Source organism: Thalassotalea eurytherma (assembly GCF_030161415.1).
GTDB lineage: Bacteria > Pseudomonadota > Gammaproteobacteria > Enterobacterales > Alteromonadaceae > Thalassotalea_G > Thalassotalea_G eurytherma.
The window spans coordinates 230,687-276,796 of the sequence record NZ_BSSU01000003.1 but is presented as its reverse complement, the minus strand read 5'-3'; the positions used below and the strand labels follow the sequence as shown (position 1 = coordinate 276,796).

Below are 46,110 nucleotides of genomic sequence, written 5' to 3'. Positions count from 1 at the left end.
CTTAATTCTGTAACTAATTGCAAGCTCTGCGGTTTGGGTACTTTTATTTGCTCACGCGGTCGCTAGTTAGAATCTTGCATCACCGACCAGGTCTCTTTTTATAAATCTCTAAATCTCTAAATCTCTAAACCTCTAAATCCTTACATCTGTAGCTAATTAAAGCTTTGTTGGTTTGGGTACTTTTATTTGCTCACTCGGTCGCAAGTTCACAAATGTGTCTGGAACAAATTTGAACGCCTTAGCGGCTCGAAGAGTGAAGTATAGGATGTACGAAGTAAATCTTGCATCACCGACCACTTCTCTTTCTATGCATAAGACTTTCCTGTAAATTACTAACCAATCTATTTGATTTACTCACTTAGCTGACATCCCTCATAAATTTCTGATTTCCCGTTTGATTTTAATGCTAAGAAATCACCTTATGCCATTCGTGTTTAAAGGGACTGGCGCTTTAAAACTATTTTTTCTTGTTTTGTACTCGACTCTTGTATAAAGCATAGATATAATTCGGCGTCATTATTTTAATCTGATCATCTTTTATTACTTTATTAGTGATTAAAAACTTCTTGAAATATGCTTTTAGCATCCCCATGTAAGTTAACTGATAAATGAACTTTAATAGATGCTTAAGTAGAAGCGTATAAACGCAAATTTTTGAGGTATATAAATGCAAGTTTCAGTTGAGACTACACAAGGTTTGGAACGTCGCCTTACAATTTCTGTTCCTGCCGAAACTGTTGATGTAGAAGTTAAGAATCGTTTACGCCAAATCGGTAAAACGCAACGTATTAATGGTTTCCGCCCGGGTAAAGTTCCACCAACAGTTCTTCAAAAGCGTTACGGTAAGTCTGTTCGTCAAGAAGTTGCTGGTGAATTAATGCAACGTAACTTCTTCGAAGCAATCATGGCTGAGAAGTTAAACCCAGCAGGCCGTCCTGAGTTCATCGCTAAAAGCAATGAAGAAGGTAAAGAGTTAGAGTTTGAAGCTGTATTCGAAATCTACCCAGAAGTAGAAGTAAAAGATATCGAAAAGATCGCAGTTGAAGCACCAAAAGCTGAAGTAACTGACGCTGACTTAGACGAAATGTTCGTTACTCTACAAAACCAACACAAAACGTGGAAAGAAAATAAGCGTAAAGCTAAGAAAGGCGATAAGTTAACAATCGACTTCTTAGGCCGTGTTGATGGTGAAGAGTTTGAAGGCGGTAAAGCTGAAGCGTTTGAATTAGAGCTTGGTTCTGGTCGTATGATCCCAGGTTTTGAAAAAGAATTAAACGGTATGAAAGTTGGTGAAGAGCACACAATTAACGTGACATTCCCAGAAGATTACCATGCTGAAAACTTAAAAGGTAAAGAAGCTGAGTTTGATATTAAAGTTATCAAAACTGAAGGCCCTGTATTACCAGAAGTAGACGAAGAGTTTGCTAAATTATTTGGTATTGAAGAAGGCGGCATTGACGCTTTACGTGACGAAGTAAGCAAAAACATGTCTCGTGAGTTAGGTCAAGCGGTTAAAGCTAAAGTAAAAGACCAAGTTATCGAAGCGTTATTAGAAGCTAACGAAGTTGATTTACCAAAAGCTTTAGTAGACCAAGAAGTTGATGTTTTACGTCAACAAGCTATGCAACGTTTTGGTGGTCAAGTAGATCCGCAAAACATGCCTAATCTTCCATCAGAAATGTTTGAAGAGCAAGCTAAGCGTCGCGTAAAAGTTGGTTTATTACTTGGTGAAGTAATCAAAGTAAACGAAATCAAAGTTGATGATGCTAAAGTTCAAGAGTTAATTGAAACAGCTGCATCGGCATACGAAGATCCGCAAGAAGTGATCAAGTACTACAACGAAAACAAAGAAATGCTTCAACAAATGCAAAACGTTGCATTAGAAGAGCAAGCAGTTGAATTCGTTTTAGACAAAGCAAAAGTAACTGAAAAAGAAACTAGCTTTAAAGAAATCATGAATCCGGAAGCTAAATAAGCTTTTTGATTGACATTAACTAGTTCAGTAGCTTAAATGGCTTATATGTTTTCATATAAGCCATTTTTATTTTTAGAAGGAAGCGCTGTTGTTTAATTCTCACCCAACTATGTCAGATATTACCAGTTTAACTGAAAATGCATTAGTACCTATGGTAGTTGAGCAAACTGCTAAAGGTGAACGTTCTTACGATATCTATTCTCGTTTGCTCAAAGAGCGTGTAATTTTCTTGTGTGGTCAAGTTGAAGATCACATGGCAAATCTTATTGTTGCTCAATTATTATTTTTAGAATCAGAAAATCCAGAAAAAGATATTTACTTATATATCAATTCTCCTGGTGGTTCAGTAACTGCTGGCATGGCTATTTACGATACGATGAAGTTTATCAAGCCAAATGTGAGTACTGTGTGTATTGGCCAAGCAGCAAGTATGGGCGCCTTTTTATTGTCAGGTGGCGAAAAAGGTAAACGTTATTGTTTGCCTAATGCTCGCGTTATGATCCACCAACCACTTGGTGGCTTCCAAGGTCAAGCATCTGATTTCGAGATTCATGCAAAAGAAATTTTGCATATTAAAGAAAAGTTAAACACTTTAATTGCTGAACATACCGGTCAGCCGATTGAACGTGTGACAGAAGATACCGATCGAGATAATTTCTTAAGTGCTCAAGCAGCTGTAGATTACGGCTTAGTAGATGCAATTTTAGAGAAACGTATCGATCAATAAGCTATAGTTAAAGTAGTTTGACTACGAGAAGGTCTAATACACCTTCTTTTTTCTCAATAGTTAATATCGCTATTTTTATAAATAGCTCAGTTTAGATGATAGTTAGAGGTACCCTATGACCGACATTACAAAGGGTGACGGCGATAACGGCAAGTTACTTTACTGCTCGTTTTGCGGTAAAAGCCAGCACGAAGTACGTAAATTAATTGCTGGTCCTTCGGTTTATGTATGTGACGAATGTGTTGAGTTATGCAACGACATTATTCGTGAAGAAATTAAAGAAATTTCACCTAAAGAAGAAAAAGAAGCACTACCTACACCTATCGAAATTCGAGAGAGTTTAGACGATTACGTTATTGGTCAAGAACACGCTAAAAAAGTGTTGTCGGTAGCGGTATATAATCACTATAAGCGTTTGCGAAACGGTGACTCACACAATGGCATTGAATTAAGTAAAAGTAACATTCTACTTATTGGTCCTACTGGTAGTGGTAAAACCTTACTTGCAGAAACCTTAGCACGCTTACTTGATGTGCCTTTTACCATGGCCGATGCGACGACATTAACCGAAGCTGGTTATGTCGGTGAAGATGTTGAAAACATTATCCAAAAGTTACTGCAAAAATGTGACTACGATGTAGAGAAAGCACAACGTGGTATCGTCTATATCGATGAAATTGATAAAATTTCTCGTAAGTCTGATAACCCATCAATTACACGAGATGTATCTGGTGAAGGTGTGCAGCAAGCCTTATTGAAGCTTATTGAAGGTACCGTTGCTTCTGTTCCGCCTCAAGGTGGTCGTAAGCATCCACAGCAAGAGTTTTTGCAAGTTGATACGTCTAAAATCCTCTTTATTTGTGGTGGTGCATTTGCCGGCTTAGATAAAGTCATTGAGCAACGCTGTGCTACAGGTACTGGTATTGGTTTTGGTGCTGAAGTACGCTCAGATGATTCAAGTAAATCATTAACCGAGCGCTTCCAAGAAGTAGAACCAGAAGATTTAGTTAAGTATGGTTTGATTCCTGAATTTATCGGTCGTTTACCTGTAGTAGCTACCTTAAGCGAACTGGATGAAGAAGCACTTATTCAGATCTTACAAGAGCCGAAAAACGCGTTAACTAAGCAGTTCTCAGCGTTGTTCGATATGGAAGGTGTTGAATTAGATTTTCGTGAAGATGCTTTACACGCTATTGCTAATAAAGCGATGGAACGTAAAACAGGCGCACGTGGTTTGCGCTCAATTGTAGAAGCTGTATTACTTGATACCATGTATGAGCTTCCTTCAATGGAAAACGTTGCTAAAGTAGTAATAGATGATACGGTGATAAAAGGTGAATCTAAGCCAATCGTTATCTATGAAACAGCGAACGAGAAAACTGCCTCAGAAGGTTAGCCTTTTGACAAAGTTATTGTAAATCGTTTAAAAAAGAGCCAATTAGGCTCTTTTTTTGATCCCTTTGTTGAATCCTCAACTATTATCCCCATATACTTTTTAAATACATAATAACAACAGTTGTTGTTGCAGCTGTTTGCTTTTCCGTTGATTCGAATTCAGTAAGAGAGTACCTATGAGCAAAGCGCTATCTGGTGTGATTGAAATTCCCGTTCTTGCCTTAAGAGACGTTGTGGTTTATCCACAAATGGTCATTCCACTATTTGTTGGTCGAGAAAAGTCGATCCGTTGTTTAGATATTGCAATGGAGCAAGATAAACAAATATTTTTAGTTGCGCAAAAAGATGCCGCTGTTGACGATCCTACAGCTGACGATGTTTATCAAACGGGTACTGTCGCAACAATTCTCCAAATGTTAAAACTGCCGGACGGCACGGTAAAAGTATTAGTTGAAGGTGTTCAACGTGCTACGTTAAAAGAGTTCACTGAAACAGATCCTCAGTTCATTGCAAATATTGAGTTCCTTGAGTCACAGCCTGCTGACCAAGAAAGTGAAGAAGTGCTTGTCCGTTCAGCTATTTCTCAGTTTGAAGGTTATGTAAAGTTAAATAAGAAGATTCCACCTGAAGTATTAACGTCTGTCTCTGGCATTGATGATGCAGAGCAGTTAGCCGATACAATGGCCGCTCACATGCCATTAAAGCTTGTCGACAAGCAAAAGGTTTTAGAGATCAACGATATTACTGATCGCTTAGAATTTTTGATGGCGCAAATGGAAGGTGAAATCGATTTACTGCAAGTGGAAAAGAAAATCCGCGGCCGTGTTAAAAAGCAAATGGAAAAAAGCCAACGCGAATACTATTTGAATGAGCAAATGAAAGCGATTCAAAAAGAGCTTGGTGAAATGGATGATGTGCCAGATGAAGTTGAGCAAATCACCCAAAAAATTGAAGACGCTAAAATGCCAGCTGAAGCGAAAGAAAAAACGCTTGCTGAATTACAAAAATTAAAAATGATGTCGCCTATGTCGGCTGAAGCCACGGTTGTTCGCTCATATATCGATTGGATGACGAGTGTGCCTTGGAAAAAGCGTAGTAAGTTGAAGAAAAACTTAGCGTTAGCCGAAGAAGTGCTTAACAAAGACCATTATGGTTTAGACAAAGTTAAAGAACGCATTATTGAATATCTAGCCGTTCAACAACGTGTTAGCCAACTTAAAGGGCCAATTCTTTGTTTAGTTGGGCCTCCAGGTGTTGGTAAAACCTCACTGGGTCAATCAATCGCTAAGTCTACTGGTCGTAAGTATGTTCGTATGGCACTAGGTGGCGTGCGTGATGAAGCAGAAATTCGTGGGCATCGCCGAACTTACATTGGCTCTTTGCCAGGTAAGTTAATTCAAAAAATGGCAAAAGTTGGTGTTAAAAACCCATTATTCTTACTAGATGAAATTGATAAAATGTCGTCTGATATGCGTGGCGACCCATCATCAGCCTTACTAGAAGTATTAGATCCTGAGCAAAACACAAGCTTCAACGATCATTACTTAGAAGTTGATTACGATTTGTCTGATGTCATGTTTGTGGCAACGTCTAACTCAATGGATATTCCAGGCCCATTACTTGATCGTATGGAAGTTATTCGTTTATCTGGTTATACAGAAGATGAAAAACTAAACATTGCTAAACAACACCTCGTCGCAAAACAAATTGGTCGCAATGGCTTAAAAGCGCATGAAATCAATATTGACGATAGCGCCATTATCGGCATCATTCGTTACTACACGCGTGAAGCAGGCGTGCGTAGTTTAGAACGAGAAATTTCAAAATTATGTCGTAAAGCGGTTAAAGCTATTTTACTTAATAAAGACATGAAGAAAGTTGAAATCACGCAAGAGAACCTAAGTGAATTTTTAGGTGTTCAACGCCATGACTACGGTAAAGCAGATGATGAAAACCGTGTTGGCCTAGTAACTGGTTTAGCTTGGACGCAAGTGGGTGGTGAATTACTGACGATTGAAACAGCGTCTGTACCAGGTAAAGGCAAGTTAACTTATACCGGTTCATTAGGCGATGTCATGCAAGAGTCAATTCAAGCGGCAATGACAGTCGTGCGTAGTCGCACAGAAAAGCTTCGTATTAATGATGATTTCCATGAAAAACGTGATATCCACGTTCATGTGCCAGAAGGTGCAACACCAAAAGATGGACCTAGTGCCGGTATTGGCATGTGTACAGCGCTAGTTTCTAGCTTAACAGGTAACCCTGTAAAAGCAGACGTGGCAATGACAGGTGAAATTACCTTACGTGGCGAAGTACTCGCCATTGGTGGTTTAAAGGAAAAACTACTTGCTGCTCACCGTGGTGGCATTAAAACAGTGGTTATTCCGAAAGACAATGAACGTGATTTAAGCGAAATTCCAGACAACGTAAAAGCTGATTTATCCATTCACCCAGTGAAATGGATCGATGAAGTGTTACAAATTGCACTCGAGCATCCGTTTGAAAAATGGACAATTGGTAAGTAAATAGAGGCCTAAAACAGGAAAATGCGAAAAAAAAGCAAAAAAATTGCAAAAAAATGCATTTTTTGCTTTTCAAACGCTGAAACTGTGGTAAGTTAAGTACGACTATATCGCTAGAGGTCAATGTAAATAGGCTCTCTAGTAAAGATAAGAATAATTATCTTTAATTTAATTTCTTAACTACGGTGCTTGATGTTCCAACCGAAGCTTGATATAAAATTGTTTCCAAGGAACGCTAACAAATAATAAATGATAGCGCTGAATAATAACAAATGAAGGGGAAGACACTGTGAATAAGTCTCAACTAATCGAGAAAATTGCTGCTGGTGCTGATATTTCTAAAGCGGCTGCTGGCCGTGCATTAGATTCGTTCATCGAAGCTGTAACTGAAGAATTAAAATCTGGTGAGCAAGTTGCGTTAGTTGGTTTTGGTACATTCTCTGTACGTGACCGTGCTGCACGCACTGGCCGTAACCCACAAACTGGTGCCACAATCGAAATTGCTGCTGCAAAGATTCCATCTTTCAAAGCAGGTAAAGCATTAAAAGACGCTTGTAACTAATCACAGTTTAAGTAGTTTTGTAAAAAACCACCCTAGGGTGGTTTTTTTGTTATCGAAATCTGAAATTTAGCGGTAGATAACAAGATAATCACTATCAACTACCACAGTAAATCTGGTAGAATCGCGAGCAGTAAAAATACGTAATCGTGTTAAAGAGAAAAAGATGTTAGAAAGAATTAGAGAAAACTCTCAAGGAATGACGGCTAAGGTAATCTTAGGTTTCATTATCTTGACCTTTGCTATTGCAGGTATCGGTAGTTATACAAACAACGTTGATACATCGGTAGCAGAAGTTAACGGTGAAAAAATTTCACAGCAAGCATTTGAACAAGCGTATCAATCACAACGTAATCGCATGGCGCAACAATTTGGTGATATGTTTGATACGTTAGTAGCAAATCCTGCTTATTTAGCAAATTTACGTAACGGCGTACTTGATAACTTAATTAATGAAAAGTTACTTGATCAAGCCGCTCGCGATTTAGCCATTCGTATTTCTGATGAAGAATTAAAGAAAACGATTCGCAACATGGAAGAATTCCAAGTTGATGGCCAATTTGATAACAATCGTTATTTAGCGATTATCAATCAAAGCGGTTTTTTCCAATCAAGCGATTTTCGTGATTACTTGCGTGTAGAAATGGCTCGTCGCCAATTAGGCATGGCGATCGTATCAGGTGAATTTGGTTTACCTTTCCAAGCACAGCAAATTGAAAAGTTACGTAATCAAACACGTGATATTAAATTTGCCGTTGTTGATACGGAACAATTTAAATCTCAAGTTGAAGTTTCTGAAGATGAAATTTCAGCTTACTACCAAGAAAATGAAAACCGTTTTCAAACACAAGAACAAGTAAAAGTTGAGTACGTACTGTTAGACGTGTTTGATATTGCAAAAGACATTGAAGTGACTGAAGCAGACGCTAAAGCCTACTATCAAGAAAATATTGCAAGCTTCTCTAAAGAAGAGCAACGCCGTATTTCTCATATTCTTATTGAGTTTGGTGATGACAAATCAGCTGCAGAACAGGAAATTCGTTCTATTGCAAACCGTATTGCACAAGGTGAAGATTTTGCTGAATTGGCGAAAGAACTTTCTGCTGATACATTTAGTGGTGAGAACGGCGGTGATTTAGAGTGGTTAGAACTTGGTGTTATGGATGAAGCATTCGAAGAAGCAGCACTTGCCTTAGCTAATATGAATGATGTTTCTGAAGTTGTAGAATCTGAGTTTGGTTTCCACTTAATTAAATTAACTGACTTCAAAGCGGCTGAAGTACAAACCTTTGAAGCTATTCAAGAAGAGTTAATGGCACAAGTAAGTGAAAGCGAAGCACAAAACAAGTTTTACGAGCTTCAACAAGAACTAGCGCGTTTAAGTTTTGAATTTCCTGATACGTTAGAAGATGCTGCTGGTGCGGTGAATGCAGAAGTGCAAACATCTGATTGGTTAACACGTAACAACCAGCAACCACCATTTAATGAGCAATCAGTGATTGATGCGATGTTCTCAGACATCGTGTTATCTGAAAACTTGAACTCAGATATTATTGAAGTAAATGAAAACTTAGCAATGGTTGTTCGTTTACAAGAATACCAAGAAGCGAAAACACGTCCTTTAAGTGAAGTATCTGATACGATCAAATCGCAGTTAGTTGCTGATAAAGCAGCTGTTGCAGCGCAAGATGCTGTTGATGCGATTTTAGCAAGCTACAAAGCTGGTGAAGATGTATCAGAAAAAGCGACTGAATTAGGAGCTACTTTTACCGAGAAGCCTGCTATTACTCGTTACAGTGCTGATGTTGACAGTGCGATTGCACGCTTAGCGTTTACATTGCCTCATCCAACCGAAGGCAAGGTGTCTGCTGATACAGCGAGTATGCGTAATGGTCAAGTAGCGGTTGTTGAAGTAACAGCTGTTTACGAAGGCTTAGCTGCACCAGCTCTTGATAACGTTGTTGAGCAACAAACACAAACGTTATCGCAAGCATCATATGTAGCTTATGTAGAGTCTCTTCGCGCAAAAGCTAAGATTACTCGTAAAACGTTAAGTGAACCAACGAACAACGTTTTCTAGATAGTTGAAATAAATAAAAAGGGTCAGCGTAAAGTGTTACGCTGACCCTTTTTTCGTTTTATAGCTGTTGTTTTTTAATGGAAAGTAGCCACTGTTTCATCACTGTTTAGACTATCCTTCGCGCTTATAGTCATTCAATATTGTGGCAAAGGCATATTTGCCGGTTATTGTCTCGCAGGCATATTTACTTGTCATTGTCTCGAAGGCATTGTTACTTGTCATTGTGGCGAAGGCCGCAATATAAAGGGATACTGACCTCCGTCAGCATGACACTCAAAGTGTCATTTGAGCGAATACAAAATTACGTGTCATTGTTTCGAAGGGATATTTGCTTGTCATTGTCTCGAAGGCATTGTTACTCGTCATTGTCTCGAAGGCATTGTTACTCGTCATTGTGGCGAAGGCCGCAATCTAAAGGGATACTGACCTCCGTCAGCATGACGCTCAAAGTGTCATTTGAGCGAATACAAAATTACTCGTCATTGTCTCGAAGGCATTGTTACTCGTCATTGTGGCGAAGGCCGCAATCTAAAGGGATACTGAACTCCGTCAGTATGACGGTCAACGTTTGATTTGGTGGACAGTAGAATTTCGTGTCATTGTGACAAGGGTATAGCTATTCGTCATTGTGGCGAAGGCCGCAATCTATAGGGATACTGAACTCCGTCAGTATGACAATCAAAAGTGTCCCCTTTACTGATTAAAGAGAATAATACTTTCAATTATTCTTCAGTTTTATCTCTCGATCTTTCAAATTGTTTAATTGCCCCTGCTAAATGTTTATCAATAAACCAAAACGAAACTGGGCGCATCACTAAAAAGTACCCAGCAAGCAAAGCGAATATTGGCAACATTAACCACCAGCTATCAATTCGAGCAAGTGCAATGAATGGCGGAATTAGAACTAATAGCTTTAATAGATTTATCGCAAGCTTTTCAGGAGCCTGTAACTTGTTGTTTGCTAATTCTATAATTTTACGACGTTCGGCAAGTGAGTAGGGCGCTAGTTCTTTAATTTGGGCAGTAGAAAAATATATTGTCATAAATGGTTTTATATAAAATTGTTAGGATTTAATAGCTCGCTGTAAACAGATTTTAGCAGGCTTTATTTTCAAATATAGCGATCATACGTGAAAACCCGACTAATATTAAATGTTAGCCAGTAAATAGATGATACTTTGGTTTTATTTTGATAAACGTGTATCGAAAAAGCTAACTCTTTGGTAGAATTGCGGCAATTTTTTTTATAGGTATTTACACATGAAAGTCATTGAAGGTTCATTTGTTGCTTCAGGCAAAAAATTTGCAATCGTTGTTTCACGCTTTAACAGCTTTATCGTAGAAAGCTTACTTGAAGGTGCTGTAGATGCATTAAAACGTCACGGTAATGTATCTGAAGATGATATCACTATTATTCGTGTTCCTGGTGCATATGAACTTCCTGTAGCAGCTAAGCGTATTGCACAAAAAGGCGATTACGACGCTATTATTGCAATTGGCGCAGTAATTCGCGGTGGTACCCCTCATTTCGATTTTGTTGCAGGTGAATGCAACAAAGGTTTAGCGCAAGTAGCTATGGAATATACAACACCAGTAGCATTTGGTGTTATTACAACTGATTCTATTGAACAAGCGATTGAGCGTGCTGGTACGAAAGCCGGAAATAAAGGTGGCGAAGCTGCCCTTAGCGCGTTAGAAATGGTTAACGTTTTAGATCAACTTTAAGCAGGGATTATTTGTGAAACCATCTGCAAGAAGAAAAGCCCGTGAATTTGCAACTCAAGCAATTTATTCATGGCAAATTAGTGGCAACGATGTCAGCGATATTGAAGCCCACTTTTTAACGGAAAACACGAAGCGCCGATTTGATATTGAATACTTTCAGTCGCTTTTTCGTGGCGTAACGACATCAGTTGCTGAATTAGATTTAGCGATTGAACCACACGTTGATCGTCCACTTGATGAAATTGACCAAGTGGAAAAAGCGATTTTACGTTTAGCTATTTACGAATTGAGTCATAATCAAGACGTCCCGTATAAAGTGGTTATCAATGAAGCGATAGAGCTAGGAAAAGCTTTTGGTGCTGACGATAGTCACAAATTTATCAATGGTGTTCTTGATAAAGCGGTTAAACTTATTCGCCCACAAGAGTAACAAGGTCGATGAAAGAGTTTGAATTAATCAAACGCTACTTTACAGACCAAGTAGTTAAGCGAAAAGAAGTGACATTAGGGATAGGTGACGACTGCGCACTTATCTCACCGCCACAAAACCAAGAAATTGCAATCACCACTGATACGCTTGTTAGTGGTGTTCATTTCCCACAAAACACTCCTCCTAGAGCCATTGGGCATAAAGCTGTTGCAGTCAATCTATCTGATTTAGCCGCAATGGGTGCAGAGCCTAGTTGGATCTCAATTGCCATAACGTTACCTAAAATTGATGAAACTTGGGTTAATGAATTCTGCCAAGGCGTTTTTGAATTATGTGAATATTTCAATGTTCAGCTTATTGGTGGAGATACAACACAAGGCCCATTGAGTATTACGGTAACTGCGCAAGGCCTCTGTCCAGAAGGCACAGCATTAAAACGCAGTGGTGCAACACCTGGTCAATGGATTTACGTGACCGGTGAAATTGGCGACGCAGCGTTGGCGTTAAAACACATAAACAATGAAGTGCTAGTTGAACCGGCATTTCGTGAAAGTGTGATTGAACGTTTAGATTACCCAAAACCGCGTGTGCTTGCCGGCCAAACGATTCGTTTGTATGCTTCGGCAGCGATTGACATCTCCGACGGGTTGATTGCAGATTTAACGCATATCTGTTTGCATTCGCAAGTTGGCGCCAATATCGTATTAGATAACTTGCCTTTATCTAAAGGAATGATTGCCACAATGGGCGATCACGCTGCGGAATTAGCACTCAATGGTGGTGACGACTATGAGCTACTGTTTGTTGTTGATGAAGCAAATAAAGTAGGAATGGAAACCGCATTAAGCCAACTGGGTATTGCGTTTAGTTGCATTGGCCAAACAAATAATAGTAATAAAATTACCACAACATTAAATGATCAAGCCGTAAATATTAATACTGCTGGCTTTGAACATTTTAGTGAATAAAAAGGACTGAATGATGACAGCAAAATTTAAGTTGAGCGATCCAGTTCAGTTTTTAGCCCTAGGATTTGGCAGTGGTTTAGCACCTAAGGCACCGGGGACCTTTGGCACGCTAGCAGCTATTCCATTATTTCTTATCTTTGTAAACTTACCTCTTACTCAATATTTGGCTGTTTTATCTGTTATGGCACTGTTTGGCGTGCATATATGTGGGTATACCGCTAAAGCGATTGGTGTTGATGATCACCCCGCTATTGTGTGGGATGAAATTGTTGGGTTTATGATCACCATGATTATGATCCCTGTTAGCGCGACCACAATAATTACCGGTTTTATACTCTTTCGTTTTTTCGATATTGTAAAACCTTGGCCTATTTCAGCCGTTGATAAGAAGCTACATAGTGGGCTAGGTATTATGCTCGATGACATGATAGCGGGCTTCATGGCGTTAATTGTGATGCAGTTAATATTTGTTGTTAATTGGTAATACGGGACACGCAATAAACAAAATGCAGAGTATCACTACTCTGCTTTTTTTATGAGCGAGATACTGACCTTCGTCAGTATGACGCTTGGTAGTGCGCGAGAGCAACAATAGGCCTTTAAGTCATTTGCCCGAGAGTGCAAGTAGGTCATTACTGGTGTTTCAAGTCATTGCGGCGAAGGCCGCAATCTCAAGTTCCTGAATAAGGTATCTAATGATATTTTGGAGCAGGGAGATACTGACCTTCGTCAGTATGACGGTTGGTAGTGCAAGAGTGCATTAATAGATTACTACTGGTGTTTCAAGTCATTGTGGCGAAGGCCGCAGTCTCATGCTCCTAAATAAGCTATCAACTTGTATTTTGAAATAGGGAGATACTGACCTGCGTCAGTATGACGCATGGTAGTGCAAGAGTGCATTAATAGATTACTACTGGTGTTTCAAGTCATTGTGGCGAAGGCCGCAATCTCATTTTCTTATATAAGGTATCTAATGATATTTTGGAGCAGGGAGATACTGACCTTCGTCAGTATGACGGTCAAAAGTTTGATTTGATGGACGACAGAATAACGTGTCATTGCGGCGAAGGCCGCAATCTCATACTCCTATATAAGATATCTAACTGTATTTTAGAGCAGGGAGATACTGACCTGCGTCAGTATGACGCATGGTAGTGTCTGAGAGCGTGAATAGGTCATGTTAGGTGTTTAAGTCATTGCGGCGAAGGCCGCAATCTCAAACCCTTACACAATCAACTTAGTGCAATATACGCGCGCGAATTGTACCGTCAATAAGCTTTAATTTAGCTAAGGCTTTCTCACTGTTTTCCGTTTCTACATCGATTACAACGTAACCGATTTTATCGTCAGTTTGTAGGTATTGTGCTGCGATATTAACGTCATTTTCTGCGAAAATCGTATTAATTTGCGTGATGATTCCTGGGCGGTTTTCGTGAATATGAAGTAGTCGACTAGTTCCAGCGTGCTCTGGCAATGAAACTTCTGGGAAATTAACAGCGGAAAGCGTAGAGCCGTTATCAGAGTATTTCGCCATTTTACTGGCAACTTCAAGACCAATGTTTTCTTGCGCTTCTTTAGTAGAGCCGCCAACGTGTGGTGTAAGAATAACGTTGTCAAACGCACGTAATGGAGATATAAACTCTTCATCATTGCTTTTTGGCTCAACTGGAAATACATCGATAGCAGCGCCACCAACTTTCTTGCTCTCAACTGCGCTTGCAAGAGCGTCAATATCGACAACCGTGCCACGTGAAGCGTTAATGAAAATAACGCCGTCTTTCATGGCATCAAATTCGGCAATACTGATCATGTTTTGTGTTTGTATAGTTTCAGGAACGTGCAAACTTACGACATCAGCTTCTTTAAAAAGCTGAGTTAAACTGCTAGCTTGGCTTGCGTTACCCAGTGGTAACTTAGTTTCAATATCAAAAAAGCGAACTTTCATACCAATCGTTTCAGCTAAAATACCCAGTTGTGTACCGATATGGCCATAACCGATAATACCTAGTGTCTTACCACGCGCTTCAACACTGCCTGCTGCAGATTTGTTCCACACACCTCGATGTGCCTTAGCATTTTTTTCAGGAATACCACGAAGTAATAATAAAATTTCACCGAGTACCAGCTCCGCTACCGAACGGGTATTAGAAAATGGCGCGTTAAAGACCGGAATGCCACGAATTTGTGCTGCAGGCAGCTCAACTTGGTTTGTACCTATACAGAAACAACCAATGGCTACTAACCTATTTGCGTGCGCTAATACTTGCTCTGTTAACTGGGTGCGAGAACGAATACCAATAAAATGAACATCTTTGATTTTTTCAATCAATTCTTGATCACTTAACGATGTTTTTAAGTATTCGATATTGGTGTAGCCTTTTGACTTTAACTCTTCTACCGCACTTTGGTGAACGCCTTCAAGCAATAAGATTTTAATTTTATCTTTTGCTAATGATACTTTACTCATGATACGACTAATTTCTTATTTAGATGTCTAGAGTTCCAAACTAACATATAGTGTTAAAACTCTAAAGCAAAAAAATAGGGTCAGTGTAATATTTTTACACTGACCCTATATTGAAAATATTGAACAGATGTTTAAGCGATAACTTTAGCGCCGTCAGGTGTACCTAAAATCAATGTGTTAGCGCCACGACAAGCAAATAACCCATTAGTTACCACACCAACCAGTGCATTAATGTCAATTTCCATTTGCTTAGGATCTAGTATTTGTAAATTATGAATATCTAGAATGACATTGCCGTTATCGGTTACAACGCCTTCACGATACACAGGATCGCCACCTAATTTGACGAGTTCACGTGCCACATAGCTGCGAGCCATTGGAATAACTTCAACAGGCAACGGGAAGTTACCTAAAACACCCACTTGTTTAGAACTATCGGCAATACAGATAAACTCTTTTGCAACGGCAGCAACAATTTTTTCACGGGTAAGTGCTGCGCCACCACCTTTGATCATGGCAAAATGCTCAGTAATTTCATCTGCACCATCTACGTATACATCAAGGTTATCAACAGAGTTTAAATCAAACACTTCAATACCATGGGCTTCTAAACGCTTTGTAGAAGCATCTGAACTTGATACCGCGCCAACAATTTGGTTTTTCATTGTCGCCAACGCATCAATAAAATGGTTAACCGTAGAACCCGTACCAACACCGACAATAGTGTCTGGCTTTATGTATTCTAATGCTTTTAGTGCGGCTGCTTTTTTCATGTCGTCTTGAGTCATGGGTGATCCTAACGCAGTATTTTGAGGGTGAAATAATTGTGATGCATTATATAGTGGCTAAGAATTATTCTCGACTGAATTTTTCAGGAGATACTGACCTTCGTCAGTATGACGGTGATGTTCTGCTGCCCTGTAGCAGCAAAATTGGTCATTGTGGCTTAGACCCTTTGTAAGAGTCATTGTGGCGAAGGCCGCAATCTAGGCATGTAACGTTTTCAAATTCTTTAGATGAACTACATTGAAAGATTACAGAGATACCAACCTTCGTCAGTATGACGCTCATGATTGAGTCATTGTGGCGAAGGCCGCAATCTAGGTAGGTAACGTTTCAAATTCTGCCGGTGAACTACATTTAAAGACTGCAGAGATACTGACCTTCGTCAGTATGACGGATTTTCTGATTCCCTGCAGCACTAGGATGATTCATTGTGGCTTAATTTCTTTTTATGAGTCATTGTGGCGTAGGCCGCAATCTAGGCAGGTAACGTTTTTGAATTCTTTAGATGAACTACTTTGAGCAACTACAGAGATACTGACCTTCGTCAGTATGACGGATTTTCTGTTGCCGTCTAGCAGTTTACTAGGTCATTGTTACTTAAATTTTTTTTGTGGGTCATTGTGGCTCAAATTGTTTTTTACTGAGTCATTGTGGCGAAGGCCACAATCTCATTCTATAGTTGGAGCAAACAATAGTTGAAAAGGACTTCACTATGAAACAGCCAGCAATCTATATTCTATCGAATAAGTCTAATTCCGTCCTCTATATCGGCGTAACGAGTAACTTAGTCCAGCGAGTTTTTGAACATAAAAACAAAATGCTAGAAGGGTTCACTAAAAAATATAACGCCACAAAGCTCGTTTATTTTGAGCAATATGAAGATATGTACGACGCTATTTTGAGAGAGAAAAGGTTAAAACAATGGAAAAGGGCATGGAAAGAAAATCTGATTAATGAAAGCAACCCAAACTGGATTGACCTTTATGATGATATAACTTAACGAAAAACTTATGGTTAGCAGAGATACTGACCTTCGTCAGCATGACGGGGGGCTGATTACCCGTAGTAGTTTATTGAGTCATTGTGGCGAAGGCCGCAATCTAGGGATGTATTTCTTGAGGTGTTTTATCAAGTGAATTTTAAGATACTGACCTTTGTCAGTATGACGGTGATGTTTTTTTCTCTGAAGCAGTTTTGTGAGTCATTGTGGCGCAGGCCGCAATCTAGGGATGTATTTCTTGAGGTGTTTTATCAAATGAATTTTAAGATACTGACCTTCGTCAGTATGACGGTGATGTTTTTTTCTCTGAAGCAGTTTTGTGAGTCAATGTGGCGCAGGCCGCAATCTAGGTTTGTATTTTTTGAGGTGTTTTATCAAGTGAATTTTAAGGTACTGACCTTCGTCAGTATGACGGTGATGTTTTTTTCTCTGAAGCAGTTTTGTGAGTCATTGTGGCGTAGGCCGCAATCTATGGATGTATTTTTAGATATTTTACAAATGAATTTTAAGATACTGACCTTCGTCAGTATGACGGGAAGTTTTGTTGCCCTGTAGTTGTTTATTGAGTCATTGTGGCGTAGGCCGCAATCTGGGAAAGAAATGTTTCAAATTATATAGATTAATTACATTAAGTGACTAAAGAGGTTAACTGAGATACTGACCTTCGTCAGTATGACGGGTGACTGTTTCCCCTTTAGCAGTTAATGATCTTTGTTGGGGTCATGATCATTGACAATGGCATATCCCATGGCTCTACTGGCACAGAATCAACTTGCTGACAATCATGAGCTAAGCCAATGACTTTGGTTTTTGATTGTTGAAGTTGGCTCAACGTTCTATCGTAGAATCCTCCACCCATACCCATGCGATTCCCTTGGCTATCAAAGGCCACCAACGGAGTGCATAAAACCGACAGGTTTTGTGGGCAAATAGTCGATTGACTATTGAGCTTTGGCTCACTGATACCAAAGCGATTTAATACCATTTTTGTTGTTGGCGTGTATTGTTGAAACAGTAAATGGTGACGGCTAAAGGGGTGTATTACGGGTAAATATACGTCGATATTTTGCTGCCAGCAGTGGTTGATGAGTTTTAAGGTGTCAAGCTCACCATCGTTAGCGAGGTAAATGGCAATAGATTCAGGCTTATCACTTGCGAATAGCTTTATAAATTGATTTTTTAAGCTTTCCTGAGCGCTTGCTTGAGTTAACGCTGATAATGCTTGTCTTCGGCCTCGAATGAGTTGGCGTAGTTGTTTTCGCTGCACTAACTTATCTGATGTTTCCATAGTGTTTTGCGTAATAAATTTTCTCTATCATAAATAAAAAATGGGGTCAGAGTAAAATTACTCTGACCCCATTTTAAAATAAACTAGCTAAAAAGCTTTTTGTTTATTTAGTGTGTTTTTCTGGCATACCTTCGTGCGTACCAACAACTGACAATTCTTCTTCAAGTTTAGAATCCATGTCTTGTGGTTTAGTATCTTCAGCACCATGCATCCAATCAACTAGCTTACCGCTGACTAACCAAAGGATAATACCGGCTACGAAAGCCATGATAGCTACACCTAAGAATGCTTGGAATGGACCAACGTCACCAACCATTTGGCCTACAGCTGCAGCTGCGTAGTTACCTACACCTGAGAAGAAGAACCACATACCCATTAATAACGATGTGTACTTCAGTGGTGCTAACTTAGTTACCAATGAAAGACCAATTGGTGATAAACATAACTCACCCATGGTGTGGAACATATAGGCTAATACTAACCATATGATACTTGCTTTCGCTGTTTCACTGTCACCAATTTGTAGGGCAGCCATTACCATTGAGATAAAGCCAAGGCCTAAGAAGAACATACCCATCGCGAATTTCTTCGGAGAGTTAGGCTCTGCCGCACCCATTTTTAACCACATTGCAGCAAACATTGGCGCAAATAAGATAACAAAAATAGGGTTTACTGATTGTAACCAAGAAGCTGGAATCTCAAAGCCCATGACAACTAAGTCTGTTTTTTGCTTAGCGAAAAGGTTCATAGAACCAGCCGCTTGTTCAAAACCTAACCAGAAGATAATTGTGAAGAAAGACATGATAAGAATAACTTTTACACGGTCACGCTCTTCAGATGTTAAAGGTGCATTTGAAACTGCGCCGTTATCATTAGTTTTCTTAGCAGCAGGCTCAACACCAACGTTGCCTAAGTATTTTTTAGACATTGCAATTTGAAGAATTACACCTAAAAGCATACCAACACCAGCTACTAAGAAACCGTATTGATAGTTAACTTTTTCACCGATTGTACCAACAACGAAATAACCTAAAATAGAACCTAAGTTAATACCCATATAGAAAATGGTAAATGCAGCATCGCGGCGTTTATCGCCTTCTTCATATAAGTCACCAACCATGGTTGAAATGTTTGGTTTGAAGAAACCGTTACCCATGATCAATAGGAATAAGCCTAAGTATAGGAATTCGATTTCAAGACCTGGGATAAACTGATGTGGAGTACCAAGTGCGAATTGACCAAGCATCATTAGTAGACCACCAATGATAATGGCTTTACGTTGTCCCCAATGATTATCGGCGACCCAGCCACCAAGTACAGGTGTTACATACACCCAGAATGCATAGATACCTAAAATGCCTAGTGCATTTTTATTAAGTGCTTTGGTTAATTGTTCTTGTGCGTCTATAGCTGTAGGGTCAATGCCAAAGTAGGCCATGTCCCAGCCAAAACTACTTGCAAACGCAACTAGATAAAGAACGAAAATACCACGCATACCGTAGTAACTCATTCGTTCCCACATTTCTGTACCAAATAATAGGAAGAGTCCTTTCGGGTGACCAAGCATGGTTCCCGTCGCAGGTTTGTTCATGTAATTATCCTTTCCGGTATTATTAAATTGTATTTAAAAATTTTTTACAGACCGAGTTATACCTGTGCAACCAGTTAAAGGCAAGAGAATTGCTGTCAGCTAATGTAAATGCGTGTCTAACTGTCTGTAAATTAAACAGTGCATCGATTACCTAAGTAAAGCTAGTTTATCGTCCTCTTTACTGGTGATTTAGCTTTTATTCTGTTGCAAAACTGTAAATTACTAGGTTTAATATTTGAAATTATTAGCCCTTTCACCTCACCAAGGAATTTACTCTGTAATGAGCAAAACAATAAACGATTTGAAAATTGGCGTTATCGGATTAGGTTATGTTGGATTACCGTTAGCGGTAGAGTTTGGTAAAAAATATTCCACAATCGGTTTCGACATCAATAGTAAACGCGTTGATGATTTGAAAGCTGGCGAAGATTTCACTTTAGAGGTATCTAAAGAAGAACTTGCTGAATCACCACACATTCAATATTCCTGCAATGTTGAAGACTTAGCGTCATGCAATTTTTATATTGTTACGGTGCCAACACCAATAGACGAGCATAAACAACCTGATTTAACTCCGTTAATTAAAGCAAGTCAAATGCTCGGCAAAGTAGTGACAAAAGGTGATGTTATTGTTTATGAATCTACCGTTTACCCTGGTGCAACGGAAGAGGCTTGTTTGCCTGAAGTTGAGAAGGTTTCTGGTCTTACATTTAATACTGATTTTTATGCTGGCTATAGCCCTGAACGGATTAACCCAGGTGATAAAGAGCACAGAGTGACCAATATATTGAAAGTGACCTCTGGTTCTACGGATGAAATCGCTGAATTTATTGATTCTGTTTATGCGTCAATTATTACTGCAGGAACATACAAAGCTTCATCAATCAAAGTCGCTGAAGCAGCAAAGGTTATCGAAAACACACAACGTGATTTAAATATAGCCTTAGTCAATGAGTTGGCGGTTATTTTTAACAAGTTAGGCATTGATACAGAAGAAGTTTTAAAAGCTGCTGGAACCAAATGGAACTTTTTGCCATTTCGTCCAGGCCTAGTAGGGGGACATTGTATAGGTGTAGACCCATATTATTTGACTCATAAAGCACAGGCCAATGGGTATAACCCTGAAGTCATTCTAGCGGGCCGACGCATTAATGATGGCATGGGGCAATACGTTGTTAGCCAACTTACCAAAGCTATGATTAAAAAACGTATACAAGTACACGGCGCTAATGTTTTAGTTCTAGGATTAACGTTTAAAGAAAATTGCCCTGATGTGCGTAACACTAAAGTTGTAGATATATTATCAGAGCTGGCAGACTACGATATTAATGCTCATGTTTATGATCCTTGGGTTAATCCTGAAGAAGCAATGCATGAATATGGTGTTGAGTTAATCGAACAGCCTAAAAAGAATACATATGATGCCGTTATTTTTGCTGTAGCTCATAACGAATTTAAAGTGATGAGTACAAGTGAAATTAAATCATTAATGAAATCTGAGCACATCATTTATGATTTAAAATATATGGTTGATCAGGAAGTGTCCGATTTAAGGTTATAGTTACATTAGGTCGTATAAACGTTTTGATAAATTAATATTTTCAAAACGTTAAGGAATAAATCATGTACTCATAAAGTTCATGCTTTTTTTTGTTAAAATGGTGTTAATAGTGTTTTCGGCGTAAATGTTCTAATTATTGCATAATTGGTTGACCAAAAGCCTATAAACCCTTTACACTTCACATCATTAAAGGGGTTAGAGTAAATAGTTTACTTTAATACCAATTTATAAAATTATTTAAAGAACTTCTAATGACCCGATACGAAGAAGTAAAAACGCAGCTACTTAACAAACAGTATACATGGCTAGTTACCGGTTGCGCTGGCTTTATTGGCTCAAATTTGATTGAGCACCTTTTAAAATTGAATCAAAAAGTTGTCGGTTTAGATAATTTTTCCACGGGTTATCAGAAAAACTTAGATGAAGTCAAAACCCAAGTTAGCGAAGAACAATGGTCTTTGTTTACTTTTCATGAAGGCGATATTCGTGAATTGTCTGATTGTGAACACGCGCTTACTGGTGTTGATTATGTATTACATCAAGCTGCGTTAGGCAGTGTACCTCGTTCAATTGCAGACCCAATAACCTCAAACGCTTCAAACGTGACGGGTTTCCTAAATATGCTCACAGCAAGTAAAGAAGCAAAGGTTAGTACGTTTGTTTACGCTGCTTCTAGTTCAACCTATGGTGATCACCCAGCGCTACCTAAAGTTGAAGATAACATTGGTAAACCTTTATCTCCGTACGCAGTGACTAAATATGTAAATGAGCTATACGCTGATGTATTTGGCAAAACATACGGCTTAAAGTCTGTGGGCTTACGCTATTTTAATGTGTTTGGTAAGCGACAAGATCCTGATGGCGCATATGCGGCTGTTATCCCTAAATGGACGGCAGCGATGATAAAAAATGAAGACTTATTTATTAATGGTGATGGTGAAACAAGCCGTGATTTTTGTTTCGTCGAAAATGCCGTGCAAGCTAATATATTAGCGGCAATGGCGCCTGATGAATCTAAAAATAATGTTTTCAATGTAGCGGTTGGCGATAGAACGACCCTAAACGAGCTATTTTCAAGTATCCAATCAGCTTTAAATGAAAATGATATTAGCTACACTAAAGAAGCTATTTATCGAGAATTTAGGGCAGGTGATGTCCGTCATTCTCAGGCTGATACGTCAAAAGCTCAGTCTTTATTGGGCTATGAGCCGGAATATCGCATTTTAGATGGCATATCTAAAGCAATGCCTTGGTACGTTGATAAATTAAATATTAGTTAATAGCAGGCCTGTAATTTCTGATGTTTTTGTGTTTTGTTGTAGGTTTGTAACAAAATTACGATAAATGTCGTTAACCTGTTCAAGTGGTTAGGAAATCAAGCTATAATAACCACAGATTTAAAATGTATTGTGATGAATCACAAAAAAGCTTAGTCAAAGGGAGTTTGAAGTTTTGGCTTATAATATACTGGGCTGTTTATTTAGTATTGTGTTGATTGTGGAGAAGTCTCTCACATTGAAAGCTTATTTAACCCAAGAGAGAAATCATTAAGATGGATTTTGCACAATTTATTCCTCTTGTATTAACGTCATTCGTTTGTGCGTTCGCATCGCTAAAAATCATGGAGCCTTTGGCTCACGGGTTTGGTCTAGTCGATAAACCCTGTTCTCGAAAAAATCACAGTGGTCATATTCCGTTAATTGGTGGTTTGTCTATTTATGTCGCTGTACTGATTTGCTCTTCTATTTGGTTAGCCGACTCTAAAAACCTTCAACTTTATTTAATTGCATCTACGTTAACTGTGTTTATTGGCATGGTTGATGATAAATATGATTTAAGTGTTCGTGTGCGAATATTTGGCCAAGTCATTGTTGCTAGTATTATCGTTAATGGCGCGAATATTAGTATTTCACAACTAGGTGATTTGTTTGGCTGGGGCGCAATTGATTTAGGTGTACTCGGCATATTGTTTACTTATCTATCGATTATGGTGCTAATGAACGCATTTAATATGATCGATGGTCTTGATGGTTTATTAGGTTTACTGTCAATTAACACCTTCGGCTCTATTGCTGTACTTTTCTTAGCAAGTGGGCAACTTGAATATTTAGCGTTTCCACTAATTGTACTTGTTGCGGTATTACCCTATTTAGCTTTCAATATGAGGTTGCTAAAAACCAAAGCGAATAAAGTGTACATGGGCGATGCAGGCAGTATGTTCATTGGTTTAACAATTATTGTATTACTTTCTATTGGTACGCAAGGTGAAAGCGCTTCATTTAAGCCAGTTGTAGCGCTGTGGTTAGTGGCTGTGCCATTAATGGATATGTTAGCCATAATTATTCGTCGAATTAAAAAAGGTAATTCGCCATTTAAACCTGATCGCGATCATTTACACCATATTCTACTTAAATATGGCATGTCTCAAAAACAAACCTTATTTTGCATTACGCTGCTTTCTGTGTCACTTTCTTCTATTGGTATACTTGGCCAATTGAATAACTGGTCTGAATCATTATTGCTATGGGCTTTTGTTTTATTGTTCATCGTATATAGTAGAGTGTTAAAATACGTAAGTTTAAAAGTTAACGCTAAGGTATAGTGTAAACACGAAGCCTTAGCGTTACTCAACGATAAGAATTAATCGTAGAAATGCAAAAAATAAAAATATTTTTAACGGCATGCACTGCTTTAGTTGTAAGTGCGTGTTCGAATAACCCACCAATTGTGACTTCATCTTTACCACTCGTTAAAGAAGTCGAAAATACGTCGAGTTTATTACCTCAAGCCTATTGGCAAAAGTTAGATGCTATTCAAATAAACGACAGCTTTATCGTTAATAACAACGTGGTAATTGCAGAAGCTCGTTATAACTCTGCGTTAGGTGAAGAGTGTATTCGATTGAGTGTTGATAGCAATAAGCGAATTGTATGTAAAGCAGATGCTCAAGGCTGGAAAATTGTACCTAACATTGTTATTGATGAGTCAAACGTGGAATTATTTAACTAATGAATACGATGCTAAAAAGAACATGTGCAGGCTTTCTTTCATTTTTACTGATCACACAATCATCAGCACAAAGCGTTGAAGAGCTAATTCAACAACAAGCCCAACAACAAAATTCAAATGTGCCAAGCGCAGCAGTACCTAATACCCAAATATTCCAATCTACTGATCCAAACGTTATTGGCAATCAGGAGCCGACAGGCTTGCCGTCACAAGGGCAATACAATACAACGACACGCCAAGGCATATTATTACCCGGTGAAGCAAATATAAGAGATCTGTTGCCAGAAGTTGATAATAAATTGTCACCTCCTTATGGTGCGAATATTTTTGCTGGTGGATATGAAACAGAGCGCGCTGATGGGTTAAATGACAATTACTTAATTGCAGCAGGCGATAAAATATCCATTTGGATGTGGGGCGCAGTAACGTTTAATAATGTTGTTACTGTTGATAACCAAGGTAATGTTTTTATTCCTAATATTGGGCCAATTAACGTACTTAATGTACCTGCTAGCCAAGTTAATAGCTTAGTTGCTTCAAAAATTAAGGCTATTTATAAAAAGAACGTTGAGGTTTACGTTAACCTGTTAACTGCTACGCCTGTTTCTGTTTTTATTACAGGCTCAGTAATTCGCCCTGGTCAATATGCAGGTATGGCGTCAGATAGTATTTTGTACTTTTTAAAACGCGCAGGTGGCATTGACTCTGATCGAGGTAGTTACCGTGAAATTAATATTTTAAGAAATGGTGAATTAGTTAATACCTTTGACCTTTATAGCTTTATCCGCTTTGGTAAGTTGCCAAACATAAGTTTTAAAGACCAAGATGTTATATTCGTGTTAGATCAAAAATCAGTGATTAATGTTACGGGTAAAGTTAGAAACCCATTTCGTTTTGAATTTGGCGAAAAAGAGATAACAGGACAAGATTTAATAGAATTTGCAAAGCCATTAACACAAACCAGTCATGTTGCCGTGATGGGTAAAAGAAATGGCAACCCATTTTCTGTTTATTTACCGCTTGTCGACTTTAAAAATTACCAATTAGAAGATGGCGATAAACTCTATTTTAATGATGATTTACATGCTCAAATCTATGACATTGAAATTATGGGGAGCTACTTAGGGCCGTCATACTTCGCCGTTAAAAAGAATACTAAACTTCATGATTTATTGAGCTACGTGCAAGTAGATGAATACTTAGCTGACTTTTCATCTGTTTATATTTTACGTGAAAGCGTAAAGTTAGAGCAAAAAGACATTTTAGATAAATCACTAGATAGATTAGAGCGCTCTGTTTATTTTGCACCAACAGGCTCTACTGGTGAAGCATCGATCCGGTCTCAAGAAGCAAAGTTAGTGTCTGAATTTGTTGAAAGAGCTCGCCAAATTGAGCCATTAGGCCGAGTGATAGTAGCTGATGGCGGTAACATTGCGAATATTGCGTTAGAGCAAGGCGATAAAATTGTAATTCCAGCTAAGACGGATTTAATTCAAATTGGTGGCGAAGTGTTAATGCCACAAGCTGTTGTTTATAACAAAGATGCAAGCATTGAAGACTATATCGCTTGGGCAGGGGGCTATTCAGACCGTGCTGATTACGAAAAATTAGTGATAATTCATGCCAACGGTTTGTCTGAATTTGTAGATGCGCAAGATAATTGGTTTGGTGAAGAAGGTAGTACCAAACTTGTACCTGGTGATAAAGTGATTGTATTACCTAAAATTGAAACTAAAACAATGCAAACTGTTAAAGATATCACGCAAATACTTTACCAAATTGCTGTAACAGCCAACGCGATAAACTAATGGCAGTAGCACAAAAACGTAGTACGCTCGTATTATGGAAAGACGTAATTTTTGCACTGTGGATTAGGCAATTACGTAGTAAGTTTACCGACAAGTTTGGTGTTAGCTGGTTAGTAGTACAGCCTGTGATTTTTATTTTAGCGTTGTCATTTATACGAGGAAGAATCTCTGGTGACGATGTTAGCGGCATCCCGATGTTTGTGTTTATGTTATTGGGGTTTTTACCCGTCATACAATTTATGCAGGCTTGGGGGACTGTTGCTCGAAGTATTAAACAAGACAAACCTCTCTATGCTTTTAGACAAGTTATGCCTATGGCTTCTTTTGTAACAGCGTCTATAATCGAATGTCTGTCTAACATTATAGTACTAATTATTCTTTGTATTATTGCTATTATGTTCTTAGGGATTGAAATTTTTCCAGAAGATCCAATCGGCATTATGTTGTATTTGTTAGAAATTCAACTTGTAGCCTATTTTTTAGGCATTGTTACTGGCTTAGGTGCATTGTTTATTGAGGAAATCAGTAAAGTAGAGCAATTACTACAGCGTCCTATGTTATTTATTTCTGGGGCGTTTTTCACCTTATCTGATTTTCCGGAAGAAGTCTGGCCATATTTATCTTGGAACCCTGTATTGCAGGCTGTTGAATTATCGCGCCATGCATATAGTAATGACTTTTATCTGGTTTCCGCTATTAGCCCTACATATTTGCACACATGCGTATTGTTTTTGATGTTTATTGCTTTTTCTCTGTATATCGTATTATGGAAAAAAGGAATAAGTCGATGATTCAAATTCAAAACTTAACTAAAAGCTACCCGTCTTCCCTTGGCGAGCAGTATGTTTTTAATAATTTAAATTTTGATATACCTAGTGATCATAATATTGCTTTATTAGGTAAAAATGGAGCGGGTAAATCAACATTATTTAGGTTAATAGCGGGCAGCGAATATCCCAACAAAGGAAAGATTAAATCGAATAAAACGTTGTCGTGGCCAGTTTCCTTGTCAACGGGTATTCACCCTCAGATGACTGGGCGAGAAAATGTTCGTTTTATTGGGCGCATTAATGGAGTAAATGATTTAGTTGAATATGAGTCAAGGGTTCAAAGGTTTGCCCAACTAGGAAAGAAATTCGATTTACCCGTCAAAAGCTATTCGTCGGGAATGCGATCTAAATTAGCCTTTGGTTGCTGTGTGGAAATTGATTTTGATATTTATTTAATCGATGAAGCAACATCTGTCGGTGATCAACAGTTTAGAAGAAAAGCGCGTCAAAAGTTAATTAATAAGAGCAAAGAAGCAAACGTTATTTTAGTTTCACATGAGTTAAGTGAGATAAGGCTATTTTGTGATAGTGCAATTATATTAGACGGTGGTACGTTGACTTTCTACAACGATTTAGAAGCCGCGCTTGCTATATATGAAGAGTTATAAGGTTTTATGTCTGATTCAATAATCAATAGAGTAGAACAAGAATTTAATGTCATAAAAAACAATATGACGACAGAGCAGTGGAATGATGGTGTTTTCATTCGAGATTTAGCCATGGAGCATGAAAATACGAACATATGCCTCGCTTATCGATTGATGCAACGGGCTCATAATATAAAACCAGAAGGACAAGTGATTAAGAATCGACTTAAGCACTATACTAAGCAGGTTAATGAGCAGGTGCCAGAGTTTTTTGGTGGAATAACGTCATCACAAATAACGTTAAGTGTTGAATCTCCCCCCCAAAAAAACTTTCGTAGTAAACTTGGAAATTATGAACACGTTTTGCAAAACCATTTTGTAATGTTTGTATTAATACCTGTGCTTATATTTGCGTTTTATCAAGGGGGTATTGCAAGTGAAAGATTTGAAAGTAGGGCTAAAATATTAGTCCAACAACCCGACAGTATGTCAAGTGTTTCACCTGAGTTAGCAATGCTTGGTTCCCTAGGTGTTCAATCAGGTGATAACGATGCAAAGTTGCTTGAGGCATTTATCTATTCTGTTGATATGCTTAAACACCTCGATAGTGAGTTGGGGTTGAAAGAGCACTATTCATCACACCAGGCTGATATTTTTAGTCGATTAGATTATGACGCATCAACTGAAGACTTTTTCGAGTTCTATACAGACCATGTAAATATAGAAACTGATGAGCTAAGTGGTGTTATCGAATTAAAAATTCAGGGATTTGAACCTGAATACGCCAAGAAAATAAGTCAAGAAATCATAAAGCGGTCAGAAAAGTTCATTAATGAAATTAGCTACCACCTTGCCAATGAACAAGTTAAATTCATGAGCAATGAACATGCAATTTGGCAGAAAAACCTTAAACTCGCACAAAATAAAATGCTTGGTTATCAACAAGAATATAAGTTGCTTGATCCAATAGCAGAAGGTACAGCGTTACAATCAATCTCATATAATTTAGAAGGGCAAATTGCTTCGCTGAAAGCCCAACTTCACGCAAGTAAAACACTAATGGCTGATTCTGCTCCAGAAGTTCAGACTCTGCAAAACCAACTCAGTGCATTAGAGCAACAACTGATACAGGAGAAATCTCGGTTGTCGTTAAATCAAGCCAATGAAAAACCAGTTAGTGAAATTATCGCTCAATTTGCAGCACTTAAAATAGATTACGAGATGGCTACGCAAGCTTATACAGCATCATTAGCATCTTTAGAAAAAGCTAAAGTGGATGCATATCGCCAAATAAAATATTTAATTACTGTCGAAAGCCCCACATTAGCAGAAGATAACGAATACCCTCGTGTAATCTATAATGTTACATTGTTATTGATTATCTTAAGCTTGATGTTCGGTATTGTGAAAATGGTTATTGCTACTATAAAAGAGCTTAACTAGAAAAGAGAAATTTTATGACTAAAGGAATTATTTTAGCTGGAGGCAGCGGTACTCGTTTATACCCTTTAACTAAAGCCGTAAGTAAACAGTTGATGCCGGTTTATGATAAACCTATGATTTTTTATCCTATATCAACATTAATGTTAGCTGGCATTAAAGATATTTTAGTGATTACAACGCCAGATGAACAAAGTCGATTCGTTGATTTATTGGGTGACGGCAGCGACTGGGGTATTAACATTGAATATACCATTCAACCTTCGCCAGATGGTTTAGCACAAGCGTTTATCTTAGCGGAAGAGTTTTTGGCGGGTGATAGCGCAGCTTTGGTGTTAGGCGATAATTTATTTTATGGGCATGATCTGGCGGTTTCATTGCGCAGTGCTTGTAATCGAGAGATTGGAGCGACAGTATTTGGATATCATGTCGCAAATCCTAAATCATATGGGGTTGTAGAGTTTGATGTTAACGGCAAAGTTATTTCAATAGAAGAAAAGCCAGCAACACCAAAATCAAATTACGCAATACCGGGGCTATACTTTTTTGATAGCCGTGTTGTTAATTTTGCAAAAAACGTAAAACCCAGTGCGCGTGGTGAATTAGAGATCACAGATGTAATTGAACAGTATCTCGATATCAACGAACTTAATGTCGAGCTCATGGGGCGGGGTACTGCATGGCTAGATACTGGTACTCATGATAGCCTTTTACAAGCGGCTGAATTTATAGAAACGATAGAAAAGCGCCAAGGCTTAAAGGTATGTTGTCCAGAAGAAATTGCCTACCGTATGGGGTATATCGATGAGAATAAATTGAAAGAAATTGCACAGCCATTGATAAAAAGTGGTTATGGTCAATATTTGATGGGACTGCTTGAAAGACAAGTATTCTCAACACAGTAAAGTTGAAATAGAGTAAAAAATGAAGTTTATCAATACTGAAATTCCAGATGTCAAGGTAATTGAACCAACTGTATTTGGTGACGAACGTGGCTTTTTTATGGAAACGTTTAGAACAACATTGTTTAATGAAAATTGTTCACCAAGAGAGTTTGTGCAAGAAAACCATAGTAAATCAAATCAAGGGATTTTAAGAGGCCTCCATTACCAAACGGCGAACACTCAAGGTAAATTAGTGCGAGTTATTAGTGGTGAGGTGTTTGATGTTGCAGTAGATATGCGAAAAGAATCTCATACATATGGTAAGTGGGTTGGTGAAATCCTAAGTGCTGAAAACAAACGTCAATTATGGGTGCCAGAAGGGTTTGCTCACGGATTCTATGTAATGTCTGAAAGCGCTGAATTTGTGTACAAGTGTACGGACTATTATAACCCTCAAGCTGAAATATCTATTCGTTATGATGACCCAACTCTTAACATTGATTGGCGTCTTGTTAATGGTGAACAGCCTCAACTTTCAGACAAAGATAAAAGCGGATTATTATTCGCGCAAGCACCAACATTTTAGGTTAAAGGAATAGCGTGAATATTTTAACAGTATTGGTCACCGGTAAAGGTGGCCAGTTAGCCACAGAGTTAGAAAAAACAAAGCCAGAAAATGTTAAGTTAATTTGCTTAAGTTCAAAAGAACTCGATATTACCGATAACCACCAAGTCAATTTAGTTTTTAAGCAATATCTCCCTGATATTGTCATTAACGCTGCTGCATATACTGCAGTAGATAAAGCTGAGTCAGAACGTGACAGAGCGTTTGCTGTAAATCAGAAGGGCTGTGAAAATTTAGCGAGCGTATGTAAAAAATTCGACAGCTTCCTAGTGCATATATCAACAGATTTTGTATTCGACGGCACACACTCAAAACCCTATCAGCCTTATGATTTACCATGTCCTATTAGTGTTTATGGTGAATCGAAGCTGGCAGGTGAGCAAAAAGTAAACCAAATACTTGCGTGTAAAGCACTGGTTGTTCGCACTGCATGGGTTTACTCAGCTCACGGCAATAATTTTGTAAAAACAATGCTCAGGTTGATGGCTGAAAAAGATCAACTTAGTGTTATTTATGATCAAGTTGGCACACCAACTTGGGCAAAAGGTTTAGCAAGATGGTTGTGGGTAATGTCTGATAAGGTTAATGAAATTCCTTGTAGCGATTTCACTCCAATATATCATTGGACTGACGCTGGTGTTGCGTCTTGGTATGACTTTGCCGTTGCGATCCAAGATTTAGCGATTGAGAAAGGAATGTTATCAAAAGCTATTCCAATTTCACCCATTGAAACAGCGCAATATCCTACACCAGCAAAACGCCCAAGTTTTAGTTTAATTGATAAAGCATGTGCAGAAGCTGTATCAGGAATGAATACAGTTCATTGGCGTAATCAATTGAATAATATGCTAGATGAGCTAAACCAGTTATCTTGATTTTTCGGGAATTAATGTATCTAGGTTTTTATTAACGTCATTCTCATATAGGTCGGATTCTCAGAAGAGAACTCAACCATTTTAGCGAAGGCTGAAAATAAATAATGAAAGACACTATAATTGCATTGATGCGCAACTAACAAATGCGATAATGCTAAACAAGCAAAACATTAAAAAGAAATAAGAATTATTTTATGAACAAAACGTTACTTGTTACAGGCGGAGCCGGCTTTATCGGTGCAAACTTTGTACATTATTGGTTAGAAGCAAACCCACAAGATAAAGTGATTGTTTTAGATGCTTTAACTTATGCTGGTAATTTAAAAAGCCTAAAGCCCGTTGAAAGTAACCCAAACTTCACTTTTGTTAAAGGTGATATTTGTAATACAGAGCTTGTAGAGAAACTGCTAGATGAAAACAAAGTAAATACTATCGTCCACTTTGCTGCTGAATCTCACGTAGATCGCTCAATAACTGGCCCAGATGCGTTTATCGAAACCAATATATTAGGTACGTATAGCTTATTAAAATCAGCTAAAAAACTATGGATTGATGAGCCTAAAGCTAAAGGAAATGACCCTATAGCCCATCGCTTCCATCATGTGTCAACTGATGAAGTATATGGCACATTAGCACCTAATGACCCTGCCTTTACTGAAGATACTGCATATGCGCCAAATTCTCCTTATTCAGCTAGTAAAGCAGCCAGCGACCACTTAGTTCGTGCTTATCACCATACTTACGGTTTAGAGGTAACAACGTCTAATTGTTCAAACAACTATGGCCCATATCATTTCCCTGAAAAATTAATACCGTTAATTATCACCAATATCTTAAATGATAAACCATTGCCGATTTATGGTGACGGCCAACAAGTGCGTGATTGGTTGTATGTTGAAGATCATGCCCGTGGAATTGAACTTGTACTTAAAAAAGGTTGTATCGGAGAAAACTATAATATTGGCGGCCATAATGAGTGGGCTAACATTGATATTGTTAAATTAATTTGTCAGCAAATGAATAAACAATTTGCTAAAACTTGTCAATCTAACGAAAGTCAGAATCTCGCTGAAAAATTTCCACAGGCTTTATCTGCTATCAACGGTAAAGCGGAAGAGCTCATTATATATGTAACCGATAGAGCTGGCCATGATCGCCGTTATGCGATTGACGCAACAAAAACAAATAATGAATTAGGTTATAAACCCAAAGAATCCTTCGAAACAGGTTTCGAAAAGACACTTGTTTGGTATCTAAATAACCACCCTTGGTGGCAGTCTATTTTAGACGGAACTTATCAAGATAAATAATTAGAGATATTAAAAATGAAAATGATACCAGTAATTATGGCAGGGGGCTCAGGCACTCGTTTATGGCCATTATCACGTGCTATGTTTCCAAAGCAGTTTTTAAACGTAGCGTCTGATCAAAGCATGCTTCAAGAAACGGTTAGCAGAACAAAAAACTGGTCTGTTGATGAAACCATGTTTTTATGTAATGAAGATCATCGATTTTTAGTTGCTGAGCAACTACGTGCTATGAATGAAAATAGCGCACGTATTATTTTAGAACCAGCAGGAAGAAACACTGCCCCTGCCATTGCTTTAGCGGCATTAGATATTGTTGAAAAACATGGTGATAGCTTAATGATGGTGATGGCAGCTGATCACATCATTGAAAACCAACCAGCATTCGATGTTGCTGTAGAGCAAGCTAAAGCACTCGCAACTAATGATAAGTTAGTAACATTTGGTATTGTGCCTACGGCACCTGAAACCGGTTATGGTTACATTAAGCGAGGTAACGCTATTAATGAAAATGGCTATGATGTTGAGGCGTTTGTTGAAAAGCCAGATTTACCAACAGCAGAAGACTATTTAGCGTCTAAAGACTATTACTGGAATAGCGGCATGTTTATGTTTAAAGCCAGTTTATACTTAAGTGAGTTAGCAAAGTTCTCTCCAGAGATTTTAACAGCATGTAAAGCGGCATATGCACAAAGTGCCTCTGATCTTGATTTTGTTAGAGCGGGTAAAGAAGAATTTTTAGCTTCACCTGATGACTCTATTGATTATGCAATCATGGAAAAAACAGCATTAGCGGCTGTTGTACCAATGGATGCAGGTTGGAGTGACGTAGGCTCATGGTCTGCATTATGGGATGTAGATACAAAATGTGAGAACGGCAATGCTACCAATGGCGATGTTATTTTAACTGGCACCAAAAACTCGTTAGTTCATGCAACTAGCCGATTAGTTACGACTGTAGGTATAGAAGACACTGTCATCGTTGAAACCAAAGATGCGGTAATGGTTGCCCATAAAGATAAAGTACAAGATGTAAAAGCCATAGTTAACGAACTTAAATCAAGAGATCGTAATGAAGTAGCACATCATCGTGAAGTATATCGCCCATGGGGTAAGTATGACTCAATCGACAACGGTGAACGTTATCAAGTTAAACGCATCACGGTAAAACCTGGTGCTAAATTATCAGTACAAATGCATCACCACCGCGCTGAACATTGGATTGTTGTTTCTGGTACTGCCAAAGTAACCAATGGTGATAAAGATATTCTGTTAACAGAGAACCAATCAACTTACATTCCTGTAGGTGTTATTCATGCGCTAGAGAATCCAGGAAAAGTAGACTTAGAACTTATAGAGGTTCAATCAGGATCTTATTTAGGCGAAGATGACATTGTTCGCTTTGAAGACAGATACGGCCGAGTTCAGGGGTAATATATGACAGTTCAGCAGCTTAATACTAAAACCGTACTAAAAAACAGCAATGTAGCCTTTGGTACAAGTGGTGCTAGAGGCTTAGTTGAAGATTTTACGCCTCAGGTTTGTGCTGCCTTTACGCACGCTTTTTTATCGGTAATGAAAGAAAGTTTTGAATTCTCAAACATTGCGTTTGCCATCGATAACAGACCAAGTAGTTATAATATGGCTAAAGCATGTGCATATGCCGCCGAGCAACTAGGCTTAAATGTGGATTATTATGGTGTTGTACCTACGCCAGCTTTAGCTTTAAAGGCTATGAAAGATAATATCCCATGTATGATGATCACCGGTAGTCATATTCCATTTGATAGAAACGGCTTAAAGTTTTATCGTCCTGACGGAGAAATTTCCAAAGCTGACGAACAAGCCATTAATAGTTCGCAAGCACAATTTGAAAGCATCGATGATTTTGATTCTTTATCTGAGTTAACCGTTCTTCAAGAAGCAGCTAACGACTACATAAGTCGCTATACCACTATGTATAACAATAAACCGCTCAGCGGCAAATGTATTGGTATTTATGAGCATTCAAGTGCCGGAAGAGATTTATATGCCGATATTTTTGAGGCATTAGGTGCAGCCGTTATTTCACTGGAAAGAACGGATACATTTGTTCCTATTGATACTGAAGCAGTATCTGAAGAAGATTGTAAAAAAGCACGCGATTGGTCAAAAGAACATAACCTAGATGCAATTTTTTCGACCGATGGTGATGGTGATAGACCATTAGTTTCAGATGAGAATGGTAATTGGCTTCGTGGTGATGTGCTTGGGTTACTATGTGCGCAAGCGTTAAGTATTGATGCATTGGCTGTGCCCGTTAGTTGTAATACCGCAATTGAAAAATCAGGCGCTTTTAAACAAACTGTTCGAACTAAAATTGGCTCACCTTATGTAATTGCTGAATTTGAAAGTTTAGCTGAAGAATATGCAAGCGTTGCAGGTTTTGAAGCTAATGGTGGTTTCTTACTTGGTAGCAAGGTAAACATTAACGGTGTTGAGATAGAAGCTCTACCTACGAGAGATGCTGTATTACCTGCGGTAAGCGCATTGTTAGCCGCTCCAAATGGCCAATTGTCAAAATTAGTAGAGCAATTACCACAGCGCTTTACTGATAGTGATCGGATCAAAAACTTCGCGACAGAAAAAAGCAAAGCGATTATCTCAACAGGAGCAAAGGCGCCTGAGTCGTTAGTTGAAAAGCTTGGCTTTAATGGTGCGGTTATTAATAATGTGAACACAACTGATGGTTTACGCATTACATTTGAAAGCAATGATATTATTCATTTAAGACCATCTGGTAATGCGCCAGAATTACGTTGTTACGCTGAATCTAGTAACGAAGTAAAAGCTAAAGAACTGGTGGTACAATCACTTGATAACGTGGTTAAACTTTAATTAGTAAAAAATAAATAAAGAGTATTAGACATGAAATTATTCGTTTTGGGTGGTATTACAAACGACAACCAACGAAACACTATTCAACAGTTTTTAGTAAACATTGAAAATTCAAAAGCGCTTGAGAACTTCGCAGAGTTTCAAAAGCTGGCAGAAAATGGTGATGATAAATTCTCTTTTGTTTATTACTTTGAGGATGATTTAAACCAGTTAAACCAAATTGACCTTCAAACTGACGAGCAATACTTGATTTTGATGTATGACGCACCTGAACATGCGTTACTTCTCAATACGGTAGAGCAATGGCAACTAGCTAACCAAGAGCTACTTGGCTTTTATGTAAGTAACATTGAGCAAACAAAGCTGTTAAATGCTCATCAAGTATGTTTAAATCTGAAAAGCTTCCTCGATTTCTTGAACACAGAATATTCTTTAGAACTATCAGCGGAGCTAAATGCTTCTAATGAATACCTTAGTTCAACAGACTTATTCAACATGGAGCAACAGTTTACGTATTTAACCGAGAATTTAGAAACTCAATACACCTTCGAGCAACTAGAAAGTGCAGCTGAAATTTTAGATAGTCAATATAGTACAAGCCTAAGCTACAGAAACGCACAGTGGGTAAGTCAATTAGTTAACTGTAGCAAGAAATTAGTTGACCAAACTCAGCAACAAAATATTAAAATCGAGAAAATTAAGTACGCCAAACAAGCACTAACTGAGCAGCACTTGGTAGAGTTAACAAAAGAGCTTAAAACGTATCAAGAGAAAAATGAAAAACTCTCCCATGAACGCGGTGAATTGGCCTATGAAAATGAACTAAGTTTATTGCAGATTCATCAACTGCAAGAAGAATTAGAGCAAATGACTGTTGCTCACTCTATGACAAAGGCAGAACTAGAAAAAAATCAAAACGAAAAGGTTGATGACCTAGCAACTAACAATGAAAAACTAGAAACAAAAATTCAAGAGTTAGTAGAAGAAAATGAACTAAGTTTATTGCAGATTCATCAATTGCAAGAAGAATTAGAGCACACGTTTTTAAAGCTTTCTCAAGCTGAGAGCGATATCAATTCTGTTAAACAAAATAAACAAAAGTTAATGCAAAAGCTTTCGATAGCAAAAAACGAGACTAAATCTGAAGGTGACCAGATTAATCAAGGTCATATTGAGCTCATTCTAATGCAGGTTGATCAGCTACATGAAGAGCTTGAGAGTTCAGTAAACAAAGTTAATGAACTAGAACAAGAGTTATTAAACCAAAACGCCATTAACCAACAACAGAGCATACAGCTAAAAAGCTCAGAAGATAAGTATAACGAGGTGCTGAACAGCTCTAACGAATTTGGTAAAGAGAAAGAAGTATTCGTAGTTCAAATGCAGCAGCTAAAAACTGACTTATCTATTGCTATTAAAGATAAGGAGTCATTGAAAAGTGAAGTAAATGACTTAAAGCAAGAAAAGCAAAAAGTAACAGAAAGACTAAGTGTATTAGAAAAAGACTATACAGAGCTTACCAATGTTAATACCGATTTAGTCGCCGAAAACGAATTAAGCTTGTTGCAGATCCATCAATTACAGGAAGAGTTAGAACATTACTACATAAAAGCTCAACAAGGCGAGAGTTTCAAACTTATACAACCTGGTGAACATAGAACTAATAGTTACTTAACTACAAGTCTAGAATTGATAGGGCATTTAAATCATTAAAATTTAGTCATTCGGGTAGTGTTTTAGGGCGGAATCTAGTATCAATAAGAATGAGGTCATTCCAGAATACTGTTAGCTGATCCCCCTAAATCAAACTTTATAATCAGAAAAACAAAAGAAATGAATCCGCCAATACAAAATACTATGAAAACAATAATCATTCCCGATCCAGCATTAAGAGAATATGGCGGCCACCACCCAGCAATAGTCGAAGCGTTAGTAAACTCCCAAGCATATAAAACCAATAGAATTAAGCTTGAAGTCTATGCCAACAAAGCATGTGATAGTGCATTTATCGAAAGACTCGAATCAGAAAGGGTCTCAATAACACCTTACTTTGAAACTGACTTCTATCAATACTTCTACCAAAGCCCAACACTGAGCCAGGCGCAACCATATGTTAGACAGTTAACCAAAGAATATTCGACATTGCTTGGTGGAATAAACCAAAGAGCGACTAAAGAAAAAATAATACTATGGTTTCATACCCTAACTTGGTTACATGCTCAAGCTTTAACTTGCGCGTTAAAGTTACTAAAGATAGAGCCACACGCGTTTACTATAGTGATTGGTTTAATGTACAAACCACACAAGAAAAATGAACCTTACTTCCAAATGTATAATGAGCTATCCTTTAAAGCTTTAGCAACCTTTGCAAACATTAATTTTTTTGCCTCTGACTTTGAAACAGCAGAAAGTTTCAGAGAAATTTTAGCACGAGAAATCTTTATACAACCCTGTGCTTTAATAAATGATGCCGATTCAGCAATCGAATTAGAAGTAAGCTCAGAAAAGCAATTATTACTATATTGCGGTGATGCAAAACATAATAAAGGGTTTTGCCAGCTACCAAGTGTTATTCAAGCTATCATCAAAGGTGGTAATTCAGAGCTGAAACTCGTCATACAATATACCCTAACCAATGAAAATTCTGAGCTAATAAACACGACTAATGAGTTAGTAAATTTGGCTGCGCAATATAATATAGAAATAATTAATCGTTTTTTATCACACGGTGAACTACTTACGTTGTTTTCAAATTCAGATGCATTACTATTAAATTATGATCAATCTGCATACCAAGAACAAAGCTCTGGTGTTTTATGGCTTGCTGCTTATTATCAGTTGGCAGTAATTAGCTTAACAACAACCTGGTGTGAAAGAGAAGCTAACCGTTTATCTTGTAGATATACAAACCTAAAAATTGACCATTTAACAACTAAGAAAATAGCTCAAATAACTTGGTCAAACCGCATAGGCTGTGCTAGTATTGGGCGAGTTAATAATGATTATTTTAATCAGTTGTTTCAAGATGTTGGGAACTGGTTAACAAACATGGATGTAGAACAATAGTAAAGTTTTTACTGCCCTTCTAAAAAATATGCCTCTAAAATTAAGAAATGTGACTCATGAATAAATCGATCTATACAAAGCTACTAGAGCGTAAAATTGAGCTAGATAATGTCGGTACAATCATTCACGTTGGTGCAGGCTTGTGTGCTGAGCTAGCTTTTTATCAAGAGCTCAAGCCAAAGCAGTTAATATTAATTGAAGCCGCTGAAAGTCAATTTGAACAACTCCAAGAAAAAGTTAACAACTCACTTATAAAAAACAATACCGCTTGCCTTAACAAGGCGCTGGTTAATGAAGGCATGAATAATCATGTTGACTTTTTTATTACACAGCCTGCTCAATTTAGTGGCTTACAAGAACCTGAAGCAATTAAAAAAGTATTCAAAAACACGTCTATAACGAGTAAGCAAAAAGTTGAAGCCACATCGCTAGAGTACTTGGTTGATGATTTCAGTGTTCAGAGCAATGATTTAAGCCTACTTGTGTTGCAACTGAATGGCGCTGAACAACAAATTTTAGAGGGCGTTAAACCGTCAACGCTAGAAACGTTTGATTTCGTCGTTATTCAAACAATAAACCATGCAATAAATGCAAGCAGTGGGCAGCAAGAAGATTTAATCAAACGGTTAGATAACTACTGTTTCGACCATGTTGTTACCCAAGCACATGACCTTGTGTTTGAAAATACCGTATTTGTATTAAATAAAGAAAAGTTAGCGCACACCAAACTTATAAAAAAATTAAGTTCGCTTGAGAATGAGAACCAAAAGCATATTAACACTATTCAATCTCTTGAAAATCAACTAGTAAAAAAAGACGAGTCCTACTCGCTACTTGAACAAAAAATAGAGCAGTTAATTGCCAGTAACAATGAACAACGCGTTGCAGCCAAAGATGTTTATAACCAACACAAGCAAACAATTGAGCAAATAAACGATTCTCATCAAGAAGCTTTGGATAGAGCAGCCACAGAATTAACACAAAAAAGTAACCGTATTAACGAGCTGCAACTATGTTTGACACAAGCCCAAGAGCAACAAACAAAACTTAATAATCAAGTTGCAGAACTCAAAAGCTATATAGAAGATGCTCAGAATGAGTATCAACAAAAGGTTGGTATTCAGTCAAAATATACTGAAAAACTAAAAAGTGAAAAAACATCACTTGTTGAACAAGTAAATAGCACAACGAAGGTGCTTGAAACAGAGCGTGAACAGTCATCTTCAAAAATAGAACAGCTTCAAGCTCAAGTAGCTACGCTAACTAAAGAGCGCGATGAACAAAAACGTTCACGTCAAGGCAGTAAGACTCAAATTGAAAGTCTTAATGAACATGTTCAAACACTACAAAAAAAGCTAGATGACAATGAAGATATAGAGCAAAAACTTCATGAAGCAGTATTGCAAAAAGATCAAGAGCATAAGCGCTACCTAGAGCATAAAGATTGGGCTGGAAGTTTAAATAAGGAAGTTGAAGCGTTAAACCTAGAGCTTAGAAAAAGTGTTGAAAAAAATGAGCAACAAGCTGAGTCACTTAACGATAAATTGCATTGGTGTCAGGTTCATAAAGAGAGGACTGAGGTAGCTAAGACAAAGGTTTTGGAACTTGAAAAGCAATTAGAAGAGAAAGATGCGGTTATTTCCCACTTAGAAAGTAAACAAAGCGAGGAAACACAAAGTATGCTTGATGCTCTTGTCAAACAGGTAAATGTAAACCATAAGAATGAATTGGCAGAGATGAAAAGGAATCTAGACTGGAGTTTGGAACAGGGTTTCAATAATTCTGTTAAACAAGTCGAATCTTTCATTGGTGTACAAAGCTACTTGGAAACGGGGAAGTTAGCTATGGAATACCATGGTTGGCCGATCAGCAGTGATATTGCATTATTCTTATTAGGAAAAATCGAGAACAATAATTACGACTTGATTATTGAATTTGGTAGCGGTACATCGACAAAGCTATTCGCGCAAGCACTGGCTAAAAAGTCTTCTTCTGAAAGTGTCATTAGTATTGAAAATAAAACTGAACAGATGGGCAAATATGTTGATGATTTAACCTATGTTAGTAACTTTGCAAATGAGCTTCCGCAACGTGTTCTAACTTTTGAGCATAATAAAAAGTATCACGAAAAAACCTTATTGTCTTTGAAACAAGCTAATCTAGATGGGGTAGTTAATTTGGTGCATGCTCCATTAGTTAATTTTGTATGCGATGAAAAACCTTATCTTTACTATGATTGTGACAATGCGCTCGCACAGATCGCTGATATTTTTAGAAATAGAGTAGCTAAGGTACTCGTTTTAATTGATGGGCCACCAGGGGCAACAGGGCCACTAGCTAGGTTGCCTGCAGTCACTAAGCTGTTAAATCATTTAGGAAGTCACCAACTTGATTTAGTGCTTGACGACTATAACCGTCAAGAAGAGAAAAATATTGCAGTACATTGGAAAAAAACGATTGAGTCTCGCTTTATCACATACATGGAAGAGTTAGTGCCTTGTGAAAAAGGTGCGTGGTTCTGTCAGTTAAATGTATAACCAACAAATAGTTCAATATCCAAACGGCTGGAAACGAACAGGAAATATTTTTTCTTATGATCATGACTGGCAGATTCCTGCTAAAACGGAATTGTGGGCTTATGAAAAACTAATTAGCGGTGATGATAATGAATTGAGTAATCAGTATATTTGTTTTCCTTGGGCTACATTAATTGACTACCTTGATCATAATCCACAAAAATCGACCAAGTTGTTACACGCTTTGGCGAATAAACCACCTAAAATGGCACTGAAAGTTGTCACTTACTGTCAGCATATATATGCACTAAAGCTTTTGCCTTATTTTAAGGCGCTAGGGATTACCGATATTTATTGGTCACATAAAATTAAAGGACAGTGTGAAGCTGAGGGTATAAAATTACATCCGTACCCACTTTATCCGGTAATGCATTATAAGCGTATAAAACCTTACAGAAATAAACCGCTAAAAGAGCGAAAACACTTATACAGCTTTATTGGAGCGTACCAGCCTGGGCTTTATATGACAGAGGTACGCAAGTGGATTTTTAACTTGCCAAAGCGAGACGATGCAATCATTATCGAGCGCAGTGAATGGCACTTTGAACAGGATATATACCGAAATCAGCTCCATGGTGAAAGTGAAGCTGAAGCAAAGCAAAAAGTAAGAGAGCAGCACGAGAAGGAATATATAGAAGTAATGGAAGATACGGTTTTTTGTTTGTGTCCCTCGGGCAGTGGGCCTAATTCGATAAGGCTTTGGGAAGCGATAGAATTTGGTTGCATTCCGGTTCTTATAAGTTCTCAGCTCGAACTTACAAAAAAGTTAAATTGTAAATATAAGTTTTTAGAGTTATTGGAAAAAGAGGAGGTAATAAAAAATTTACCTTCATTTCTATCCAATGCTAGAAACGATTGGTTTTTATAGCAGAGAAGAATCAATTTTAGTTTTTAGGAATTATGATGAAAAACAAGGTTATTTCATACTGTGTGCCAGTAATGAATCGAACGGATGACATAAAAAATACGTTAAAATGGAACGTCTCAGTGTTATCTAAGTTTAAAAATGATGTTGAACTGATTATTAATAATTATGACAAAGACAATGAGGTCGAAAAGTGGGTTAAGAAGGATTTTTCAAAAGAAATAAAATCAGGGCTTTTGAGATTTAATAAACTAGAACCTTTACCTTATTGGCACTTCTGCTGGGCAAAGAACAGTTTTAAGGGCGTTATTAATTCCAAATTTTACTCAAGCTTGGATGGCGACAATTTTATAACTGAAGCAGAAGTTGCAAAAACGCTGGAGCGTATTAAAGAACATGATGGTAAATGCTTTTTACATCACTGGTCCGGAGAATGGGGGGATGGCACATCCGGTAGAGTTACTATCCCAACTGCATTATACAAGGAACATGGGTACATTAATGAGCTTTTACCAAGGCAATTTGATGAAATTTCTTTGCTGCTGAAATGTATTACTAGTACCGACTTTTCATTTATCTCACGAGGTTCTCGAAACATTATAAATTCGTCAAAGGAAGTTTCTGAATTTGTCGAAAGAAATGAATTATCACCCAAAATAGTCATTAGTGATTTAGGGGAACAAAAGTTACCGTTAAACCCTCGTGGCAGCGATTACGTGCAGAAAGATGATTCTATGAATATCTTCCATAACTTGAATATGTATTATGCGCTGTACAATGTCTCGGAAAGTGACAATGCGAAAGGGTATTTTCAGGCGAAGCTTGCGAAAAAACAAGAAGAGTTCTGTGAGCATGATTTCATTAAAAAAAATTCAAAGGTATTCTTTCATGGAACTGGGTTGTCAACGTTAAAGAAAGAAAGCATATCCACGGTTTATACTGTTGCCAAAAATGAAGATATGATGCTGAAAGCATGGTACGAGCATTACAAGAGTATTGGTATAGAGCGTTTTATAATCATTGATGATCATTCTGATGTCCAGATAGAAAAAACTCTCGAGTACTCAGATGTGCACGTCGTAAGACCAAGGTTTGGCAGCTTTAAAACATCGAAGGTTTTCTGGATTAGAACGTTAATGGGGCTATTTCAGGAAGAAGGAAGTTGGCTGCTCACTGTTGATGTAGATGAGTTTTTGGATTTACCTACCAGTCACAATGACTTTTCAGATTATGTAAAAAACCTGGATGCAGGTGGTCATAAGTTTGCGCTAGCGTTGTTGCTAGAGATGCTACCGAAAGACTTGCAGAATGGTAATGTAACGTCGAACAACTTTACTGAAGTTATGGAACACCATTTATACCGACCGGAGAATAGCAGTTATAATTACCAAAATCACAGATCGGTGAAATGGGCATTTGGGAAATATTGGCCTTACTCTTTCGCCATCGATTTTAGGTTCAGGTATTTTGGCACCGTAGATTCATTACGTAAAATTCCATTAGTTAAATACTCAAAATCGCTGTATCTCAACCAGGGGTTTCACGCTGTAACGTACAAAGGTACTGAGCCCACATTGGATGAGTATTTTTCTCAAGGTGCAAATATGTACTTGAGGCACTATAAATTTTTTAAATTTCTATGTAACGAATTTGATGTTGATAAGTACCGTTCCACATTTGCTAAATATCATGACAGAACAAAAGTTAATTTGACCAAAATCTCAAATATAAAGTCGAATATTTATTGCAAATCTTGGGTATATTCACCATTCTCAAAAAACTATAATACATAGGTGTTTTACTTTAAGGGAGTTATGGTGAATTCTTGTTTACGGGGTAAGGAACGATTCTATAAGGAATGTGTCCGGTTGGAGTTTACCAGGGTAAGTAGAAGCGCCCCTTGATGCCATACACCTAGTATGGCTTTATCTCACTATTAGGTTTATTAATATGAAATCGATAATATATATTGGTTTTCCGAAAACGGGAACCACATACATACAACAATTGTTTAAAAATAATTTAGAATATGTTCATAATAAGGATGTTCTCTATCCATTTATTAATAATGATTTTAAGGCACGAACACTTAAGCATATAATTTCAAAGAAAAAACTAAGTGTTGCTGATAAAAGAGAAATAGATTTGTTTTCGGCATACATTGATGAAGAGGTCAATACAAAGAGGTATTCTACGATATTATATTCCTGTGAAGAGATTTCTAGTGATATGATGTCTGTGATAAACAAAGAATCTTTAACGAAACTAAAAAAGTATTTATCTAGGTGGAGTGATGACTTTACAGTAATTGCTTATGTGAGAAAGCCGTCAGATTATTATTTGTCGTTAATGCAAGAAAACTTGAAAAGGGGGGGGAGTATAATTGATTATAATAAGTTCCGCTCTAATTTTATGAAAGTTATTGATGCTTATGAATCTGTATTTAATGCAGATATGATCATCCGACCATTTGACAAATCAAAATGGCATAATTCTGACCTTTTCGAAGATTTTATTCACACCGTTAATCGAGTGACAGAATTAGATGTTGCGGGCTTTAAGAAATTGATTAATAAATCTAATGAAACGCTGTCAGCAGAAGTAATGCTTGTTTTAAATATACTTAGGCAGTACCCTACTGATTTTGTTGGTGATAAATATGATTTTGAAAGTTCTGAGTTTCTCTGGCGGCAATTGAGAAGCGTTTCATCACAGTTTAGTAACCTTACAAAGCCTAAATTGTATAGTGATGTGACTGAAACTATAAATACGAATAATGTCGACGACATCTGTGGTCTGCGTAATAAATACTCAATATCTTTTGATGATAACTCGAATTTAAATAAAGCAGACTACAAATCTGACACGAAAACCATATCAGCTTTGCAAAATTTAATAGACGTCGATGTACATAAATCGCTTGAAATTCTTACTTTGTATAATTCATCCTTACTTCGTTTAAGGAAATAAATATGCAGCTTTTATATGAGAGTGAAGAGATTTCTTTTCATTTATCTACCTGCAATAGCCAATATTTAGTGATTTCATTCTGCCCGATGAATCACGACTTTAACGTAAAAGGGATACCTGGTGGTAATGCCTTTAATAAGTTGGGATATGACTGTCTTGGCGTAATTCCTAAGAGAAATAATTGGTATCCAAAATCCTATATGGTAGAAGGTTACAACTCTATCAGTAAATTATTTGCTAAATATAAATATATTATTTCATATGGCTCGAGTATGGGAGGTTACGGAGCAATTAAATACAGTCGCTTATTTAATTGTGATTTTGTTATCTCCTTTTCTCCACAGTATTCAATTGATCCTCAGGTTGTTTCTGGCTGGGAAAGCAAGTATTCACAATATTTCGATTTATCTCTTCATAAAAACATGGAAATAACTTCATATGATTTGAATGGACGAAGTTTTATTTTTTACGATGAAAAGCTTAAAGCAGATAATCTACATTTTTTATCAATCAATAAATCAGCGACTGCGAACACTCCCATAATTGGTATTAAAGCAAATTACTGTGGGCATTATACCCTCATACCTATTGCTTCCACACATCATTTGGGACTGCTTTTACGAAGCATATTGAGTAACAAGGCCACTTCCGTTAGAAATGTCTACAAGGCAGCAAAAAAACAATCTTTATATTTTAAGTCGTCACTATTGCATGAATTAAGTAAGCGTAGACTATCACAAGGTAACTATGGAGCGGCAAAAAGGCATGTCGATAAAGCAATATTACTTAACTCCAATCTAGTTGATTACTTTCTTACTAAGTATAAAGTACATGATTTCAATAATGATATTATTGGATCGTTAGAAACAATTGATTTAGCTTTAAAAGTTAATTCAACGAGTAAGTATTTATTGGACTTGAGAAAGAAATGTAAATCTCGATTAACAGGTGTTAGTAGTTCAAGCGTATATTGTAGCATATGCTTATCAACGGTATTTAGTGACTATAACAAAAGGAAAAACGAAGAGTGTAAATATTGCAAGTCATTAGCTAGGCATCGAATTGCTTACAGTTTACTATTTGATTATTATCTGACATTTGGACACAAGGATTTTAAATTACTTCAAATAAATCCAAGTCATTTATGTAAAAAATTATTTGGCGATGTATTCGCGGAAAAATACAGACATATGGCCTTGAACGAATCTAGTGTGGGGTCGTTGATGATGCAAAAATACAGTGATTTTGAACGTTCGGGCGAGAGTTTTGATTGTGTTTTTCATATGCACTTAATAGATTATATAAATGTTGATTACG

The 46,110-nt window shown here is 37.6% G+C and carries 37 protein-coding genes (1 of these 37 running past the window's edge); 32 read left to right on the top strand and 5 right to left on the bottom strand.

Annotated elements, in window-relative coordinates; all coding sequences use genetic code 11:
- Positions 1–667: 667 nt before the first annotated feature.
- The 6 genes from tig to QQK02_RS03955 all read left to right on the top strand — a co-directional run bounded on the left by tig (position 668) and on the right by QQK02_RS03955 (position 9,258).
- A complete protein-coding gene (gene tig / locus QQK02_RS03980) occupies positions 668–1,975 on the top strand; it encodes a trigger factor (protein WP_284206649.1) in 1,308 nt (435 codons plus the stop codon).
- Positions 1,976–2,084: 109 nt separating this feature from the next.
- Positions 2,085–2,702 (top strand): ATP-dependent Clp endopeptidase proteolytic subunit ClpP, encoded by a 618-nt coding sequence (gene clpP, locus QQK02_RS03975; protein WP_284206660.1) that lies wholly within the window; start codon positions 2,085–2,087, stop codon positions 2,700–2,702.
- Positions 2,703–2,817: 115 nt separating this feature from the next.
- On the top strand, positions 2,818–4,098 hold the full coding sequence (gene clpX / locus QQK02_RS03970; RefSeq protein ID WP_284206648.1) for an ATP-dependent protease ATP-binding subunit ClpX: 1,281 nt from the start codon (positions 2,818–2,820) through the stop codon (positions 4,096–4,098).
- Positions 4,099–4,273: 175 nt separating this feature from the next.
- A complete protein-coding gene (gene lon, locus QQK02_RS03965) occupies positions 4,274–6,622 on the top strand; it encodes an endopeptidase La (RefSeq protein ID WP_284206647.1) in 2,349 nt (782 codons plus the stop codon).
- Positions 6,623–6,908: 286 nt separating this feature from the next.
- On the top strand, positions 6,909–7,181 hold the full coding sequence (gene hupB / locus QQK02_RS03960; RefSeq protein ID WP_074499445.1) for a nucleoid-associated protein HU-beta: 273 nt from the start codon (positions 6,909–6,911) through the stop codon (positions 7,179–7,181).
- Positions 7,182–7,344: 163 nt separating this feature from the next.
- The gene (locus QQK02_RS03955; RefSeq protein ID WP_284206646.1) at positions 7,345–9,258 is read left to right on the top strand and encodes a SurA N-terminal domain-containing protein; all 1,914 of its coding nucleotides are present in this window, start codon (positions 7,345–7,347) and stop codon (positions 9,256–9,258) included.
- 722 nt (positions 9,259–9,980) lie between these two features.
- Here QQK02_RS03955 and QQK02_RS03950 read toward each other — a convergent pair.
- Complete coding sequence (locus QQK02_RS03950) at positions 9,981–10,301, bottom strand: DUF6170 family protein (RefSeq protein WP_284206645.1); 321 nt, start codon at positions 10,299–10,301, stop codon at positions 9,981–9,983.
- Positions 10,302–10,518: 217 nt separating this feature from the next.
- Between QQK02_RS03950 and ribH the strand changes: the two genes are divergently transcribed.
- The 4 genes from ribH to QQK02_RS03930 are packed head-to-tail and all read left to right on the top strand — an operon-like array spanning position 10,519 to position 12,865.
- Positions 10,519–10,983, top strand: a complete 465-nt coding sequence (gene ribH, locus QQK02_RS03945; RefSeq protein ID WP_284206644.1) for a 6,7-dimethyl-8-ribityllumazine synthase — start codon at positions 10,519–10,521, stop codon at positions 10,981–10,983.
- 13 nt (positions 10,984–10,996) lie between these two features.
- Positions 10,997–11,413: a transcription antitermination factor NusB gene (gene nusB / locus QQK02_RS03940; protein WP_284206643.1), complete on the top strand. Its 417-nt coding sequence runs from the start codon at positions 10,997–10,999 to the stop codon at positions 11,411–11,413.
- Between the two features lie 8 nt (positions 11,414–11,421).
- Positions 11,422–12,381, top strand: a complete 960-nt coding sequence (thiL, locus tag QQK02_RS03935; RefSeq protein ID WP_284206642.1) for a thiamine-phosphate kinase — start codon at positions 11,422–11,424, stop codon at positions 12,379–12,381.
- Between the two features lie 10 nt (positions 12,382–12,391).
- Complete coding sequence (locus tag QQK02_RS03930; RefSeq protein ID WP_284206641.1) at positions 12,392–12,865, top strand: phosphatidylglycerophosphatase A family protein; 474 nt, start codon at positions 12,392–12,394, stop codon at positions 12,863–12,865.
- 753 nt (positions 12,866–13,618) lie between these two features.
- On the opposite strand, the gene serA is transcribed toward QQK02_RS03930, so the two are convergent.
- Positions 13,619–14,848, bottom strand: a complete 1,230-nt coding sequence (serA, locus tag QQK02_RS03925; protein WP_284206640.1) for a phosphoglycerate dehydrogenase — start codon at positions 14,846–14,848, stop codon at positions 13,619–13,621.
- A gap of 131 nt (positions 14,849–14,979) precedes the next feature.
- Positions 14,980–15,636 (bottom strand): ribose-5-phosphate isomerase RpiA, encoded by a 657-nt coding sequence (rpiA, locus tag QQK02_RS03920; RefSeq protein ID WP_284206639.1) that lies wholly within the window; start codon positions 15,634–15,636, stop codon positions 14,980–14,982.
- A 710-nt stretch (positions 15,637–16,346) separates the two neighbouring features.
- Here rpiA and QQK02_RS03915 point away from each other — a divergent pair.
- On the top strand, positions 16,347–16,634 hold the full coding sequence (locus QQK02_RS03915) for a GIY-YIG nuclease family protein (RefSeq protein WP_284206638.1): 288 nt from the start codon (positions 16,347–16,349) through the stop codon (positions 16,632–16,634).
- Between the two features lie 694 nt (positions 16,635–17,328).
- Here QQK02_RS03915 and QQK02_RS03910 read toward each other — a convergent pair.
- Both QQK02_RS03910 and QQK02_RS03905 read right to left on the bottom strand, forming a co-directional pair.
- Positions 17,329–17,922, bottom strand: a complete 594-nt coding sequence (locus QQK02_RS03910; protein ID WP_284206637.1) for a 5-formyltetrahydrofolate cyclo-ligase — start codon at positions 17,920–17,922, stop codon at positions 17,329–17,331.
- A 103-nt stretch (positions 17,923–18,025) separates the two neighbouring features.
- On the bottom strand, positions 18,026–19,513 hold the full coding sequence (locus tag QQK02_RS03905; protein ID WP_284206636.1) for a peptide MFS transporter: 1,488 nt from the start codon (positions 19,511–19,513) through the stop codon (positions 18,026–18,028).
- Positions 19,514–19,793: 280 nt separating this feature from the next.
- Between QQK02_RS03905 and tviB the strand changes: the two genes are divergently transcribed.
- The 21 genes from tviB to QQK02_RS03800 all read left to right on the top strand — a co-directional run.
- Entirely contained in the window at positions 19,794–21,074 is a 1,281-nt protein-coding gene (gene tviB, locus QQK02_RS03900; RefSeq protein ID WP_284206635.1) for a Vi polysaccharide biosynthesis UDP-N-acetylglucosamine C-6 dehydrogenase TviB, read from the top strand.
- Between the two features lie 251 nt (positions 21,075–21,325).
- Complete coding sequence (locus QQK02_RS03895; protein WP_284206634.1) at positions 21,326–22,354, top strand: NAD-dependent epimerase/dehydratase family protein; 1,029 nt, start codon at positions 21,326–21,328, stop codon at positions 22,352–22,354.
- A 272-nt stretch (positions 22,355–22,626) separates the two neighbouring features.
- Positions 22,627–23,676, top strand: coding sequence for a UDP-N-acetylglucosamine--undecaprenyl-phosphate N-acetylglucosaminephosphotransferase (gene wecA, locus QQK02_RS03890; protein ID WP_284206633.1), 1,050 nt, complete (start codon positions 22,627–22,629; stop codon positions 23,674–23,676).
- 50 nt (positions 23,677–23,726) lie between these two features.
- The gene (locus tag QQK02_RS03885) at positions 23,727–24,083 is read left to right on the top strand and encodes a hypothetical protein (protein WP_284206632.1); all 357 of its coding nucleotides are present in this window, start codon (positions 23,727–23,729) and stop codon (positions 24,081–24,083) included.
- Positions 24,084–24,091: 8 nt separating this feature from the next.
- Positions 24,092–25,891 carry a polysaccharide biosynthesis/export family protein gene (locus QQK02_RS03880; protein ID WP_284206631.1) on the top strand — a complete coding sequence of 600 codons (1,800 nt, stop codon included), beginning with the start codon at positions 24,092–24,094 and terminating at the stop codon, positions 25,889–25,891.
- The gene (locus QQK02_RS03875) at positions 25,891–26,682 is read left to right on the top strand and encodes an ABC transporter permease (RefSeq protein WP_284206630.1); all 792 of its coding nucleotides are present in this window, start codon (positions 25,891–25,893) and stop codon (positions 26,680–26,682) included. The genes QQK02_RS03880 and QQK02_RS03875 overlap by 1 nt, the downstream gene beginning before the upstream one ends.
- Positions 26,679–27,329, top strand: a complete 651-nt coding sequence (locus QQK02_RS03870) for an ABC transporter ATP-binding protein (RefSeq protein ID WP_284206629.1) — start codon at positions 26,679–26,681, stop codon at positions 27,327–27,329. The genes QQK02_RS03875 and QQK02_RS03870 overlap by 4 nt, the downstream gene beginning before the upstream one ends.
- 6 nt (positions 27,330–27,335) lie before the next feature.
- Positions 27,336–28,751: a lipopolysaccharide biosynthesis protein gene (locus QQK02_RS03865; protein WP_284206628.1), complete on the top strand. Its 1,416-nt coding sequence runs from the start codon at positions 27,336–27,338 to the stop codon at positions 28,749–28,751.
- A 14-nt stretch (positions 28,752–28,765) separates the two neighbouring features.
- On the top strand, positions 28,766–29,653 hold the full coding sequence (gene rfbA, locus QQK02_RS03860) for a glucose-1-phosphate thymidylyltransferase RfbA (RefSeq protein ID WP_284206627.1): 888 nt from the start codon (positions 28,766–28,768) through the stop codon (positions 29,651–29,653).
- Between the two features lie 19 nt (positions 29,654–29,672).
- Positions 29,673–30,218 carry a dTDP-4-dehydrorhamnose 3,5-epimerase gene (rfbC, locus tag QQK02_RS03855; protein ID WP_284206626.1) on the top strand — a complete coding sequence of 182 codons (546 nt, stop codon included), beginning with the start codon at positions 29,673–29,675 and terminating at the stop codon, positions 30,216–30,218.
- A 14-nt stretch (positions 30,219–30,232) separates the two neighbouring features.
- Positions 30,233–31,132, top strand: a complete 900-nt coding sequence (gene rfbD / locus QQK02_RS03850; RefSeq protein WP_284206625.1) for a dTDP-4-dehydrorhamnose reductase — start codon at positions 30,233–30,235, stop codon at positions 31,130–31,132.
- Positions 31,133–31,326: 194 nt separating this feature from the next.
- Entirely contained in the window at positions 31,327–32,442 is a 1,116-nt protein-coding gene (gene rfbB, locus QQK02_RS03845) for a dTDP-glucose 4,6-dehydratase (protein WP_284206624.1), read from the top strand.
- A 21-nt stretch (positions 32,443–32,463) separates the two neighbouring features.
- Positions 32,464–33,873 (top strand): mannose-1-phosphate guanylyltransferase/mannose-6-phosphate isomerase, encoded by a 1,410-nt coding sequence (locus QQK02_RS03840; RefSeq protein WP_284206659.1) that lies wholly within the window; start codon positions 32,464–32,466, stop codon positions 33,871–33,873.
- 3 nt (positions 33,874–33,876) lie between these two features.
- Complete coding sequence (locus tag QQK02_RS03835; RefSeq protein WP_284206623.1) at positions 33,877–35,316, top strand: phosphomannomutase; 1,440 nt, start codon at positions 33,877–33,879, stop codon at positions 35,314–35,316.
- Between the two features lie 30 nt (positions 35,317–35,346).
- Positions 35,347–37,029 carry a coiled-coil domain-containing protein gene (locus QQK02_RS03830; RefSeq protein WP_284206622.1) on the top strand — a complete coding sequence of 561 codons (1,683 nt, stop codon included), beginning with the start codon at positions 35,347–35,349 and terminating at the stop codon, positions 37,027–37,029.
- Positions 37,030–37,173: 144 nt separating this feature from the next.
- Positions 37,174–38,382 (top strand): hypothetical protein, encoded by a 1,209-nt coding sequence (locus QQK02_RS03825; RefSeq protein WP_284206621.1) that lies wholly within the window; start codon positions 37,174–37,176, stop codon positions 38,380–38,382.
- Between the two features lie 56 nt (positions 38,383–38,438).
- Positions 38,439–40,919, top strand: coding sequence for a coiled-coil domain-containing protein (locus tag QQK02_RS03820; protein WP_284206620.1), 2,481 nt, complete (start codon positions 38,439–38,441; stop codon positions 40,917–40,919).
- Complete coding sequence (locus tag QQK02_RS03815) at positions 40,912–41,826, top strand: exostosin domain-containing protein (RefSeq protein WP_284206619.1); 915 nt, start codon at positions 40,912–40,914, stop codon at positions 41,824–41,826. The genes QQK02_RS03820 and QQK02_RS03815 overlap by 8 nt, the downstream gene beginning before the upstream one ends.
- 32 nt (positions 41,827–41,858) lie before the next feature.
- Complete coding sequence (locus QQK02_RS03810; RefSeq protein WP_284206618.1) at positions 41,859–43,616, top strand: glycosyltransferase family 2 protein; 1,758 nt, start codon at positions 41,859–41,861, stop codon at positions 43,614–43,616.
- Between the two features lie 157 nt (positions 43,617–43,773).
- Positions 43,774–44,793: a hypothetical protein gene (locus QQK02_RS03805; protein WP_284206617.1), complete on the top strand. Its 1,020-nt coding sequence runs from the start codon at positions 43,774–43,776 to the stop codon at positions 44,791–44,793.
- A 2-nt stretch (positions 44,794–44,795) separates the two neighbouring features.
- Positions 44,796–46,110: the 5' portion of a methyltransferase domain-containing protein gene (locus QQK02_RS03800; RefSeq protein WP_284206616.1), read on the top strand. The gene runs 281 nt beyond the window's last position; the window shows 1,315 of its 1,596 coding nt (coding positions 1–1,315); the start codon lies at positions 44,796–44,798; its stop codon lies off the right edge, out of view.

Excerpts from the sequence above, each read along its gene's own strand:
- tig (WP_284206649.1), top strand. The coding sequence starts at position 668 with ATGCAAGTTTCAGTTGAGACTACACAAGGTTTGGAACGTCGCCTTACA.
- clpP (WP_284206660.1), top strand. The coding sequence starts at position 2,085 with ATGTCAGATATTACCAGTTTAACTGAAAATGCATTAGTACCTATGGTA.
- clpX (WP_284206648.1), top strand. The coding sequence starts at position 2,818 with ATGACCGACATTACAAAGGGTGACGGCGATAACGGCAAGTTACTTTAC.
- lon (WP_284206647.1), top strand. The coding sequence starts at position 4,274 with ATGAGCAAAGCGCTATCTGGTGTGATTGAAATTCCCGTTCTTGCCTTA.
- QQK02_RS03955 (WP_284206646.1), top strand. The coding sequence starts at position 7,345 with ATGTTAGAAAGAATTAGAGAAAACTCTCAAGGAATGACGGCTAAGGTA.
- QQK02_RS03950 (WP_284206645.1), bottom strand. The coding sequence starts at position 10,301 with ATGACAATATATTTTTCTACTGCCCAAATTAAAGAACTAGCGCCCTAC.
- ribH (WP_284206644.1), top strand. The coding sequence starts at position 10,519 with ATGAAAGTCATTGAAGGTTCATTTGTTGCTTCAGGCAAAAAATTTGCA.
- thiL (WP_284206642.1), top strand. The coding sequence starts at position 11,422 with ATGAAAGAGTTTGAATTAATCAAACGCTACTTTACAGACCAAGTAGTT.
- QQK02_RS03930 (WP_284206641.1), top strand. The coding sequence starts at position 12,392 with ATGATGACAGCAAAATTTAAGTTGAGCGATCCAGTTCAGTTTTTAGCC.
- serA (WP_284206640.1), bottom strand. The coding sequence starts at position 14,848 with ATGAGTAAAGTATCATTAGCAAAAGATAAAATTAAAATCTTATTGCTT.
- rpiA (WP_284206639.1), bottom strand. The coding sequence starts at position 15,636 with ATGACTCAAGACGACATGAAAAAAGCAGCCGCACTAAAAGCATTAGAA.
- QQK02_RS03915 (WP_284206638.1), top strand. The coding sequence starts at position 16,347 with ATGAAACAGCCAGCAATCTATATTCTATCGAATAAGTCTAATTCCGTC.
- QQK02_RS03910 (WP_284206637.1), bottom strand. The coding sequence starts at position 17,922 with ATGGAAACATCAGATAAGTTAGTGCAGCGAAAACAACTACGCCAACTC.
- QQK02_RS03905 (WP_284206636.1), bottom strand. The coding sequence starts at position 19,513 with ATGAACAAACCTGCGACGGGAACCATGCTTGGTCACCCGAAAGGACTC.
- tviB (WP_284206635.1), top strand. The coding sequence starts at position 19,794 with ATGAGCAAAACAATAAACGATTTGAAAATTGGCGTTATCGGATTAGGT.
- QQK02_RS03895 (WP_284206634.1), top strand. The coding sequence starts at position 21,326 with ATGACCCGATACGAAGAAGTAAAAACGCAGCTACTTAACAAACAGTAT.
- wecA (WP_284206633.1), top strand. The coding sequence starts at position 22,627 with ATGGATTTTGCACAATTTATTCCTCTTGTATTAACGTCATTCGTTTGT.
- QQK02_RS03885 (WP_284206632.1), top strand. The coding sequence starts at position 23,727 with ATGCAAAAAATAAAAATATTTTTAACGGCATGCACTGCTTTAGTTGTA.
- QQK02_RS03880 (WP_284206631.1), top strand. The coding sequence starts at position 24,092 with ATGCTAAAAAGAACATGTGCAGGCTTTCTTTCATTTTTACTGATCACA.
- QQK02_RS03875 (WP_284206630.1), top strand. The coding sequence starts at position 25,891 with ATGGCAGTAGCACAAAAACGTAGTACGCTCGTATTATGGAAAGACGTA.
- QQK02_RS03870 (WP_284206629.1), top strand. The coding sequence starts at position 26,679 with ATGATTCAAATTCAAAACTTAACTAAAAGCTACCCGTCTTCCCTTGGC.
- QQK02_RS03865 (WP_284206628.1), top strand. The coding sequence starts at position 27,336 with ATGTCTGATTCAATAATCAATAGAGTAGAACAAGAATTTAATGTCATA.
- rfbA (WP_284206627.1), top strand. The coding sequence starts at position 28,766 with ATGACTAAAGGAATTATTTTAGCTGGAGGCAGCGGTACTCGTTTATAC.
- rfbC (WP_284206626.1), top strand. The coding sequence starts at position 29,673 with ATGAAGTTTATCAATACTGAAATTCCAGATGTCAAGGTAATTGAACCA.
- rfbB (WP_284206624.1), top strand. The coding sequence starts at position 31,327 with ATGAACAAAACGTTACTTGTTACAGGCGGAGCCGGCTTTATCGGTGCA.
- QQK02_RS03840 (WP_284206659.1), top strand. The coding sequence starts at position 32,464 with ATGATACCAGTAATTATGGCAGGGGGCTCAGGCACTCGTTTATGGCCA.
- QQK02_RS03835 (WP_284206623.1), top strand. The coding sequence starts at position 33,877 with ATGACAGTTCAGCAGCTTAATACTAAAACCGTACTAAAAAACAGCAAT.
- QQK02_RS03830 (WP_284206622.1), top strand. The coding sequence starts at position 35,347 with ATGAAATTATTCGTTTTGGGTGGTATTACAAACGACAACCAACGAAAC.
- QQK02_RS03825 (WP_284206621.1), top strand. The coding sequence starts at position 37,174 with ATGAAAACAATAATCATTCCCGATCCAGCATTAAGAGAATATGGCGGC.
- QQK02_RS03820 (WP_284206620.1), top strand. The coding sequence starts at position 38,439 with ATGAATAAATCGATCTATACAAAGCTACTAGAGCGTAAAATTGAGCTA.
- QQK02_RS03815 (WP_284206619.1), top strand. The coding sequence starts at position 40,912 with ATGTATAACCAACAAATAGTTCAATATCCAAACGGCTGGAAACGAACA.
- QQK02_RS03810 (WP_284206618.1), top strand. The coding sequence starts at position 41,859 with ATGATGAAAAACAAGGTTATTTCATACTGTGTGCCAGTAATGAATCGA.
- QQK02_RS03805 (WP_284206617.1), top strand. The coding sequence starts at position 43,774 with ATGAAATCGATAATATATATTGGTTTTCCGAAAACGGGAACCACATAC.